49 protein-coding genes and 1 pseudogene (1 of these 50 only partly in view) are annotated in these 55,595 nt (G+C 74.0%); 22 read left to right on the top strand and 28 right to left on the bottom strand.

All coding sequences use genetic code 11. The annotated features are described in order from the left end of the window. The 3 genes from ACIP60_RS30080 to ACIP60_RS30070 form a co-directional block, all read left to right on the top strand. Positions 1-348 carry the 3' portion of an RNA 2'-phosphotransferase gene (locus ACIP60_RS30080; RefSeq protein WP_400690185.1) on the top strand. 201 nt of this gene lie to the left of the window's left edge, so the window shows 348 of its 549 coding nt (coding positions 202-549); its start codon lies off the left edge, out of view; the stop codon is at positions 346-348. 107 nt (positions 349-455) lie between these two features. Then, the gene (locus ACIP60_RS30075) at positions 456-806 is read left to right on the top strand and encodes a DUF3099 domain-containing protein (RefSeq protein WP_400690183.1); all 351 of its coding nucleotides are present in this window, start codon (positions 456-458) and stop codon (positions 804-806) included. A 225-nt stretch (positions 807-1,031) separates the two neighbouring features. Further along, entirely contained in the window at positions 1,032-1,280 is a 249-nt protein-coding gene (locus tag ACIP60_RS30070) for a hypothetical protein (RefSeq protein ID WP_400690180.1), read from the top strand. 16 nt (positions 1,281-1,296) lie between these two features. Here the strand turns inward: ACIP60_RS30070 and moaA are convergent, their stop codons facing one another. From moaA to ACIP60_RS30050, 4 genes are all read right to left on the bottom strand, one after another. Further along, entirely contained in the window at positions 1,297-2,286 is a 990-nt protein-coding gene (gene moaA, locus ACIP60_RS30065) for a GTP 3',8-cyclase MoaA (protein ID WP_400690177.1), read from the bottom strand. 99 nt (positions 2,287-2,385) lie between these two features. Next, entirely contained in the window at positions 2,386-3,996 is a 1,611-nt protein-coding gene (locus ACIP60_RS30060) for a cation acetate symporter (RefSeq protein ID WP_400690174.1), read from the bottom strand. Then, positions 3,993-4,370, bottom strand: a complete 378-nt coding sequence (locus ACIP60_RS30055; protein WP_400690171.1) for a DUF485 domain-containing protein — start codon at positions 4,368-4,370, stop codon at positions 3,993-3,995. Before ACIP60_RS30055 ends, ACIP60_RS30060 begins: the two co-directional genes overlap by 4 nt. A 212-nt stretch (positions 4,371-4,582) precedes the next feature. Further along, positions 4,583-5,626, bottom strand: coding sequence for a zinc-dependent alcohol dehydrogenase family protein (locus ACIP60_RS30050; protein ID WP_100840145.1), 1,044 nt, complete (start codon positions 5,624-5,626; stop codon positions 4,583-4,585). 122 nt (positions 5,627-5,748) lie between these two features. On the opposite strand from ACIP60_RS30050, the gene ACIP60_RS30045 reads away from it, so the two are divergent. After that, positions 5,749-6,744, top strand: a complete 996-nt coding sequence (locus ACIP60_RS30045; protein WP_400690168.1) for a DEDDh family exonuclease — start codon at positions 5,749-5,751, stop codon at positions 6,742-6,744. 31 nt (positions 6,745-6,775) lie between these two features. Further along, on the top strand, positions 6,776-7,573 hold the full coding sequence (locus ACIP60_RS30040) for an SURF1 family protein (protein ID WP_400690166.1): 798 nt from the start codon (positions 6,776-6,778) through the stop codon (positions 7,571-7,573). A 23-nt stretch (positions 7,574-7,596) separates the two neighbouring features. Here ACIP60_RS30040 and ACIP60_RS30035 read toward each other — a convergent pair whose 3' ends face one another. Next, positions 7,597-9,888, bottom strand: a complete 2,292-nt coding sequence (locus ACIP60_RS30035) for a SpoIIE family protein phosphatase (RefSeq protein WP_400690164.1) — start codon at positions 9,886-9,888, stop codon at positions 7,597-7,599. A gap of 183 nt (positions 9,889-10,071) precedes the next feature. On the opposite strand from ACIP60_RS30035, the pseudogene ACIP60_RS30030 reads away from it, so the two are divergent. The 3 genes and pseudogenes from ACIP60_RS30030 to ACIP60_RS30020 all read left to right on the top strand — a co-directional run. Next, positions 10,072-10,497, top strand: a pseudogene (locus ACIP60_RS30030) (carbohydrate binding domain-containing protein); the annotation flags it as partial. Between the two features lie 48 nt (positions 10,498-10,545). Further along, on the top strand, positions 10,546-11,589 hold the full coding sequence (locus ACIP60_RS30025) for a right-handed parallel beta-helix repeat-containing protein (protein WP_400690247.1): 1,044 nt from the start codon (positions 10,546-10,548) through the stop codon (positions 11,587-11,589). Between the two features lie 42 nt (positions 11,590-11,631). Beyond that, positions 11,632-12,387, top strand: a complete 756-nt coding sequence (locus ACIP60_RS30020) for an SDR family oxidoreductase (protein ID WP_400690162.1) — start codon at positions 11,632-11,634, stop codon at positions 12,385-12,387. Between the two features lie 145 nt (positions 12,388-12,532). On the opposite strand, the gene ACIP60_RS30015 is transcribed toward ACIP60_RS30020, so the two are convergent. The 9 genes from ACIP60_RS30015 to ACIP60_RS29975 form a co-directional block, all read right to left on the bottom strand. Further along, positions 12,533-13,168 carry an alkaline shock response membrane anchor protein AmaP gene (locus ACIP60_RS30015; RefSeq protein ID WP_400690160.1) on the bottom strand — a complete coding sequence of 212 codons (636 nt, stop codon included), beginning with the start codon at positions 13,166-13,168 and terminating at the stop codon, positions 12,533-12,535. Continuing rightward, the gene (locus ACIP60_RS30010; protein WP_400690158.1) at positions 13,165-13,812 is read right to left on the bottom strand and encodes a DUF6286 domain-containing protein; all 648 of its coding nucleotides are present in this window, start codon (positions 13,810-13,812) and stop codon (positions 13,165-13,167) included. The genes ACIP60_RS30015 and ACIP60_RS30010 overlap by 4 nt, the downstream gene beginning before the upstream one ends. Further along, the gene (locus ACIP60_RS30005) at positions 13,809-14,141 is read right to left on the bottom strand and encodes a hypothetical protein (protein ID WP_400690156.1); all 333 of its coding nucleotides are present in this window, start codon (positions 14,139-14,141) and stop codon (positions 13,809-13,811) included. The genes ACIP60_RS30010 and ACIP60_RS30005 overlap by 4 nt, the downstream gene beginning before the upstream one ends. After that, entirely contained in the window at positions 14,141-14,332 is a 192-nt protein-coding gene (locus tag ACIP60_RS30000) for a hypothetical protein (protein ID WP_199528035.1), read from the bottom strand. The genes ACIP60_RS30005 and ACIP60_RS30000 overlap by 1 nt, the downstream gene beginning before the upstream one ends. Positions 14,333-14,378: 46 nt before the next feature. After that, positions 14,379-14,867, bottom strand: coding sequence for an Asp23/Gls24 family envelope stress response protein (locus ACIP60_RS29995; RefSeq protein ID WP_400690154.1), 489 nt, complete (start codon positions 14,865-14,867; stop codon positions 14,379-14,381). A gap of 158 nt (positions 14,868-15,025) precedes the next feature. Then, the gene (locus ACIP60_RS29990) at positions 15,026-15,826 is read right to left on the bottom strand and encodes an enoyl-CoA hydratase/isomerase family protein (protein WP_400690152.1); all 801 of its coding nucleotides are present in this window, start codon (positions 15,824-15,826) and stop codon (positions 15,026-15,028) included. Between the two features lie 241 nt (positions 15,827-16,067). Beyond that, entirely contained in the window at positions 16,068-16,301 is a 234-nt protein-coding gene (locus tag ACIP60_RS29985) for a helix-turn-helix domain-containing protein (protein ID WP_014138756.1), read from the bottom strand. Between the two features lie 396 nt (positions 16,302-16,697). Continuing rightward, positions 16,698-18,296: an ABC-F family ATP-binding cassette domain-containing protein gene (locus ACIP60_RS29980; protein WP_400690149.1), complete on the bottom strand. Its 1,599-nt coding sequence runs from the start codon at positions 18,294-18,296 to the stop codon at positions 16,698-16,700. A gap of 119 nt (positions 18,297-18,415) precedes the next feature. Then, entirely contained in the window at positions 18,416-19,330 is a 915-nt protein-coding gene (locus ACIP60_RS29975; RefSeq protein ID WP_400690147.1) for a hypothetical protein, read from the bottom strand. Positions 19,331-19,528: 198 nt separating this feature from the next. On the opposite strand from ACIP60_RS29975, the gene ACIP60_RS29970 reads away from it, so the two are divergent. After that, a complete protein-coding gene (locus ACIP60_RS29970; protein WP_400690145.1) occupies positions 19,529-20,416 on the top strand; it encodes a neutral zinc metallopeptidase in 888 nt (295 codons plus the stop codon). 102 nt (positions 20,417-20,518) lie between these two features. After that, positions 20,519-21,601 carry a glycoside hydrolase family 26 protein gene (locus tag ACIP60_RS29965; protein ID WP_400690142.1) on the top strand — a complete coding sequence of 361 codons (1,083 nt, stop codon included), beginning with the start codon at positions 20,519-20,521 and terminating at the stop codon, positions 21,599-21,601. Here the strand turns inward: ACIP60_RS29965 and ACIP60_RS29960 are convergent. The 9 genes from ACIP60_RS29960 to ACIP60_RS29920 all read right to left on the bottom strand — a co-directional run bounded on the left by ACIP60_RS29960 (position 21,578) and on the right by ACIP60_RS29920 (position 32,188). Then, positions 21,578-22,753, bottom strand: a complete 1,176-nt coding sequence (locus ACIP60_RS29960) for a GNAT family N-acetyltransferase (protein ID WP_400690139.1) — start codon at positions 22,751-22,753, stop codon at positions 21,578-21,580. The genes ACIP60_RS29965 and ACIP60_RS29960 overlap by 24 nt on opposite strands. Further along, on the bottom strand, positions 22,750-23,406 hold the full coding sequence (locus ACIP60_RS29955) for a Wzz/FepE/Etk N-terminal domain-containing protein (RefSeq protein ID WP_400690137.1): 657 nt from the start codon (positions 23,404-23,406) through the stop codon (positions 22,750-22,752). The genes ACIP60_RS29960 and ACIP60_RS29955 overlap by 4 nt, the downstream gene beginning before the upstream one ends. Positions 23,407-23,510: 104 nt before the next feature. After that, complete coding sequence (locus tag ACIP60_RS29950; RefSeq protein ID WP_400690134.1) at positions 23,511-24,746, bottom strand: glycosyltransferase; 1,236 nt, start codon at positions 24,744-24,746, stop codon at positions 23,511-23,513. Next, positions 24,743-25,543 carry a polysaccharide deacetylase family protein gene (locus ACIP60_RS29945; protein WP_400690131.1) on the bottom strand — a complete coding sequence of 267 codons (801 nt, stop codon included), beginning with the start codon at positions 25,541-25,543 and terminating at the stop codon, positions 24,743-24,745. The genes ACIP60_RS29950 and ACIP60_RS29945 overlap by 4 nt, the downstream gene beginning before the upstream one ends. Beyond that, entirely contained in the window at positions 25,533-27,263 is a 1,731-nt protein-coding gene (locus ACIP60_RS29940; protein WP_400690128.1) for a lipid II flippase MurJ, read from the bottom strand. The genes ACIP60_RS29945 and ACIP60_RS29940 overlap by 11 nt, the downstream gene beginning before the upstream one ends. Continuing rightward, the gene (locus ACIP60_RS29935) at positions 27,260-28,582 is read right to left on the bottom strand and encodes an O-antigen ligase family protein (protein WP_400690125.1); all 1,323 of its coding nucleotides are present in this window, start codon (positions 28,580-28,582) and stop codon (positions 27,260-27,262) included. Before ACIP60_RS29935 ends, ACIP60_RS29940 begins: the two co-directional genes overlap by 4 nt. Positions 28,583-28,586: 4 nt before the next feature. Beyond that, the gene (locus ACIP60_RS29930; protein ID WP_400690123.1) at positions 28,587-30,158 is read right to left on the bottom strand and encodes a sugar transferase; all 1,572 of its coding nucleotides are present in this window, start codon (positions 30,156-30,158) and stop codon (positions 28,587-28,589) included. Positions 30,159-30,453: 295 nt separating this feature from the next. Continuing rightward, entirely contained in the window at positions 30,454-31,617 is a 1,164-nt protein-coding gene (locus tag ACIP60_RS29925; RefSeq protein WP_400690120.1) for a glycosyltransferase, read from the bottom strand. Positions 31,618-31,747: 130 nt separating this feature from the next. Then, the gene (locus ACIP60_RS29920; protein ID WP_400690117.1) at positions 31,748-32,188 is read right to left on the bottom strand and encodes an SRPBCC family protein; all 441 of its coding nucleotides are present in this window, start codon (positions 32,186-32,188) and stop codon (positions 31,748-31,750) included. Positions 32,189-32,290: 102 nt separating this feature from the next. Between ACIP60_RS29920 and ACIP60_RS29915 the strand changes: the two genes are divergently transcribed. Beyond that, positions 32,291-33,193: a HipA family kinase gene (locus ACIP60_RS29915; RefSeq protein ID WP_400690114.1), complete on the top strand. Its 903-nt coding sequence runs from the start codon at positions 32,291-32,293 to the stop codon at positions 33,191-33,193. 34 nt (positions 33,194-33,227) lie between these two features. Here ACIP60_RS29915 and ACIP60_RS29910 read toward each other — a convergent pair whose 3' ends face one another. Both ACIP60_RS29910 and ACIP60_RS29905 read right to left on the bottom strand, forming a co-directional pair. Then, positions 33,228-34,709 (bottom strand): S8 family peptidase, encoded by a 1,482-nt coding sequence (locus tag ACIP60_RS29910; RefSeq protein ID WP_400690111.1) that lies wholly within the window; start codon positions 34,707-34,709, stop codon positions 33,228-33,230. Between the two features lie 213 nt (positions 34,710-34,922). Then, a complete protein-coding gene (locus ACIP60_RS29905; RefSeq protein WP_400690108.1) occupies positions 34,923-37,841 on the bottom strand; it encodes a glycoside hydrolase family 48 protein in 2,919 nt (972 codons plus the stop codon). Between the two features lie 226 nt (positions 37,842-38,067). Here ACIP60_RS29905 and ACIP60_RS29900 point away from each other — a divergent pair, with 226 nt between their 5' ends. Continuing rightward, complete coding sequence (locus tag ACIP60_RS29900) at positions 38,068-39,630, top strand: cellulase family glycosylhydrolase (protein WP_400690105.1); 1,563 nt, start codon at positions 38,068-38,070, stop codon at positions 39,628-39,630. On the opposite strand, the gene ACIP60_RS29895 is transcribed toward ACIP60_RS29900, so the two are convergent. Then, positions 39,602-40,387, bottom strand: a complete 786-nt coding sequence (locus tag ACIP60_RS29895; RefSeq protein WP_400690103.1) for a GNAT family N-acetyltransferase — start codon at positions 40,385-40,387, stop codon at positions 39,602-39,604. The genes ACIP60_RS29900 and ACIP60_RS29895 overlap by 29 nt on opposite strands. 191 nt (positions 40,388-40,578) lie before the next feature. Here ACIP60_RS29895 and ACIP60_RS29890 point away from each other — a divergent pair, with 191 nt between their 5' ends. Further along, entirely contained in the window at positions 40,579-41,061 is a 483-nt protein-coding gene (locus ACIP60_RS29890) for a hypothetical protein (RefSeq protein ID WP_400690101.1), read from the top strand. Here the strand turns inward: ACIP60_RS29890 and ACIP60_RS29885 are convergent. Next, positions 41,055-42,365 carry a glutamine synthetase gene (locus ACIP60_RS29885; protein ID WP_400690098.1) on the bottom strand — a complete coding sequence of 437 codons (1,311 nt, stop codon included), beginning with the start codon at positions 42,363-42,365 and terminating at the stop codon, positions 41,055-41,057. The genes ACIP60_RS29890 and ACIP60_RS29885 overlap by 7 nt on opposite strands. 236 nt (positions 42,366-42,601) lie before the next feature. On the opposite strand from ACIP60_RS29885, the gene ACIP60_RS29880 reads away from it, so the two are divergent. Together ACIP60_RS29880 and ACIP60_RS29875 are read left to right on the top strand one after the other, a co-directional pair. Next, entirely contained in the window at positions 42,602-43,237 is a 636-nt protein-coding gene (locus tag ACIP60_RS29880) for a TetR/AcrR family transcriptional regulator (RefSeq protein ID WP_400690095.1), read from the top strand. Positions 43,238-43,369: 132 nt separating this feature from the next. Further along, positions 43,370-44,857, top strand: coding sequence for an MFS transporter (locus ACIP60_RS29875; RefSeq protein ID WP_100840175.1), 1,488 nt, complete (start codon positions 43,370-43,372; stop codon positions 44,855-44,857). 63 nt (positions 44,858-44,920) lie between these two features. Here ACIP60_RS29875 and ACIP60_RS29870 read toward each other — a convergent pair whose 3' ends face one another. Further along, positions 44,921-45,505, bottom strand: coding sequence for a Uma2 family endonuclease (locus tag ACIP60_RS29870; RefSeq protein WP_400690091.1), 585 nt, complete (start codon positions 45,503-45,505; stop codon positions 44,921-44,923). Between the two features lie 409 nt (positions 45,506-45,914). On the opposite strand from ACIP60_RS29870, the gene ACIP60_RS29865 reads away from it, so the two are divergent. From ACIP60_RS29865 to ACIP60_RS29835, 7 genes are all read left to right on the top strand, one after another. Further along, positions 45,915-47,690 (top strand): 3-hydroxyacyl-CoA dehydrogenase family protein, encoded by a 1,776-nt coding sequence (locus ACIP60_RS29865; protein ID WP_400690088.1) that lies wholly within the window; start codon positions 45,915-45,917, stop codon positions 47,688-47,690. Between the two features lie 194 nt (positions 47,691-47,884). After that, positions 47,885-48,796: a TetR family transcriptional regulator gene (locus tag ACIP60_RS29860; protein WP_400690085.1), complete on the top strand. Its 912-nt coding sequence runs from the start codon at positions 47,885-47,887 to the stop codon at positions 48,794-48,796. 379 nt (positions 48,797-49,175) lie between these two features. Next, positions 49,176-50,513 carry a crotonyl-CoA carboxylase/reductase gene (gene ccrA / locus ACIP60_RS29855; protein WP_400690082.1) on the top strand — a complete coding sequence of 446 codons (1,338 nt, stop codon included), beginning with the start codon at positions 49,176-49,178 and terminating at the stop codon, positions 50,511-50,513. Then, on the top strand, positions 50,513-52,537 hold the full coding sequence (locus tag ACIP60_RS29850) for a protein meaA (RefSeq protein ID WP_400690079.1): 2,025 nt from the start codon (positions 50,513-50,515) through the stop codon (positions 52,535-52,537). The genes ccrA and ACIP60_RS29850 overlap by 1 nt, the downstream gene beginning before the upstream one ends. A gap of 23 nt (positions 52,538-52,560) precedes the next feature. After that, a complete protein-coding gene (locus ACIP60_RS29845) occupies positions 52,561-53,523 on the top strand; it encodes an HpcH/HpaI aldolase/citrate lyase family protein (protein ID WP_400690076.1) in 963 nt (320 codons plus the stop codon). Positions 53,524-53,526: 3 nt separating this feature from the next. Beyond that, positions 53,527-54,024 carry a MaoC family dehydratase gene (locus tag ACIP60_RS29840; protein ID WP_100840182.1) on the top strand — a complete coding sequence of 166 codons (498 nt, stop codon included), beginning with the start codon at positions 53,527-53,529 and terminating at the stop codon, positions 54,022-54,024. A 140-nt stretch (positions 54,025-54,164) separates the two neighbouring features. Next, the gene (locus ACIP60_RS29835; protein WP_100840183.1) at positions 54,165-55,367 is read left to right on the top strand and encodes an acyl-CoA dehydrogenase family protein; all 1,203 of its coding nucleotides are present in this window, start codon (positions 54,165-54,167) and stop codon (positions 55,365-55,367) included. The last annotated feature ends 228 nt before the right edge of the window (positions 55,368-55,595 follow it).

Raw genomic sequence — 55,595 nt, 5'->3', positions numbered from 1 at the left:
GCCTACTCCGCGGACGGCCGCTCGATCCGGGCCAGCCAGGGCCACACCGTCGAGGTCGACCTCGGCCTGCCCGCCGCCGTCCCGCCGGACGTGCTGTTCCACGGCACCGCCGAGCGCACCCTGCGGTCGATCCTGGCCGAGGGCCTGCGCCCGATGTCCCGGCGGGACGTCCACCTCTCCGCCGACGCCGGGACGGCCGTCAAGGTCGGCTCCCGGCACGGCCGCCCCGTCGTCCTGGAGGTCGACGCGGCGGCGATGGCCCGGGACGGCCACGGGTTCCGGGTGTCCGCGAACGGCGTCTGGCTCACCGACGCGGTCCCCGTCGCGTACCTGCGCCGCACGCCCTGAGCCCACGCCGCCCGCCGCGCCGGACCCGGGTGGGTCCGGTCGGCGTCAGCGGGGTTACCGTGGAGGACCGTAGGGGTGGCCGAACCGACCCGAGAATGGATGGGACCATGCCCAAGAGCGCGGACGACGGCCAGGTCTTCCGGATCACCGGGGCCCGCAGCAGCCTGACCGAGGACGTCCGGGGGCGCCAGCGCCGCTACGTCATCTCGATGCTGATCCGCACCGCGTGCGTCCTGCTCGCGGTCATCCTCTGGGACGTCCAGCGCTGGCTCGCCTTCGGCGCGCTGGCCGGCGGCATCCTGCTGCCCTACTTCGCCGTCCTGATCGCCAACGCGGGCCGCGAGCGCGCCCCCGGCCTGCCCTCGACCTTCGCCTTCTCCCCCGACACCCCGCTGATGCTCGGCCCCGGCGGGACGGGCGGCGGCGGTGCGAGCGCCGAGAATCGGCCACAGGACTGAGAATCCCTCAATCCCACTGTCCGATATGGTCGTTCATATGCCGCTATGACCGTCGGAAAGCTCAGACGATCCTCAAATTAATCAGCGGACAGGGACACCTACGCCCCTCCCGCCGTGCCATACTTCCTTAGCGCTCCGCATCCCCCGTCGGAGCGACAGACCGACGCCGGGCAGCTCCCCCCGTGGCTGCCCGGCGTCGTCATGCCCGGACATAGGATCGACCCCATGGACACCCCCGCGCACCCCCTCTTCGGCACTCCCCCCGGCGGCCCCGGGACCCCGGCGGGCCCCCCGAAGTGCTCCGCCAAGGGCTGCCGCGACCTCGCCACCTGGTCCCTCCGGTGGAACAACCCCAAGCTCCACACCCCCGACCGCCGCAAGACCTGGCTCGCCTGCGACACCCACCGCGACTCGCTCAGCCAGTTCCTGGCCGTCCGCGGCTTCCTCAAGGACACCGAGCCCTTCTCCGGCTGAGCGGCCGGGAACCCGCTCAGCCGCCGATCGCCGACATCGGCCGCTCCGGCTGGTGGAACTCCGGCTGGTCGATGCCCGCGCCGGCCTTCTTGCCCCACATCGCCGCCCGCCACAGCTCCGCCAGCTCCGCGTCGTCCGCGCCGTCGCGCATCGCGCCGCGCAGGTCGGTCTCCCCGGTCGCGAAGAGGCAGTTGCGGACCTGGCCGTCGGCGGTGAGCCGGGTGCGGTCGCAGGCCCGGCAGAACGGCCGGGTCACGGAGGCGATGACGCCGACCGTCGCGGGGCCGCCGTCCACCAGCCAGCGCTCGGCGGGGGCCGCGCCGCGGGCGGCGGCGGGCTCGGGGGTGAGCGCGAAGCGGGCCCGGAGCAGGTCGAGGATCTCCTCGGCGGTGACCATCCGGGTCCGGTCCCAGCCGTGCTGGGCGTCCAGCGGCATCTGTTCGATGAAGCGCAGCTGGTAGCCGTGCTCGACCGCCCAGGCGAGCAGGTCGGCGGCCTCGTGGTCGTTGACGCCGCGCATCAGGACGGTGTTGAGCTTGACCGGCCGCAGCCCGGCGGCCTCCGCGGCGGCGAGGCCGTCCAGGACGTCCTGGTGGCGCTTGCGGCGGGTGAGCCGGGCGAAGGTCCCGGGGTCGAGGGTGTCGAGCGAGACGTTGACCCGGTCGATCCCGGCGTCCCGCAGCGCGCCGGCCACCCGGGCCAGGCCGATGCCGTTGGTGGTGAGCGAGAGGTCCGGCCGGGGTTCGAGCGCGGCGCAGGCCGCGACGATCGGCACCAGCCCGGGCCGCAGCAGCGGCTCCCCGCCGGTGAAGCGGACCTCCCGGACGCCCAGCGAGCCGACCGCGAGGGCGACCAGCCGGACGATCTCCCCGTCCGTCAGCAGGTCGGGCTTGCCGAGCCAGCTGAGCCCCTCCTCGGGCATGCAGTAGGTGCAGCGCAGGTTGCACCGGTCGGTGAGCGAGACCCGCAGGTCGACGGCCCGCCGGCCGTAGGTGTCGAGGAGCATCCCGGCCCGCCTCTCTGCGAAGAGCCCACTGGCCCGACCGCCGTTCGGCGGCCGGGCCAGCTTAGCCGGGCTCCCGGGCGCCGCCCGGAAGGAGTCGGCTCAGTGCGCGCCGAGGCCGGTGAGCGAACGGACCTCCAGTTCAGCGTACTTCGCCGGGTCGGCCTTCTCCCGGGAGAGGTAGGTGCCGATCACGCCGGCCAGGAAGCCGACCGGGATGGAGACCAGGCCGGGGTTCTCCAGCGGGAACCAGGAGAAGTCGCTGTGCGGGAAGAGCGAGGTCTTGGGGTTGCCGGAGACCACCGGGGAGAAGACCACCAGGGCGACCGAGGTGATCAGGCCCGCGTAGGTGGAGGCGACCGCGCCGGTGGTGTTGAACCGCTTCCAGAACAGCGAGTACAGCAGGGTGGGCAGGTTGGCGGAGGCGGCGACCGCGAAGGCCAGCGCGACCAGCGCGGCGGCGTTCAGCTTGTCGGCGAAGATCGACAGCAGGATGGCGACCGCGCCGATCGCCACCGCGGCGAACTTGGCGCTGGCCACCTCCTCCTTCTCGGTGGCCTTGCCGCGCCGGATCACGTTGGCGTAGAGGTCGTGGGCGAAGGAGGACGAGGAGGCCAGGGTGAGTCCGGCGACCACGGCCAGGATGGTGGCGAAGGCGACCGCGGAGATCACCGCGAGCAGCACCGCGCCGCCGGTGGTGCCGGCGCCGCCGCCGAGGTGCTCGGCGAGCAGCGGGGCGGCGGTGTTGCCGGACTTGTCGGCGGCCAGCGCCGTGCGGCCGACCAGCGCGGCGGCGCCGAAGCCGAGGGCGAGCGTCATCAGGTAGAAGACGCCGATGATGCCGATCGACCAGAGCACCGACTTCCGGGCGGTGCGCGCGGTCGGGACGGTGTAGAAGCGGACCAGGATGTGCGGCAGCGCGGCGGTGCCGAGCACCAGGGCGATGCCGAGGCTGAGGAAGTTGAGCTTGGTGGTGCCGTTGGCGCCGTAGCGCAGGCCGGGTTGCAGGAACTTGTCGCCACTGCCGCTGGCTTTGGCGGCCGAGCCGAGCAGTTCGGACAGGTTGAAGTGGAACTTGGCGAGCACCAGGACGGTCATCAGCCCGGCGCCGAGGATCAGCAGCACGGCCTTGATGATCTGCACCCAGGTGGTGCCCTTCATGCCGCCGATGACGACGTACAGCACCATCAGGGCGCCGACCGCGACGATGGTCCAGCGCTTGGCGGAGTCGCTCTGGGCGCCGAGCAGCAGCGCGACCAGCGAACCGGCGCCGACCATCTGGGCCAGCAGGTAGAAGATCGACACCACGATGGTGGAGATGCCGGCGGCGGTGCGCACCGGCCGCTGGCGCATCCGGAAGGCCAGCACGTCGGCCATGGTGTAGCGGCCGGAGTTGCGCAGCGGTTCGGCGACCAGCAGCAGCGCGACCAGCCAGGCGACCAGGAAGCCGATCGAGTAGAGGAAGCCGTCGTAGCCGGCCAGCGCGATGGAGCCGGTGATGCCGAGGAAGGACGCGGCGGACATGTAGTCGCCGGAGATCGCCAGGCCGTTCTGGAAGCCGGTGAAGCCGCGGCCGCCGGCGTAGAAGTCGGAGGCGTCCCGGGTGCTGCGGCCGGCCCACAGGGTGATGCCGAGGGTGGTGAGGACGAACAGCCCGAACAGGGACATGATCAGGGTGCGGTGGTCGCTCGCGGAGGTGGCCAGCTGCGTCATTCGGCGGCCTCCTCGGCCACGGCGGTGTGGTCGGCGGACTGGGCGGGCAGCGTGGCGTCGGCGCGGCCGCGGATCACCGCGGCCCGCGGGTCCAGTTGCCGGTCGGCGAACCGGGCGTACCAGGCGGCGATGGCGAAGGTGCTGACGAACTGCAGGATGCCGAGCACCAGCGCGAGGTTGATGTTGCCGGCGACCTTGGTGCTCATGAAGCCGGGGGCGTAGCAGCTGAGCAGGACGTACAGCAGGTACCAGAGGACGAATCCGGCCGTGACCGGGAATGCGAAGTTCCGGAAGGAGCTCCGCAGTTGCCGGAACTCCGGTGACTCCTCGATACGTTGGAACGACTCGGGGAGGGAATCGGGCGGGGGTGCCACGCGGGGTCTCCTGACGTCTTCGGTGCGACGGACGATCAGATGGACGTGAGTGACGTCACATTGAGTGCGCTGCATGCTAGATCCAGGAGCGGGTGTCGAGAAGCTTCCCCACGCGATGTGGCCGAAAACTGACCGGAACACGCCACCGGGGCGGCCGTTTTGCGGCCACCCCGGTGTGATGATCGTTCAATTACCCCTGCTCGGGGGCGCGTTCAGAACGCGATCCGGACCTTCAGCGCCGTCCGCTCGTCCATCGCCCGGTACCCCTCGGGCACCCCGTCCAGGCCCACCGTGCGGTCGAACACCGCGCCCGGGTCGATCGCGCCGGAGAGCACGTCGGGCAGCAGCTCGGGGATGTACGCCCGGGCCGGGGCCACCCCGCCGACCAGCCGCACGTTCCGGTTGAACATCTGGCCGATGTCCACGCCCGCGCTGCCGCCGTGCGGCACGCCCACGTAGCCGACCGCGCCGCCGTCCCGGGCGATCGAGAGCGCAGTGCGCATCGACTCCTCGGTGCCCACCGCCTCCAGCACCGCGTGCGCGCCCTGCCCGCCGGTCAGCTCGCGCACCGCCTCCACCGCCGCCTCGCCGCGCTCGGCCACCACGTCGGTGGCGCCGAACGAGCGGGCTATCGCGGTGCGGCCCTCGTGCCGGCCGAGCGCGATGATCCGGCCCGCGCCGAGCCGGTGCGCGGCCAGCACGCCGCACAGCCCGACCGCGCCGTCGCCGACCACCGCGACCGTCGCCCCGGGCCGCACGCCGGCCGAGACCGCCGCGTGGTGCCCGGTGGACATCACGTCCGACAGCGCCAGCAGCCCGGGCAGCAGCTTCTCGTCCCCGGCCGCCTCCTTGGGCAGCTTCACCAGCGTGCCGTCCGCGAACGGCACCCGGACGGCCTCGCCCTGCCCGCCGTCCGACCCCGGGGTGCCCCAGAACCCGCCGTGCGGGCAGGAGGTCTGCAGGCCCTCGCGGCAGTACTCGCACACGCCGTCCGACCAGACGAACGGGGCCACCACCAGGTCGCCGACCGCGAAGCCGCGCACCTCGGCGCCGACCTCCTCGACGAAGCCCAGGAACTCGTGCCCGATCCGCTGCCCGGGCTGCCGCTTGGCCACGCCCCGGTAGGCCCACAGGTCGCTGCCGCAGATGCAGGCGTTCAGCACCCGCACCACGGCGTCCCCCGGCCGCTCGATCCGGGGGTCGGGCACCTCCTCGATCCGGATGTCCTGGGGGCCGTGGATCACGGTGGCGCGCATGGGGGAAGTCCTTCGGTGTACGGGTGCCGCGGGTGTCTGCACCCGCGTTTCCACTGTAAGCCGGGGCCGTCCCGGGCTATTCCGTCCGGGGCCGCCCGCCGTTCCCCGTAAAGTGGTGCCCCATGTACGCGCCATTCCCCACCTCGCCGTTCCCGGCACCGCGCACCGGCCCCGGCGGGGGCGCCGGGCGCGGTTTCGCGGTGGTCGACGTGGAGACCACCGGCCTCGGCCGCTCCGACCGGGTCATCTCGGCGGGCGTCTACCAGCTCGACCCGGACGGCGAGATCACCGACCACTGGTACACCCTGGTCAACCCCGAGCGGGACCCGGGACCGGTCTGGATCCACGGCCTGACCAGCGAGACCCTGGCCGGTGCGCCGACCTTCCCGGAGATCGCCGCGGAGTTCGCCGAGCGGCTGCGCGAGCGGGTGCTGGTCGCCCACAACGCGCTGTTCGACTGGAACATGATCTCCCGCGAGTTCTCCCGGGCCGGCCTGCGCGCCCCGGTCGAGCAGCGGCTGTGCACCATGGTGCTGGCCCGCGACCTGCGGCTGCCGCTGCCCAACGGCAAGCTCTCCTCGCTGGCCGCCCACTTCGGGGTGCACCAGCGCCGGGCCCACCACGCGCTGGACGACGCCCGGGTGCTGGCCGAGGTGTTCCGCCCCTCGCTGGAGCTGGCCCGCAGCGGCGGCGTCCCGCTGCCCCTGACCGCCTGCGTCGCGGTCACCGACCTCGGCGAGGACGCGTCGGCGTCCGCGACGGCCGCCGGCCCGGCCCGCGGCTCCTGGGGCTCGTCCTACCGTCCCGGCCGCAAGCGCCCGCCCTGCCCGTACCCGAACCCGGGCCGCTGGGCGGACGGCTCCCCGCTGGTGCAGGGCATGCGGGTGGCGATCACCGGCGACACCGCCACCGACCGCGAGCTGCTGGAGGACCGGGCCACCGAGGCCGGCCTGCACATCGCCTCCTCGGTGAGCCGGCTCACCAGCCTGCTGGTCACCAACGAGCCGACCTCGTGGAGCGGCAAGGCCCGCAAGGCCCGCGAGTACGGCACCCCGGTGGTCGGCGAGGACGCGTTCCTGCAGCTGCTGCGCGAGGTCGCGCCGCACCCCGGTGCCTGACCCGGCGGTAAGGGGGGTTAGCGTGCCGGGTGTGTACCGATTCCTGCTGTCCCTGCGCTGGGCGGTCATCGTCCTGGTGGCCGCGGTGCTGGTCCCGACCATGATCAAGCTGGGCTTCTGGCAGTACCACCGGCACGAGGCCCGGGTGGCCCGCAACGACCTGGTGGCGCGGAACCTGGGCAGCGAGCCGGTCGCCTTCGACTCGCTCTCCACCCCCGGCTGGTCCGTCCCGACCGGCCAGGTGTGGCGCACCGTGACCGCGAGCGGCCACTACGACACCGGGCACGAGGTGGTCATCCGCGGCCGCACCGAGCCCGGCGGCTCCACCATCGGCTACTTCGTGGTCACCCCGCTGGTGCTCGCCGACGGCAAGGGCTCGGTGCTGGTCAACCGCGGCTGGGTGGAGTCCGCCGCGGACGCCGCCAGCCTCCCGGACGTCCCCGCCCCGCCGTCCGGCGAGGTCACCGTCACCGGCCGGCTGCGCGCCGACGAGACGTACGCCTCGCTGGGCGTGAAGAACCGCGGCGGCCTGCCGGAGCGGATGTTCAAGGTGATCAACACCGCCGAGCAGGCCGCGTACGCGGGCACCACCGTGCTCGGCGGCTACCTGGAGCTGTCCTCCTCGCAGCCCGCGGCCGGCCCCTCCCCCGAACCGCTCGCCGAGCCCGGCCACTCCGACATCGGCCCGCACATGGCGTACGCCGTCCAGTGGTGGCTGTTCACCGCGCTGATCCCGGTCGGCCTGGTGGTGATGGCCCGCCGCGAGGCCGGGCAGGGCGCGGCCGGGCGGGCCGCGCCCGCCGACGGGCTGGTCGGCGCCACCGGCTGAACGGCGCCACCGGCCGAACGGCGCTACCGGCCGAACGGCGGCGGGTCGAGCGGCTGCTCGGCCCAGATGGTCTTGCCGTTGCGGGTGTAGCGGCTGCCCCAGCGCTCGGTCAGCTGGGCGACCAGGTACAGGCCGCGGCCGCCCTCGTCGGTCAGCCGGGCCCGGCGCATCCGCGGCTGGGTGGCGCTCGGGTCGGAGACCTCGCAGGTCAGCACCGAGGAGCGGATCAGCCGGACCATCACCGGCCCGCCCGCGTAGCGGATCGCGTTGGTGACCAGTTCGCTCAGCACCAGCTCGGTGGTGAACGCCAGCGCGTCCAGCCCCCACCCCTCCAGCGTCCGGGTGGCGGCCTCGCGCACCCCGGCGACCGCGGACGGGTCGGCCCCGATGGTCCACGCGGCGGTGTCCGAGGGCGGCACCGGGTGCAGCCGGGCCAGCAGCAGCGTGACGTCGTCGCTCAGCCCGGCGGTGGACATCTCCGCGACGATCGCCCGCCCGGCCGCCGCCAGGTCCCCGCCCAGGTCGGCCTCGCCGAGCCGGGCAGCCAACTGGTCCATGCCCTCGTCCAGGTCGCCGCCGGCACCGCCCTCGATCAGCCCGTCGGTGTACAGCGCCAGCACGCTGCCCGCGCGCAGCGCGCACTCGACCGTCTCGAACGGCAGCCCGCCGACGCCGAGCGGCGGCCCGGGGTTGACCGGCAGGTACTCGACCCGCCCGTCGGGGTGCACCAGCGCGGGCGGCGGGTGCCCGGCGCTGGCGGCCTGGCAGATGCCGGAGACCGGGTCGTAGACGGCGTACACGCAGGTCGCCCCGGACGGGTCGGCGACGCCGCGCTCGCGCTCCTCCTCGCTGCCCTCGACGACCAGCTGGGAGACCAGGTCGTCCAGGTGCACCAGCAGCTCGTCGGGCTCCAGGTCGAGGTCGGCCAGGGTGCGCACGGCGGTGCGCAGCCGCCCCATGGTGGCGCTGGCCTGGAGGCCGTGGCCGACCACGTCGCCGGCCACCAGGGCGACCCGGGCGCCGGAGAGCGGGATGACGTCGAACCAGTCGCCGCCGACGCCGGTGGCGGTGTCGGTGGGCCGGTAGACGCTGGCGGTGGTGGCGGCGGGCACCGCGGTCTCGGCGGGCGGCAGCAGCGAGCGCTGGAGGCCGACGGCGGCCCGGTGCTCGCGGGTGTAGCGGCGGGCGTTGTCCAGGGCGAGCGCGGCCCGCGCGGCGATCTCCCGCAGCAGTTCCAGGTCCTCGGCCTCGTACGGCCCCTGGTCGGGGTCGCGGCGGACGGTGACCCGGCCGAGCGGGCCGCCGCGGGCGTGCAGCGGGGCGCTCATCGCGGGCGGTCCGTCGGCCGCGGCGGCGGGGCGGCCGAGTTCCGCGCGGTCGAGCGGGCCGAGCGGGCCGAGCGGGCGGTCGTCCGGCCCGGGCGGCCCGGCGGTGGCGGTGCGGCGGACGGCGAGCAGCCCGTCGGCGCCGGCCACCGGTTCGTCGCCGGTGAAGACGGCCTCGGCGATGTCCACCTCGGCGCGGTCGCCGAGGCCGGGCACCAGGACGCCGGCCAGGTCCTCGGCGGTGCCGGCCACCGAGAGCGAACCGCCGACGGCGGCGGTGGCCCGGTGCAGCACGTCGGCGCGCCGCCGGTAGCGGTGCAGTTCGGTGACGTCGCCGAACAGCGCGGTCACGCCGATCAGCGACCCGTCGGGGGCCTGGAGCCGGAAGGCCTGGATCTCCATCATCACCCCGGGCCCGGGGTCGTCCAGGGTGCGGATCGGCAGCGCGGCCCGGACCAGCGGCTCGCCGGTGGTGATCACGTTCCGCAGGATCGCCTCGGTGGCCTCCGCGTCCTGCGGCTGGAGGAAGTCGCCCAGCCGGTGGCCGGACAGGTCGGTGGGCAGTCCGGTGTAGGGCAGCAGGTGGGTGTTGGTGCGCAGCAGCCGCAGGTCGGTGTCGAAGAAGGCCAGGCCGAGCCGGTCCTGCAGGAACAGCTCCCGGGTGAACGCCTCGTCCTGGCGCCACCGGGTGACGGTGTCGGCGGGGGTGGCCAGCACCAGGGCCCGGACCTCGCCGTGCTCGCCGGCCAGCGGCAGCACCTGGTAGGCGACCTCCAGCGGCACGCCGCCGCCGGTGCGCAGCCGCACCTCGCCGGTCCGCCGGCCGAGCGCGGCGGCATCGGCCGCGCCGTCGGCCAGCAGGTCGGCGGCGGGGCGGCCGGTGACCTGGGCGGCGGGCAGGCCGAGCAGGTGCTCGGCCGCGGCGGTCCAGCCCACGACGCGTCCGTCGCCGTCGACCAGGGCCGCCGCGACGCCGTCGATGTTCGGCAACCGCCGACTGTCCATGCGCTGCACCTCGGGTGGGTGGTCCGGTTCCCCCATCTTCGGACGGTTCCGGGCCGCGCGCCATCGACGCCCGGTGGGCGTCCCCCCATTGACGCCCCGTATTGGTCTAGTCCAAATTGGCCGTGCACACGCCCTGCACGCTCTCTCCCCCACACTGGAGCGACCGCCATGACGTACCGCTCGCACCGCCGCGCCGCCGCGGCCGGCGCCCTCGCCCTGGGCGCCACCGCCCTGGCCCTGCTGCCCGCCCGGGCCGGCGCGGCCACCGAACTCCTCGCCAACGGCGGCTTCGAGTCCGGCACGCTCTCCCCCTGGAGCTGCGCCGGCACCGCCGCCCCCACCACCGCCGCCCCGCACTCCGGCACCACCGCGCTGAGCGCCACCCCCGGCGCGGCCGACCTCGCCCCGTGCACCCAGGGCGTCGACGTCCAGCCGAACACCGGCTACAGCCTGACCGCCTGGGTGAAGGGCTCCTACGTCACCCTCGCCGCCACCGGCACCGGCGTGTCCACCTCCACCTGGGCGAACGCCCCCGGCTGGACCCAGCTCACCCGCACCTTCACCACCGGCCCGGGGACCACCCGGGTGACCGTCACCCTCAGCGGCTGGTACGGCAGCCCCTACCAGGCCGACGACGTCTCCCTGACCACCCTCGGCGCCGTCCCGTCCACCTCGCCCTCCCCGTCCGCCTCGGCCTCCCCTTCCCCCTCCCCCACGCCCTCGCCGTCCGCCTCCACCTCCACCTCCGCCTCCCCCTCGCCGTCCGCCTCCCCCTCCAGCTCCGCCCCGCCCGGCGCGAACACCGTCCGGGTCTCCACCGCCAAGGAGCTCCAGGCCGCGCTGAGCGCCGCCGTCCCCGGCCGCACCATCCAGCTCGCCGACGGCAGCTACCCCGGCAACTTCAAGATCACCACGGCGGGCACCGCCGCCGCCCGGATCACCCTGACCGGCTCGCCGAACGCCGTCCTGAGCACCACCACCGGCGGCGGCTACGGCCTCTCGCTGACCAACGCCCCCTACTGGACCGTCCAGGGCGTCACCGTCACCGGCGCCCAGAAGGGCATCATGGTCGACGCCTCGGACTACGTGGTGCTCGACGGCGTGACGGTCCACCACACCACCATGGAGGGCGTGCACTTCCGCAACTCCTCCAGCCACGGCGTGCTGCGCAACTCCACCGTCCACGACACCGGAACCTCGCACGACGGCAAGGGCGAGGGCGTGTACGTCGGCACCGCCAACACGCTCTCCGACAAGAGCGACTACGTGCAGATCCTCAACAACACCATCGGCCCCGGCATCGGCGGCGAGAACATCGACCTCAAGGAGGGCACCACCGGCGGCCTGGTCTCCGGCAACCGCTTCGACGGCAACGGGCTGACCAACGTCAACTACGACGACTCCTGGGTCGACGTGAAGGGCAACGGCTACGTCATCGAGAACAACACCGGCGTGCGCACCATGAACGACGGCTACCAGACCCACACCCAGCAGCCGGGCTGGGGCTGCGGCACCGTCTTCCGCAACAACAGGTCCGACCTGACCGGCGCGAACGGCTCCAACCCCGCCAAGTACGCGATCGACGTCACCAACTACGACGCCGCCGCCTGCCCGGTCACCGTCACCGCCGACAACACCGTCACCGGAGGCACCGCCCTCGCCAACCCCGGCGTCCCGGTGGGCTGACCCTCCGTCCGGAATCCGTGCCGACCGGTCAGAATGGTCGGCATGGATCTCGGACTCAAGGACAAGGTGTACGTGGTCACCGGCGCGACCCGGGGACTCGGCCACGCCACCGCCCGGCAACTCGTCGCCGAAGGCGCCAAGGTGGTCGTCACCGGCCGCACCGAAGCGGCCGCCACCGCCGCCGCGGGCGCCCTCGGCGAGAACGCCCACGGCGTCGGCGCGGACAACGCCGACCCGGACACCCCGCAGCGCCTGGTCGACGCCGCCCGGGACCGCTTCGGCGGCTTCGACGGCATCCTGATCAGCGTCGGCGGCCCCGCCGCGGGGCCGGTCGCCACCGCCACCGACGACGCCTGGCGCGCCGCGTTCGACTCGGTCTTCCTCGGCGCCCTCCGGCTGGCCCGCACCGCCGCCGAACGCCTGCCCGCCGGGGGCGTGATCGCCTTCGTGCTGTCCACCTCGGTCCGCCAGCCGATCGCCGGCCTCGGCATCTCCAACGGCCTGCGCCCCGGCCTGGCCATGGCCGCCAAGACGCTCGCCGACGAACTCGGCCCGCGCGGCATCCGGGTCCTCGGCCTGCTGCCCGGCCGCATCGACACCGACCGCGTCCGCGAACTCGACGCCCTCGCCCCCGACCCGGCCACCGCCCGCGAGACGGCCGCCGCCGGCATCCCGCTGCGCCGCTACGGCACCCCCGAGGAGTTCGGCCGCACCGCGGCCTTCCTGCTCTCCCCCGCCGCCTCCTACCTCACCGGCCTGATGCTCCCGGTCGACGGCGGCGCCACCCGCGGCCTGTGACCGGGGGCGCGGGGAACTGCGCGGCCGGCCGAGCACGCACCGCCGGATCGCGACGCGGAACGAGAGCCTGCACCGTCCCGCGACCCCGCCGACCTGCGACTCCCGCAGCGCGCAGGTCCCCGCGCCCCTGTCGGTGCACGCCTTGCTAGCGCACCCGCGGGGCCTTCTTCCGGCTCCGCTCCTTGCGCGCCTTCCCCCCGCGCAGCCGCAGCTGGGCGGGCAGCTCCGCCAGGCCCAGCGAGTGCCGGGCGTGCTCGACCGGGCCGGTGCGGTAGGCCGCGACCAGGGCGGCGGTGTCCGCGCCGGGGGCGATCCGCACCGCGGTGTGCACCTGGGGGCGGCGGGCCGCGCCGGTGACCTTGGTGGTGACCCGTTCGACGTCCGGGAGGGCGACCGTCTCGGTCTCGATCGCCTCCTCGACGGCCCGGCTGCGCACCCGCAGGGCGAAGTGCGACCCGCCGGACGCGGTGGGCGAGGGCAGGTCGACCCCGGCCGGGCCGCCGCGGCGCAGCTGGGAGAAGAGCCACCACAGGCAGCCGACGATGACCAGCGCGGGGACGGCGATGGCCACCGGCCACCACCAGTCGCGGTCCGACCAGCGGGTGCGGCTGGCCGTGCTGAGCACGGGTTGGTCGGGCGAGGTGAGCGGCCACCAGCCGGGCGGGGTGATCCCGAGGTGCCGGTAGGCGTCGAGCCCGCCGAGCAGCACCAGCGCCCCGCCGGCCAGCAGGACCAGCCCGACCAGGGCCAGCAGGGTGCGGTTGACGGTGCGTCGGCTCATCGGGGCGGCTCCAGCTCGGCGAGTTCCCGGCGGTGGTGGCGTTCGGGCACCGGCCGGGTGCGGACGTCCAGCCGGTGCGGGGCGGCCAGCGGGATCCGGGCCAGTTCGGCCCGCAGTTCGCGCTCCGCCCCGGCCGGGTCGGTGTCCCCGGTCAGGGTGACCTTGGTGCGCCGGCGTCCGACCTTCACCTGCCAGGAGTGCACGTCGGAACGCTGCCGGGCGCGCCCGGCGATCAGCGCGCCGACCGTGCTGCGGTGGATCGCGGACCCGCGCGGCTCCAGCGCGAGCCAGCCGCGCAGGCCCCGGGCGAACGCCAGCCAGAGCAGCAGCAGTCCGAGCACGACCGCGCCGCCCGCGATGCCCAGCACCCACGGGTCGTCCAGGTGCCGGGTCGCCAACTGCTCGGCCAGCTCCCGCCGCCAGGGCCTGGCCCGCCCGCCGGCCCGCACCGCGATCACGTCGTACAGCAGCGTCCCGGCCGCCACCAGCAGCACCGCCACCACCAGCGCGGTCGGCACGCCGCGCTCGGAGCGCAGCCACCGTCCGGCCCGGCGCCGACGGCGCGGCGGCGCCGTAGCGGACCGCGGTTCCGGCTGCGGTTCGCGGTGGGGCCCGGTCTCCGGTCCGGTCTGCGGATCGGTCATCCGGCCACCGCCGGGTGCAGCCGGTCCACGATCACGTCCGCCCCGGTGACCGGCGTGCCGGTCAGCTCGGCGACGGTGCGGCAGGCCGCGTCCCGCGCCGTCCGGGCCAGCGTGCCGACGTCGGACGGGAACGGCAGCTCCAGGTGGAGCGTCAGCCGGACCCGGCCGTGCGAGAGGAGGGCCGAGACCTTCGGGTGCGGGACCGGACCCGGCCGGTCCCGCCAGGCCGGGGCGAGCGCGTCGGCAACGGCCCGGGCCGCGATCCGCCGGTACACCCGGTCCGCGACCCGCTCTCCGCCGCGCTGCGCGACCACCCCCGGGTGGGCCATCAGCGCCGCCGGTCCCGGCCGCGCAGGAGGTCGCCGAGGTCACCGAGCTCGACGTCCCCCTCGATCAGCCGCCCGACCACGAAGCCCAGGGCTCCGAGGACCGCCACCAGCAGGAACGCGCCGAACCCGCCGAAGTAACCGGCGAAGCCGAGGGCCATGCCTGTGAGCAGGCCCATCAACGCCAGGTTCATCCGCTACTCCTTCGCGATCCTGCTCGGTATTCGGAACGGTCAACACTCACTGCACGCGGGGGCGCTTGCCGGAGGACGACGAGTCGTCGTCGTCCTCCTCGTCGTCGTCGGGGTCGTCGGGCAGGTGGACGTCGTTCACGGCGATGTTCACCTCGACCACCTCCAGGCCGGTCATCCGCTCGACCGCCTCGATGATGTCCCGGCGGACCTCGGAGGCCAGCTTGGGGATCACCACCCCGTACTCGACCACCAGCGCGATGTCGATGGCGGCCTGCTTCTCGCCGACCTCCGCCTTGATCCCGCGGCTCACGCCGGACTTCGAACCGGAACCCGGCACCCGGTCCCGCATCGCGCCGAACGTCCGGGAGAACCCGGTCCCCAGCGCGTGGATGCCGGCGACCTCCCGGGCGGCCATGCCGGCGATCTTCTCCACCACGCCGACGGCGAGGGAGGTACTGCCGCGCTCGCCGCTCGGGCGGTTCTCCGGCGCGTCCTTCTGCAGGTCCGCAGGGCTGGGGGTGTGGGGCTGCGTCATCTCGGGTCTCCTGACGTTTCGACACCAGCTATACCGCACATCACCTCAAGCCTGGCATTTCGCCGCGCGCCACGCACCGCGGATACCTACAGATGGGGGCACGGGGAGCCGCGCCGCCCCGTACCCCCCGTGCCCCCGTTCCGGCCGTCCGCTCCGGGTCAGCGCCCGGCGAGGTCCCGGAGCCGGCGCGCCTGCGCCTCGCGCTCGGCGGCGCGCTGCTGGTCGTAGGTGCGGTCGATGGCGCCGCGCAGCAGCGCCTTGGTCTCGATCACGGCGCTGCGCGGGGCGGCCAGCAGGGCGGCGATCAGGTCGGCGGCGGCGGCCTCGAGGTCGCCGAGGGGGACGGCCAGGTTGGCCAGGCCGACGGCGACCGCCTCGTCCGCGCTGATCCGGCGGCCGGTGGCGCAGATCTCCAACGCGCGGGCGTAGCCGACGAGTTCGGTGAGCGGCTTGGTGCCGGTGAGGTCGGGGACCAGGCCGAGGGAGGTCTCCTTCATGGCGAACTGGACGTCCTCGGCGACCACCCGCAGGTCGCAGGCGAGGGCGAGCTGGAAGCCCGCGCCGATCGCGTGGCCCTGGACGGCGGCGACGGTGACCAGGTCGGCGCGGCGCCACCAGGTGAAGGCTTCCTGGTAGAAGGCGATGGTGGCGTCCAGCTCGGTGTCGGAGGAGGCGGCGAGGCCGAGGAAGGAGGGCTCGCCGGGGATGCCCTCGGGGGTGAACATGGCGCGGTCGAGGCCGGCCGAGAAGGAGCTGCCCTCGCCGCGGAGCAGCACGGCCCGGACGTTCCCGGGCAGGGCGCGGCCGACGCCCGCGAGGGCGCGCCACATCGCGGGGGTCTGGGCGTTGCGGCGGGCGGGGTCACAGAGGGTGACGGTGGCGAGTTCGCCGTCCAGGTCCAGGCGGACGCCCGCCTTCTCCCACGCGGTGCGGTCGGCGTCGGGGATGTCGGTGCTCATGGCGGTTACCTTCCAGCGGCAGGGCAGGGGCGCCCGCCGACCCCGACGGGCTACTGGAGGGTAACAAAGCGGCCGATCCCCGTACAGGAACGGCCGCGAAGGGGTCCGGAAACGGCGGTCGGCGGCTCGGGATGACCCGGCCGCCGATCCGTTGTGGAGCGTCGTGCATGGCGAGCAGCGTGATGGTGAGCCGTGGGCGGCCGGAGCTGCTCGGGTGCCGCCCGCCCGAGGTGACGGACCGTCAGGAACCGGCAGCGGCAGCGGCCTTGCCCTTGCCGCGGGTGGCGCCGCCACGGCCCCGGAGGTTGACCCCGGACTCGCTGAGCATGCGGTGGACGAAGCCGTAGGACCGGCCTGTCTCCTCCGCGAGAGCGCGGATGCTCGCCCCGGAGTCGTACTTCTTCTTGAGATCGGCCGCGAGCTTCTCACGCGCGGCACCTGTTACCCGGCTGCCCTTTTTCAGAGTCTCGGCCACCCGTGCCTCCTCGTAGAGGTGATCGGTCAGATTCCCATGATCACCCATTGCCCGGTTCCTGGCCACCCATTCGACAAGGTCCGTCACGGGAAAGCGGGGTCGAGCGGTGGTGCGCGCTCCGCACCAGGGCGCTCACGGAGGGTGTGCACGCCCCCGCACCGTTCGCTCCGCCGAGCGAATCCGCTGATCAGCCCGGACCGTCAGCGGGCAAACCGCGCGCTCCGACACGGAAAACGGCGGCGGTCCTCACGGTGTTCCCGGACGGGACGGGGGATGAGTTCTCCTCGTACCGGCGACGGACCCCGCGTCTACGCGCGAGGTCCGTGCGGGGCCCGGAGACGGGGCGGCCGGAACGGGGCCGGACCGGCCGGCGGGCGGTGCGGGCCGACGGGCGGGTCAGGCCAGCGAGACCAGGTCGTGGTAGGCCGGGCTCCACAGGTCCTCGACGCCGTCCGGCAGCAGGATGATCCGCTCCGGCTGGAGCGCCTCCACCGCGCCCTCGTCGTGGGTGACCAGGACGACCGCGCCGGTGAAGGTGCGCAGCGCGCCGAGGATCTCCTCGCGGCTGGCCGGGTCGAGGTTGTTGGTCGGCTCGTCGAGCAGCAGCACGTTGGCGCTGGAGACCACCAGCGAGGCCAGCGCGAGCCGGGTCTTCTCGCCGCCGGAGAGCACGCCGGCCGGCTTGTCCACGTCGTCCCCGGAGAACAGGAAGGAGCCGAGGATCTTGCGGATCTGCACCAGGTCGGTGTCCGGCGCGGAGGAGCGCATGTTCTCCAGCACGCTGCGCTCGGGGTCGAGCGTCTCGTGCTCCTGCGCGTAGTAGCCGATCTTCAGGCCGTGGCCCGGGATCACCTCGCCGGTGTCCGGCTGCTCCACGCCGGCCAGCATCCGCAGCAGGGTGGTCTTGCCCGCGCCGTTGAGGCCGAGGATGACGACCCGGGAGCCGCGGTCGATCGCCAGGCCCACGTCGGTGAAGATCTCCAGCGAGCCGTAGGACTTCGACAGGCCCTCGGCCGTCAGCGGGGTCTTGCCGCACGGGGCCGGGTCGGGGAAGCGCAGCTTGGCGACCTTGTCGGAGGCCCGGACCTGCTCCAGGCCGGAGAGCAGCTTCTCGGCGCGGCGGGCCATGTTCTGCGCGGCGACCGTCTTGGTGGCCTTGGCGCGCATCTTGTCGGCCTGCGAGTTGAGCGTCGCGGCCTTCTTCTCCGCGTTGGCCCGCTCGCGCTTGCGGCGCTTCTCGTCGTCCTCGCGCTGCTGCTGGTACTGCTTCCAGCCCATGTTGTAGATGTCGATCGCGGAGCGGTTGGCGTCCAGGTAGAAGACCTTGTTGACGACCGTCTCGACCAGGTCGACGTCGTGCGAGATGACGATGAAGCCGCCCTTGTAGGTCTTCAGGAAGTCCCGCAGCCAGGCGATGGAGTCCGCGTCGAGGTGGTTGGTGGGCTCGTCGAGCAGCAGGATGTCCGCGTCCGAGAAGAGGATCCGGGCCAGCTCGACCCGGCGGCGCTGGCCGCCGGAGAGGGTGTGCAGCTCCTGGCCCAGGATGCGGTCCGGCAGGCCGAGCGCGGCGGCGATGGTGGCGGCCTCGGCCTCGGCGGCGTAGCCGCCCTTGGTGAGGAACTCGGTCTCCAGCCGGGCGTACTTCTTCATCGCGTTGTCGCGGGTGGCGCCCTTGCCGTTGGCCATCCGCTCCTCGTTCTCGCGCATCTTCCTGAGCACGCTGTCGAGGCCGCGGGCGGACAGGATGCGGTCCCGGGCGAGGACGTCGAGGTCCCCGGTGCGCGGGTCCTGCGGGAGGTAGCCGACCTCGCCGGAGGAGGTGACCGTGCCGCCGGCCGGGATGCCCTCGCCGGCCAGCACCTTCGTCAGGGTGGTCTTGCCCGCGCCGTTGCGGCCGACCAGGCCGATCCGGTCGCCCGGGGCGATCCGGAAGCTGGCGGACTCGATCAGGATGCGGGCACCGGCACGAAGCTCCAGGGCGTTCGCGGAAATCATGGCTGGGGTCTCTCCTCGACGTGGCTATGGCACTCAGCCATTGGGCCCAAGTCTACGGGAGGGCGGGAAGGCCTTTTCCGGGCCCGGCCGGCGGGCGGTGCCGGCCGGGCCCCGGGGGGTCACTTCGCGCAGGACGGGCGGGCCGCGGCGAACGGGGCCCCGGCGGTGCCGCAGGCGGCCTCGCGCAGGCCCAGGGCGGTGTCGTAGACCCAGCTGCCGATCACCGGGCCGTCCTCGACCGAGACCCGGTGGCCGTCCAGCCGGCGCAGCACCACGTCGGGGCCGGTGCTGAGGAAGTTGCCGTGGTCGGTGAGCGAGAACACCATGACGCCGCCGGGCTGCTGGCGGGCCGCGGCGGCGGTGGCGGCCGGGCACAGCCGGGGCACCAGCACCGCGTCGTCGGTCTGCGCGGTGCGCACCGGGTCGAAGGTGCAGCCCGCCGGGGGGCGGGAGTTGAAGCGCAGGTCGCCGTCGCGCTCGCGGAAGCCCATCAGCAGGCCGGGGGTGACCACCGTCACGAACGCGTCGTTGACCTTGTCGTCGGACGGGTGCAGGGCGTCGGCGGCGCGCTGGAGCATGAGCTGCGCGCGCTCGTCCTCGGTGCGGGTGTCCGCGCCCGGCTCGCCGTCGGCGCGCAGCCAGTCGGCCAGGCCGGGGAAGCCGCGGTGCCAGCGCACCGAGTGGTCGGTGGTGTCGACCGCGGTGACCATGCCGTCGTCCCAGACCACCACGGCGTCCTGGCCGACCCGGACCAGGTGCAGCGCGGTGGCACCCTCGCGGCGGTAGGACCACAGCCGCTCGCCGGTGGTCGGCGAGTAGGCCTCCACACCGGGGCCGACCTGGAGGTCCGCCTGCGCCGCGCCGGTCGACTGCGCGCTCACCGGGCTGGCGTCCGCCGCGCCGGGGACCACCCGGTCGCCGAACGGCTCGGGCCGGTTGGCGTGGGCCGCCGCACCGGCCGCGAGGACCAGCAGAGCGGCGGCGGCGGGCAGGACCGATCTCGGCGACAGGCTTCGCAGCGGGTTGAAGGACACCCGCGGAGTTTATCCGGCGGGTGCTGGCGGGGGCCCGGGGTTTACCGGCCGCCCGCTCGGGCGTGTCACCGGTCCCTACCTTTATCCGGGTCCGACACGACCCCGCCCGACCTGCGGGGCAGCGGACCGGGCGCATGCCTGCGGCCGGTTAGGGTACGCCTGCGGTGGGCCCACGGACTGTTACAGAGGTGAGACGGAATGCAGTTTGACGACGATGCTCAGCTCGACAGCTCACAGGTGCAGGACCGGCGCGGCATCCCCGGCGGCGGACTGGCGGTCGGCGGCGGGGTGGTCGGCCTGCTCGGGCTCGTCGTGGCGCTGCTGTTCGGGGTGGACCCGGGCATGTTCGGCGGCTCCTCCCAGCCGGCCGCGCCGCCGGTCGGCCAGGCCACCAGCTCCGCCCAGCTGGCCTCGGCCTGCAAGACCGGCGCGGACGCCAACAAGCGGCAGGACTGCCGGATCCTGGCCGTGGTCAACAGCGTCCAGACCTACTGGCAGGCCGACTTCACGTCCGAGGGCCGGAGCTACCGCCAGGCGCCCACCGTGCTGTTCACCGACCGGGTCGCCACCGCCTGCGGCACGGCGACCTCCGCGGTCGGGCCGTTCTACTGCCCCGGCGACGGCAAGGCCTACTTCGACCTGGGCTTCTTCGACGACATGACCCGGCAGCTGGGCGCCAAGGGCGGGCCGTTCGCCGAGGCGTACGTGGTGGCGCACGAGTACGGGCACCACGTGCAGGACCTGCTGGGCACCACGGCCAAGGTCGGCGGCGACCGGCAGGGCGCGGACAGCGGCTCGGTCAAGCTGGAGCTGCAGGCCGACTGCTACGCGGGGGTGTGGACGCACCACGCCACCACCACCCCGCAGCCCTCCACCGGGCGGCCGCTGATCACCCAGCTGACCGACCAGGACATCGCGCTGGCCCTGGACGCCGCCGGCTCGGTGGGCGACGACCGGATCCAGCAGCGGGCCACCGGACGCAGCAACCCGGAGACCTGGACGCACGGCTCCTCGGCGCAGCGCCAGCAGTGGTTCACGACCGGCTACCGCAGCGGCGACCCGGCCAGTTGCAACACCTTCGGCTGACCGGCCCCCCGCTTGACCCGTTGGGGTGACTTGGGGCATTTATGACGGTCCGTCAGGCTAGGCTCCTGAGGCCGGAATCGACCCTGGACCCACGGAGATCCCATGCGTCTCGGCCGCCTGACCCTGGCCGCCGCCGCGCTGCTGCTGGTGACCACCGCGAGCGTGCCCTCGGGCACGCCGCTGAGCCAGACCGAGCGCCACGCGGCGCTCTCCTCTGACGCCATCCAGCCGCGCGGCGCGGCGCCCCGTCCGGTGGTGCAGCGGGCGGTGCACGAGGTGCCGTTCGGCGCCTTCGTCGGCTCCTGGGACAGCTACATCCCGAACATCGCCCGGATGGCCTCCTGGCTGAACAACGCCAACCTACAGGTCGGCCACACCTACCTGGCGGGCAACGGGTGGCAGGACATCGAGGGCGAGCCGCTGGTGCTCGGCCTCTGGTCGCAGTGGCGGCAGTCCGACCCGGGGCGGCGGCTGGTGCTCGGCGTGCCGATGCTCGTCCCCAACGAGGGCAACGTGCCGGACGCCGAGGTGTCCCGGCTGCTGGCCCGCGGCAACCAGGGCGAGTTCGACCAGCACTTCCTGCGGCTGGCCCGGAAGCTGGTGGCCTTCGGCGGCGGCGACACCGTCATCACCCTGGGCTGGGAGATGAACGGCGTCACCTACACCTCGCGCTGCAAGCCCGACCCGACGGCCTGGAAGGCGTACTGGCGGCGGATCGTCGGCGTGATGCGCTCGGTGCCCGGCCAGCGCTTCTCCTTCGACTTCACCCCCACCCGCGGGCTGGACGCCATCCCCTGGACGCGCTGCTACCCGGGCGACGACGTGGTCGACATCATCGGCATGGACAGCTACGACCAGCCCGCGGGCGGCACCTTCGACGAGTACGTCTCCGAGCCGTACGGGCTGCAGGACCAGGTGGAGTTCGCCGCCAAGCGCGGCAAGCCGGTGTCCTACCCGGAGTGGGGGCTGTTCCGCAACGGCGACAACCCGGAGTTCGTCCGGCGGATGGTGGAGTGGATGCGCACCCACGACACCGCCTACCAGACGGTCACCGACTACTGCCCGCACGGCTTCTGGCAGTGCAAGGACAACCCGAAGTCGGCGGCGGTGTACCGGCAGCTGATGTCGGGCTCCTCCGGGGCGCTCGGGCCGGTGAAGAACTCACCGCAGGCGCCGCCGCGCTAGCGCCTCCTTCAGCTTCGGCATCCGGGTGCGCAGCAGGTGCACGGCGGCGATCCGGGCCCGGACCCGCAGGGCGCGGGCGGCGGCGGCGGGGGCGAGCCGGCCGGGGCCGAGCACCAGGCGCTGGTTGGACAGCCGGTCCGGGCGCCAGCGCTGCTTGTACGGCTCCTGGCCGCGCAGCAGGCTGAGCTGCGGGATGCCGGCCGCGCGGACCTCGTCCAGGGCGGCGCCGAACAGCAGGCCGGCGATGTCCAGCTTCTCCCGGAGCCCGGGGTGCGCGCCGTACATGTAGAGGCCGCCGAACGGGGCGCAGAGGATCACCAGGTTCACCGCCACCACCTCGCCGTCCAGCTCGAACCGGTGTATCGCGGCCCGGCCGGTCGCCACCAGGCCGGTGGTCGACTCGGTCAGGTGCTCGGCGAAGCGCGCGGTGCGGTGCTCCGGGGTGACCCCGCGGTCCTGCCACTGGAGCATGTGCAGGCGCAGCAACTCGCCGACCGTGTACGGGACTTCCTCGGGGGTCGCGGAGTGCACCCGCACCCCCGAGTTGGCGATCTTGCGGAGCTTGACCCGGCTGCGCTGGGCGGTCTTGCCGGGCAGCCGCTTGAGCAGCTCGTCCATCGGCACGGCCGGCAAGTACTGGCAGAGCGAGTCGGCGAACCGGTGCCGACGGCCCCGCCAGTGCGCGTACACCCGCTGCACGGCCGCCGACGGGTGCACCTCGCGCAGCTCCAGGCTGTGCCAGGGGCGGCGCAGCGGCAGGGCGGCGGCCAGTTCGGCGGCGGCCCGGTCGGCGCAGTCGTCGTCGAGCAGCACGTCGGTGAAGTCGACCAGGCCCGCGCCCAGGTTGGTCAGCCCGCCGAACGGGCCGCGGCGGCGCAGCGCGGCGGCCCCGACCAGCCGGCCGTCGCGGCGGACCAGCACCAGCACCAGCCCGCCGGGGCGGCCGTACCGGCGCCACCAGGAGCGCAGCCAGGGCGCGGCCTGGAAGGAGGTGGCGGTGGCGCAGCGGCGGTGCAGGTCGTCCCAGTCGTCGGCGAGCCGGTCCAGGGCGTCGTCGGCGCGCAGCACCTCGGCCGTCCAGCGCTCCCGGTCGGCGGCGTCGCGGGCCGGCTGGGCGGGCACCCGGGGGCCGCGCCGCTGGTGGAGCTTCACCGGACGGCCGCCGGTTCGCGGGTCTGCGCGGCCGGCGCGGCCTCGGCCTGGGCGGGCAGCGCGCTCGCGTCGGCCCCGGCGGCTTCCGCGGCGGGGCCCGGCTTGCGGCGGGTGAGCATCACCAGGGCGCCGACCAGCACGCCGGCGGCGGCGCCGACCGCGGTGTCCAGGCTCGCGGACGGGGAGGCCGGGGCGTCGGGCTCGGCGGCGGGGGCCAGCGGGACCAGCCGGACGCCGGTCTCCTTGCTGCTGGTGTTGCCGAACGCGATCAGCGACCTGGCGACCGCGTCGGCGTTCTTCACCGCCTCCTCGCCGCGGGCGGCGGTCCCGGTGATCTCGATCATCGGGGCGTCCGGGGAGGTGGTGCCGCGGACCAGCCCGGCCAGCGTGGTCACCGTGTGGCCGGTCTCGGCGGCGGCCCCGATCAGCACCTGCGGCTGGCCGGTCAGCCGGCCGTACGCCTGGGCGAAGTTGACGGCGGTGGCGTTCTCGCCGGGGTTGTTCGGCACGACCACCACGTAGGAGCTGGCCGAGTAGCTGGGGTGCGAGACGACGGCGTAGCCGGCCCCGGCCGCCGCACCGAGCGGGACGGCGAGGGCCAGCGGCCACCATCGGCGGGCCAGCGCACGGGCGCCGCGGCGTGGTTCGGGCATCGGTGACTCCAGGAGGGTCGAAGGGGTGAACGGTTCAGTGCGCGGCCGCGCGGCGCCCGGCGGAGCGCCCGGGGCGGGCGGCGGGGCGGGGGCGGGCGCCGGGGTCAGCCACCGGGCTGCCGCCGCCGGCCGGAGGGGGTCGCGGCCGCCCGCCGGGAGCGGCCGCGGGGCGGGGGGTCGGCGGGCGCCCGCCCGGTGCGGGGGGCGGCCGGGGCGGGCACCACGGGGGCGGCCGGCTGGGGGCCGACCGACTCGCGGTAGAGGGCGGCCAGTTCGGTCGCGATCCGGGCGATGTCGTAGTGCGCGACGGCGGGCGGGACCGGGAACGGGCCCGGCCGGGTGGTCGCCAGCAGGGCCAGCTCCCGGGCGTACGGCTCGGGTTCGGAGGGCAGCAGGCGGGCGTGCGGGGCCGCGGCGGCGGGCAGTTCGGCCAGCGCCGGACAGGCCGAGTGCAGCAGCGGGAGCCCGGCGGCCAGCCCCTCCAGGGCGGCCAGTCCGAAGGTCTCCTCGCGGGACGGGGAGACCAGGACGTCGACGGCGGTGAGCAGTTCGGGCACGTCGTCGCGCTCGCCGGTGAGCACCAGGCGGTCGCGGACGCCGAGCCGGGCCGCGCGGTCGAGCAGCGCGGCGCGCTCGGGGCCCTCGCCGATCAGCAGCAGCCGGGCGTCGGGCAGCCGGGCCAGCGCCTCCAACGGGACGTGGAAGCGCTTGCCGGGCACCAGCCGGCCCACCGCGCCGATCACGAACGCGCCGATCGGCAGGCCGAGTTGGGCCCGCAGCCGGCCGCGGTGGGCGGCCCGGGCGGTGGGGGTGAAGCGGTACCGGGCGGCGTCCACCCCGTTGGGCAGCAGCCGGACCCGCTCGGCCGGCACGCCCCACTCGCCGAGCACCCCGGCGACCTGGCCGGAGACCGCCAGGGTGGTGCTGCCGAGCCGTTCGGCGCCCAGGTAGAGCGCCTTGACGCCGCGCGAGGTGGGCCGGCCCTCGATCACGCCGGACTGCAGCGAGTGCTCGGTGGCGATCACCGCGCGGACGCCGGCCAGCCGGGCGGCGAGGCGGCCGTACAGCATGGCCCGGTACAGGTGGGTGTGCACCAGGTCGTAGCGGCCGGAGCGGATCAGCCGGGTGAGCCGGGGCAGCACCGCGAGGTCGCGGTTGCCGCGCATGTCGAGGTGGTGGACGGTGAAGCCGTCGGCGCGCAGCTCCCGGGCGACCGCGCCGGGGCCGGTCAGCGCGGCCACCTCGTGCTCCTGGTCGGCCGGCAGGTGCCGCAGCAGCAGGGCGAGCTGGCGTTCGGCGCCGCCCGCGTGCAGGCCGGTGACCACGTGCAGGACTCTCATCGGGGCTCCCCCGCGACGGCCTTCGGCGCGGACTTCGGCGGGGCCCAGCGCAGCCCGGTGACGGCGTCCCGCCAGCGGTGCCGGCTGTGCTTGGCGCGCAGCCGCCAGGCCCCGTCCCGGTCGCCGACGTAGCAGCGCGGCAGGGCGTGCCGGCCGGTCAGCCAGGAGTGGTCGATGGCGCAGGCGTAGTCGTACCCGGCGTCCCGGACCGCCCGGGTGGCGGGCAGGTCGACCGCGCCGTACGGGTAGCAGAAGCCGGTGACCGGGCCGCCGACCAGGTCCTCCAGGGAGCGCCGGCTGTCCGCGGTCTGCCGCTCCAGGGCGGCCGGGGACAGGCCGGGCAGCGCCTGGTGGCCGAGCCCGTGCGAGCCGATCTCCCAGCCGGACCGGGCCAGTTCGGCGACCTGCTCGACCGTCAGCAGCTTCTTGCGCGGCCCCTCGGCGTCCCAGCCGTTCTCGCTGCCGAGCAGGTCGGGGACGACGTACGCGGTGGCGGTGAAGCCGTACTCGCGCAGCACCGGGACGGCGTGCCGGGCGAAGTCGGCGTAGCCGTCGTCGAAGGTCAGGCCGACCAGCCGGGCCTCCCGGCCGCGGGCCTGCGCGGCCAGCAGTTCGCGGACGCTGACGCCGCGCCGGCCGGTGCGGTGCAGCCAGTCCATCTGTTCGGCGAACCGCTCGGGGGAGACGGTGAGCAGGTACGGGTCCTCGTCCTCCTCTGCCACCGAGTGGTACATCAGGATCCAGGGCGCGAGCCTGGGCGCGAGTGCCTGGGCCGGCAGGCGGGGATCAGCGGCCATGCGGCTTCCCTTCGTCAGCGGTGGACGGGGTGGGCTGCGGCCGGCGGGCCCGGGCCAGCAGTCCGAGCACCGGGCCGCGCACCTCGGCGGCGCCGAACAGCGCTCCGAGGGCGGCGAAGGACAGCAGGACGGTGGTGCCGCCGAGCAGCGCGGCGGGCAGCGGTCCGGCGGCGGTGCGGGCGGCCAGCGCGCCGAGCCCGGCGGCGGCGACGGCGGCGGCCAGCAGTCGGGCCTGGCCGCCGAGCACCAGGGGCAGCCGGAGCGCGACGCCGCGCAGCATCAGGCCGCGCATCAGCAGCGCCGCGGTGGTGGTGATGCCCGCGGCGTTGCCCGCGGCCAGGCCGAGCGCCCCGAAGTGCGGGGTGGCGCCGACGCCGACCGCGACGGTGACGGCCAGGCCGAGCAGCATCGCGCCGACCGGGTACCAGTCCAGCCAGGTGATCCGGTCGCCCTCGGCGCGCGGGACGTCGGCGCGGCGCACCACCGGGCGGACGCAGAAGTACGGCCGGACCATCACGCCGATCATGGCCTGCGCGGGCAGCCCGAAGGAGTAGACCCGGATCACGGCGGCGGTGGCGGAGGTGTCGGCCGGGCCGAACGCGCCGCGCTGGAACAGCAGGGCGACCAGCGCGGGGGCGCAGGCCATCAGGAAGGCGGTGCCCAGCAGGACCAGCGCGGCGGCCTGCCCGAGGTCCTTCTCGACCCGGTCGCGGGCCGCCGTGAAGTCCCCGGCGGCCATCGCCCGGGCCACCACCGGGAAGGTCACGGTGACGATCAGGATCGCCGAGGTCATCGCCAACTGGCTGACCTTCGCCGCGTAGTTGAGGTGCGAGATGGTGCCGGGCGGCAGGGCGGAGCCGAGGTAGCGCTCGATGAAGACCTGGGCCTGCCGGGTCAGCGTGAACGCGGCCACCGGCAGCAGCGCCAGCGGGATCAGCACCAGCCGGCGGGCCGCGCCCCGGCGCAGCCCGCGCCGCCGTCCGCCGGAGCGCAGCCGGCGGGCGAACGGCAGCAGCAGCACGCCGGCCATCAGCGCGCTGCCGACCGCGACGCCGATCGCCGCGGAGCGCACCCCGAGCAGCCGGTGGCCGCTGAGCAGCAGCGCCAGGATGCCCAGGTTGTACATCACGTAGATGACGGCGGGCGCGGTGAAGGAGTGCAGGGCGCGCAGCGCGGAGGCCAGGTACCCGGCGACGCCGAACGGCAGGATGGTGAGCGCGGTGATCCGGGTGCAGGTGACGGCGAGCTGCGGGTCGGCCAGGCCGGGGGCGAGCAGGTCGACCAGTTGCGGCGCGCCGAGCGCGACCCCGCCGGAGAGGGTGCAGAGCGCGAGCAGCAGCCAGGGCAGCGTGGAGCGGGTCAACTGCCGTACCGGGTCCGGTCCGTGGGGGCGCTCCTCGCGCAGCACCAGGGCCAGGCTGAAGGCCGGCACCATCAGGAACGCCATCGCGTCCTCGATCAGCAGCGGCGCGGCGGTCTCCGGCACCGTCCAGGCGACCAGGAAGGCGTCGGTGCCCTGGTTGGCGCCGAAGTAGCGGGCCAGCAGCAGGTCGCGGAGCAGGCCGAGGCCGGAGCCGGCCGCGCTGAGCAGCGCGGTGACGCCGAACGCCTTGGCCAGGAAGCCGCGCCGGGCGGGCTCGGCGGCCGGGCCGGGGCGCGGGGCGGGGACGGCGGTGGGGGCGGGTGCGGGGGCCGCGGCCACCGGCTGCTCGGTCGTCATGCGCCGGCCGCCTCACGGGAGTCGGGTCCGGGGAAGGCGGTGCGGGCGGCCAGGCCCAGGACCACGGAGGTCAGCACCGTGGTGGTGCCGCCGATGTCGGCGTAGAGGAAGTCCCAGAGCACCCAGCAGAGCAGGGCGAGGGCGGCCAGGCCGGGGCCGGCGGCGCGGCGCAGGCAGCCGAGCAGCAGGGCGAGGAAGAGCGCGAGGTAGGCGACCGCGCCGAGCAGGCCCTGCTCGCTGAGCACCAGGAAGTACATGTTGTGCGGGGAGAGCAGCGGTTCGCGCCGGAAGCCGATGGTGGAGTCGGCGGCGTCGCTGCCGGAGGAGAGCCGCAGCGGGGCGTGGCTGTCGCGCAGCTGCTGGAACGCCTTGGGGCCGGCGCCGGTCACCGGGTGGTCCTGCCAGATCCGGCCGGCGGTGGCCCACAGGTCGTAGCGGTCGGAGACCGACTGGTCGGGGGCGGCGGAGACCGAGCCGATCGAGCTGAGCCGCTCGGTGACGCCGGAGGCGCCGAGGCCGAGCCCGCCGACCAGCACCACCGCGGCGGCGGCGCCGACCAGCACGCCCCGGACCGCGAGCCGGGCGTCGGCGCGCAGCAGCAGCACGCTCGCGGCGACGGCGGTGGCGATCCAGCTGCCCCGGCTGAACGAGACCGCCAGCGGGAAGGCCAGGAACGCGGCGCTGCCCCACATCGCGCGGCGCAGCCAGCGGTTGCCGCCGGGGCGGCGCTCGGCGAGGGCCAGGCCGAGGGCGGCCAGCAGCCCGTACGAGACGACGGTGGACATCGCCATGACGTCCAGCGCGCCGAAGGTGCCGACGGCCCGGATCGGCTCGCCGGTGTAGGAGGCGCCGGTGCGGGTCAGGTACTGGTTGGCGCCGACCGCGCCCTCGATCAGGGCGGCCAGCACGAAGGAGCCGAGCACCAGGCGCCGGTCCAGGGTGTCGCGGACGGCGAGCAGCACCGCGGCCGGGACCAGCACGAAGATCTGCACCAGCCGGACGAAGCCGGTCAGGCTGGCGGCCGGGTCGATGGAGTGCGCGGTGGCGACGGCGGCGGCCAGCACCACGGCGCCCAGCAGGGCGCAGACGGCCGGGTCGAGGCGGGGCAGCCGGCCGCGCAGCAGGTCGAGGGCGATCAGGCCGACCAGGGCCAGCGAGGCGAGGTCGGCGGGGGTGACGTGGACGGCCGCGGCGACGTCCTTCTCCCCGGTCGGCACGCACACCAGCAGCACGGTGGCCGCCGCGAGCCAGCTCGGCCGGGCCGGGACTATCCGGGCCGACCACGCTGCCGGGCGGGGCGGTCGGAGGGCGATGGCCATGGGTTCAGCTCCCGTCCGGGCGGACTGCCAGGGCGGCGGTGCGGAGCAGGATCTTGGCGTCCCCCCACAGGCTCCAGCCCTCGATGTAGCGGTTGTCGAAGCGCGCCCGGTCCTCGATCGAGGTGTCCCCGCGCAGTCCGTTGACCTGGGCCAGGCCGGTCAGCCCGACCGGGACCCGGTGCCGGTCGGCGTACTCGGGGTACGCCTGGCCGAACCGCATGACGAAGTAGGGGCGTTCGGGGCGCGGGCCGACCAGGCTCATGTCACCGCGCAGCACGTTCCACAGCTGGGGCAGCTCGTCCAGCGAGGTCCTGCGCAGGAACTTGCCGATGGCGCCCATCCGGTGGTCCTGGGCGATGTTCCAGCGGGTGGCCGACTCGTGCTCGTTGGAGGGGCGCAGGGTGCGGAACTTGAGGACGGTGAAGACCCGGCCGTCCAGGCCGGTGCGCTGCTGGCGGAAGAGCACGCCCGGGCCGGTGTCCCAGCGCACCGCGAGGGCGCAGGCGGCCAGCAGCGGGGAGATCAGCAGCAGGCCGAGGCCGGCCGAGACGATGTCGAAGCCGCGCTTGACGACCCAGCCGCCGCGCCGCATCGCGGGGGCCTCCAGGCGCAGGCAGGGGAAGCCCCAGAGGTGGTCGCCCGCGCCGCGGACCGCGTCGAACTCGCGCAGGCCGGGCACCAGCCAGACCTGGCAGCCGAGCCGGGCGGCGTGCCGCAGCGCGGCCAGCGTCTCGGCCTCGTCGGCGGCGCCGGCGGTGGCCAGCACGTGGTGGATGCGGTAGCGGCGCAGCACCCGGCCGAGCACCTCGCGCCCGCCGAGCACCGGCAGCGGGGCGCCGGCCGGCAGCAGCACCGGGTCGGGGTCGAGGTAGCCGACCGGGCGCAGGCCGTACTCGGGGTGGTCGGTGAGCACCGCGGCGATCCGCTGGCCGAGTTCGCCCGCGCCGAGGATCAGCACCGGGCTGGGGCGGCGGCGGCGGGTCCGGCGGGTGAGGTGGTGGACGAAGGCCCGGCCGAGGGCGGCGAGCGGGAGCAGCAGGAGCAGCAGGGCGAGCAGCCGCAGCGGGCTGACCGGCCCGAGGTCGGCCCAGCGGCCGGCCAGGCAGGTGTCGGCGGTGATCGCGAAGGCGGTGGCGACGGCGGCGCGGGCGGCCAGGCCCGGGAGTTCGTCGAGGGCGGAGAGGCTGAGCCGGGTGCGGTAGAGGCCGCCGGCCAGGTTGAGCGGGAGCAGCGCGGGCAGCAGCAGGGCGGCGGTGGCGACCGGGCGGGTGCCGGCGGGGGTGGTCGCGGCCGCGGCCAGGCCGACCGCCAGGGTGTCGGCGGCGGCCAGGGCCAGCGGGAGGGCGACCCGGGAGTGCAGCCGGCCGCGGTGCCGGCCGACCCCGGCCGAGGTCCGGGGGGCGGCGGCCCGGGACTTGGGCCGGCCCTTCGTCCGGATCCGCGGCCGGTCGAGCACGCCGGCGCCGGGTGCGGTGCCGGGCCCGGCACCGGGCCCGGTGCCCGCCCGACCGCCGGGGCGGCCGGGACCCGTCAGCGTTCTGCCCGGTCGCGGCACGCTCTCGTGGTCAATGGTCATCAGCGCACGAACTCCCCTGCTGTGTACCCGCCGCGGCCGGGCAGTCGGACCGGACGCGCGCCGGCTCGGCGCCTCGACCCGGTGGACGCGGTCCAGGTAAGCACCTGCTGCCGTGAGAGGCGGTCGGCCATTCCGCTACCGAAAATGGAGACGAAGCAGGCAAAATCAGACATTACCGAACGCCGACCGGCACGCAGGAGGCTGACATGCCATTTCATTCCACCCGCCCAATAATCAGACTTTCAGGGAAGAAGGCCGCACCTGCGCGGGCGGGCGTTCACGGCCTGACAAACGATCAGAACCGCTGCGGGACACGGCCGGTGCGGCCCGCCGGGACCACCCCGGTCCGAACGATCGTCCGGTACACCGCCGCCACCTGCTGAATCACTCCCCGGATATCGTGATGATCTGCCACGTATGACCGGGCCAGCAGACCGCGCCGTTCGCACTCGATCCGATCGCCCAGGAATTCGACCAGCCGTTCGGCCATCGCGCCGGGATTCTCCGGCGGCACCACCGCCCGCTCCCGCTCCCCCGGCGGCAGGCACTCCCGGGCCCCCGGCACATCGGTCAGCAGCACCGGCCGCCCGCAGGCCATCGCCTCCAGCGGCGCCAGCGCCATCCCCTCCCAGCGCGAGGGCAGCACCACCAGGTCGGCCGCCGCCAGCCACAGCCGCGGATCGGCCACGTCGCCCACCATCCGCACCCGGGACGGGTCCGGCAGCCCGCGCACCCGCTCGGCCAGCGCCTCGGCGTCCGGGCCGCCGCCGACCAGCACCAGCCGGGCCGCCGGGCGGGCCAGCTGCACCCCGGTCCAGGCGTCCAGCAGCACGTCCTGGCCCTTCTGCCGGCACAGCCGCCCCACGCACACCGCCAGCGGGTCGGCCCGGTCCAGGCCCAGGGTCATCCGGGCGGCCCGCCGGGACGCCGGGTCGGCGGGTGCGAAGTGCTCCAGGTCGACGCCGTTGGGCACCACCCGCCAATCGGCGACCAGCCCGGCCGCCTCGCCGTCCGCCCGCTCCCGCTCGCTGACGCACAGCACGGTGCGGGCCCAGCGGGTGGCGTGCCGCTCCCAGCGCAGGCTGGCCCCGGCCATCGCCCCCTCCACCGCCGCGAACGACCAGGCGTGCGGCTGGAACACGGTGGCCGGGGTGCCGCGGGCCGCCAGCCGCCCGGCCAGCCCGGCCTTCGCGCTGTGCAGGTGCAGCACGTCCGGCCCGACCCGGCGGACCAGCCGGCGCAGCCGCCACACCTCCCCGGCGGTGGACGGGCCGGGCGAGCGTTCGGCGGGCCAGTCCAGCACCCGGGCGCCGGCCGCGGCGGCCTCGCGGGCGAGCCGGCCGCCGGGCGGGCAGGCCACCAGCACCCGGCACCCGGCCGCGCGCTGCCCGCGCACCAGGTCCACCACCACCCGGGCCACCCCGCCGTCGACCGGCTGGGACACATGAAGGATCGTCATCTGCACGGCCCGGAGCCTAAGTTGACGGCGACCGCCGACCGGGCCGGCTTCACCCGTCCCGGGGAAGCAGAACACCCGTACGGATGACGCGCCGTACGGGTGTCCGAGTGCTGCCGGGGCTCGGGGCGGCTCAGCCGAGTTCGGCCGCCAGGTTGGCCAGCACCTGGTCGTGGATCCGGTTGAGGCCCTTCGGCGCGAAGGTGCGCTCGAAGAAGCCGCCGATCCCGGTGGCGCCGGTCCAGCTCGCCTCCACGGTGACCCGGCTGCCGCTCCCGCCGTCCGCCGCCACCGTCCAGGTGATCACCATCGAGGAGTTGGCGTCGGTCTCCACCAGCTTCTCCGGGCCGGGCGCCGACACCGTGAACAGGCAGTCCCGGACCCGCTTCTCGGTCGCCCGGAGCTTCCAGTGCACCTGCGTCCCGGCGCCCCGGCCGCCGGCCCGCACCTCGTACTCGCTGTACTGCGCGGGCAGCAGCTTCGGCCGGGTCACCTCGTAGTCGGCCAGCGCCTCGTACACCCGCGCCGGGTCGGCCCCGTACGTCCGCTCGGTGGTGGCGTGCACCTTGCCCATCGCTTCACATCTCCTCGGTCGGCTGCTCGACGGTCGCGCCCAGCCAACCACCGCCGCGACCGGCCGCCAAACCCGGGGCGGTCCCCGCGTTAGGGTGGGCGGATGCTCGACGAGGTGAAGGCGCTGCGCTATGTCGACCCGCTGCGGGCGGGCGGGTCGGTGCCCGGGGTGGTGGAGGCCGACGACCTGGGGACGTACGTGGTGAAGTTCACCGGGGCGGCGCAGGGCGTGAAGGCCCTGGTGGCCGAGGTGATCGTGGGCGAGCTGGCCCGGCGGCTGGGGCTGCGGGTGCCGCCGCTGGTGCTGGTGGACTTCGACCCGGCGGTCGCCGCCGACGAGCCGGACCAGGAGATCCAGGACCTGCTGCGGGCCAGCGCCGGACGGAACCTGGGCATGGACCTGCTGCCGGGCGCGCGGGACTTCCGGCCGGGGATGATCGAGGTGTCCCCCGCCGAGGCGGGCCGGGTGGTCTGGCTGGACGCGCTGACCGGGAACGTCGACCGCAGCGTGCACAACCCCAACCTGATGGTGTGGCACGGGCGGCTGTGGCTGATCGACAACGGCGCGGGCCTGGTCTTCCACCACCGCTGGGCGTCCGCGCCCGCCGCGGTGCACCGGCGCTACGACCTGAGCGGCCACGCGCTGGGCGGCTACGGCCCGGACCTGGCCGCCGCCGACGCCGCGCTCGCCCCGCTGGTGACGCCGGAACTGCTGCGCGAGGTCGCCGCGCTGGTGCCGGACGCCTGGCTGGCCGGCGAGCCGGGCTTCGACTCGCCGGCCGCGGTGCGGGAGGCGTACGTGGCGCACCTGGCCGCCCGGGTGGCGCACTCGGCCGCCTGGCTGCCGGAGGGCTTCGCGACGCCCGAGCAGATCCGGGCCGCCGAGGAGCGGGCCGCCGCCGCGCGGCTGGCGGCCCGTCCGGCCTGGCTCAAGCAGGTGCCGAACCGGGCCGGCCTGGCCCCGGTGGAGTCGGACTGGTCCCGGCACGTCGGCGACGGCGGGTGACCCGCCGCCCGGCGGTCGGCGTCCCTGCGTCGCGTCAGAGGCGCCACCGGTCGGCGGCCTTGGCGGCGGAGACCACGCCCGCGCCGTAGAAGCCGTTGTCGTGTCCGGAGCCCTCGCAGGTGGCCCGGTAGAGCCCGGTGCCGCCCGGGTCGAGGACCCCGCCGGTCGGGCAGGCGTGCGGGTCGGCCTGGTCGACCAGCAGGGCGCGCAGCTGCTCGGGGCCGGCCCACGGGTGGGTGGAGGCGAGCAGCGCGGCCACCCCGGCCACGTGCGGGGAGGCCATCGAGGTGCCCGACATGTAGCCGTACGTGCCGCCGGGGAGGGTGGAGAGCACCCCGCCCTTGGCGTCCGGGGTGTCCGGCACCTGGTAGCGGCTGTCGCCGCCGGGGGCCGCCACGGTGACCTTGTGCAGGCCGTAGCTGGAGTAGTACGACTTGTCGCCCTTGACGCCGATCGCGGAGACCGCGACCACGCCGGGCAGTTCGGCGGGCAGGTCCAGGCAGTCGGCGCCGATCGGCCGGGTGGCCGGGACGGTGTCGTCGGGGCTGGAGACGTCGACCGTCTTGTGCGCCAGGTCGATGTTCTCGTTGCCCGCGGCGGCGACGTTGAGCACGCCGTTGCGGCGCGAGTAGTCGACGGCCCGGCGGACCGCCTCGCTGACCGCGGCCTGGTCGGGGTCGTCGGCGCAGTTGAACATCCACGGGTCCACGTAGTAGCTGTTGTTGGTGACCTGGAAGTGGTGCTCGGCGGCCCAGACGAAGCCGCAGATCGCGTACTCGGGGTAGATGAACCCGCCGTCGTCGACCACCTTGACGGCGGCCAGCCGGACGCCGGGGGCGATGCCCTCGACGCCCTTGCCGTTCTTGGCGGCGGCGATGGTGCCGGCCACGTGGGTGCCGTGGCTGCTGGTGGTGGGCTGCCAGGACTGCCAGCTGGTGTCGGGGCTGCCGCTGAGGCAGGACGCGGAGAGCTCCGGGTCGACGTTGGCGGCGAGGTCCTCGTGGGTGGCGTCGATGCCGGAGTCGAGCACGCCGACCACCACCGAGCGGCTGCCGAGGGTCTGCCGGTGCGCCCGGTCGACGCCGATCTGCCGCATGTCCCACTGGTTGGCCCAGAGCGGTTCGCTGCCGTCGGCGGGCGCGGTGGCCGGGACGGCGGCCTCCTGGACGACGCCCTCCACGTCGGCGGCCTCGATGCCCGCGGTGCGGCTGGCGCCGACCGAGTCGACGGTCTTCGACGCCCGCAGCCGGGCGGCGAAGCCGGGGTCGGTGGAGCGGGCGATCACCACGCCTATCCGCTCGTAGGAGGCGACCACGGTGCCGCCGGCCGCCCTGATCTCGCGTTCGGCCTTCTGGGTCTGGCCGTGGTTGGCCCTGGTGTTGACGACGTAGCTGAGCAGTGGTCCGTCGGCGGTCGCCGCGGCCGCGCCGGCGGTGGGCAGGGCCAGTGCTCCGGCCGTGGCGAGCGCGAGACAGGCCGCGGTGAGTGCGGAACGGCGGATCCGGGGAACGCTCATAGGGGTTGACCCTCCCGAGTGTCGGCGGCGCGATCGTGGGTGATCGATGGCGTCCGAATGGCCGGGAGACTATTCAGCACATATGACAAAAATCAAGAGGGAGTAAAACAATCTCCTCAGAACGGGCGAGTGCCCGGTCCGCTGTCGGTCGGACCGGGCACTCGCGCTCGGGTGACGGCTCGTCAGCCGCCGGGTCGCTCCGCCGACGGCCCGTCAGCCGCCGAACAGCTCGCCGTAGGTCGCCATCGCCGTGGCGATGTCGGCCTGCGCCCAGAACCGGTGGTACGTGAAGGTCGGCGCGGCGCCGCCGTTCAGGTACGCCTGGACCTTGGCGAACGACGGGTCGTTCCGGTAGAAGGACCGGATCGACAGGAAGGTGGAGGCGCTGTTGACCGGGTCCCCGTTGGGCATGGTGCCGGTCCAGCCGCTCGGCACCGAGACCGGCTCGTTGAAGCGGCTGTAGTCGGTGCGGGTCTCCGGCACCGAGACGCCCAGCGCGTCCTGGTTGTTGGCCCACATGCCGTCGAGCAGCTTCTGCGCGGCGCCCTTGGCCGCCGCGTTGCCGGACTTGGCCGCGTAGTAGGCCAGCAGCTTGGCGTAGGAGCCGGCCACCCCGACGTCGTTGGTGTAGTCGACCACGCTCACGTGCAGGCCGGTGTTGGCGCCCGGGGAGGCGGCGTTCCAGGTGTCCGGCTTGCCGCTCCAGGCCAGCGTGGACGGGATCTTGTAGCTGCCGTCCGCGGCGAAGGTGGTCTTGGACAGCGCCCAGGTCACCCACTTGTCCAGGATCGCCTTGGCCTTCGGGTCGCCGCTGGAGTAGTAGTACTCGGCCATCCGCTCCAGGCCCCAGGCCTGGAAGCCGAACCACTGGTTGGAGGCCGGGTCGTGGTAGACCGGCGCCTCGTCGTAGAACATCCCGTAGAAGGTCGGGGTGCCGGCCGGCGGGGTCCCGTAGTCGCCCTCCCAGCTGTTGGTCGCGCCGCCCGCGATCGCGCCCTCGCTGGACTGCAGCCACTGGGTGAACTCGACCTGGCGGCCCATCGAGGTGGTCCAGTCGGACTTGCCGGTGGCCGACTTAGGGGCCATCGCCGGGTCGTTGACCAGCGCGTACGCGGCCATCGGGTTCTGGTAGCCGCCGTGCGCCGCGCTGTCGCCGATCCGCCAGGACCAGCCGGCCGAGGTGTCGGTGGCGCCGCCCCAGGCGTAGTACCAGGAGAGCAGGTAGTGCTCGGAGCTCTTGCCGCTGCCGGCCGCGCAGCTGTTCGGGCCGACGCAGTTGCCGATCTGCTTGAAGTACTTGTCGAAGAACGAGTACCGCAGGTAGTCGCCCATCTTGCCGGCCTTGGCCACCGTGGTGGCCACCTTCGCGCCGTTGCCCTGCGCCTTGGCCCAGGTGTCGGCCCAGTACGCGGCCTGGACGGCGCGCGCGTCGGCGTCCGGCGCGTCGGTGTACTTCCACTGCTTGGCGTAGGAGTTGTCCTTGACGAACAGGTCCAGGTACCCGTTCTTGCCGCCGTACCTGAAGTTGTCGCAGGTGGGCTGCGGGATGGTCTCCCACACCGACTCCTGCGCGCCGCGCTGGTAGGTGTTGATGAACGACGGGCCGGTGTCGCTCGGGCCGGCCTCGCACTTGCCGGGCGCGTTGCCGTAGCCGTAGACGTTGTCCACGTCCTGCAGCCAGTGCATGCCGTAGACGTCGTCGGTGCCGTAGGCGCTCTTCAGCTCGCCGGCGATCGGGTCGGCGCCCGCGGTGACCGAGGTGTCCAGCGCCGCCGGGTAGTCGCTCGGCAGCGGGCGCTCGGGCGCGTAGGTGGCCGGCTTGGACGCGTTGTAGAACGCGTTGGTCGGCTGGTCGGCGTGGCCCGGGATCATGTACGTCTCCATGAGCGTCCACGCCGCGTTGAACTTCGACCAGTCCTGGGTGACCCGCCCGTACTGGGCCTCCAGCCAGAGCAGGTACGAGTACGCCTCCGAGGTGGTCTCGTGGCCCTGGTCGGGGGCCTCGACCAGCAGGGTCTCCACCGAGTGGTAGGGGATGCCCTCCGGCGAGAAGTAGCCGTTCGCCGGGTCCTTGATCTTGTTGTAGAGCTGGAGGAACCGGTCGTTGTACACGCCCGAGGCGGCGGCCAGCTCGGTCACCGTGACCGCCGAGGAGGTGTACCCGGTGGCGGTGGAGGTGAAGGTCGCCGAGCCGGTGGAGGAGGCGTCGGCGGTGAGCGTGACGGTCTGCGCCGTCGACCAGTTGGCCGGGGTGAAGGTCAGCGTCGCGCCGGAGCTGACGGACAGTCCGGTGTTGCCCGCGGTCCGGGTGGTGGTGACGGTGACGTTGGCGCTCGGCTGGCTGCTGAGCTTGACCGCGAAGCCGCCGGTCTTGCCCTGGTTGACCGAGAGGGTCAGCGGGGTGGCGGTGATCGCCGGGCCGGCCGCCACCGTGATGCCCGCCGGGGTCGACTCGCCGCTCGCGCCCAGGCTGTCGTACGCCTTGGCGTAGATCGAGTGGCTGCCGCTGGCCGCGCCCGTCCAGGTGAAGGTGTACGGGGCACTGGTGGCGGTGCCGATCAGCGTGGTGTTGTCGTAGAACTCGACCTTGCTGATGCTCGCGCCGTCCGCCGCCGCGGCCGTCGCCGCGAGCGGGACGGCCGCCCCCGCCTGGTAGGTGGCACCGGGGGCGGGGCTGGTCAGGGTGGTGGTCGGGGCCGCGTGGGCGCCGGTGCAGCTGGTGCCGTTGACCGCGAAGGCGGTCGGGGCCGCGTTGGTGCCGCTGTAGGAGAAGTTGGCGCCCGCGGTGGCCGAGCCGCCCGCCGGGATGGTGGCCGCCCAGGCCGGGGCGGCGACGGTGACGTTCTTGCCGGACTGGCTCCAGGTGCCGTTCCAGCCGCTGCCCGAGAGCGTCTGGTTGCCGGTGTAGGAGTAGGTCAGCGTCCAGCCGTTGAGCGCCGCGGCGCCCCGGTTGGTGATCGCCACGTTGGCCGTGAAGCCGCTGCCCCAGTCGTTCGTCGTGTAGTCGACGGAGCACTGGACGGCGGCGGCGGAGGCCGGGACGGCGACCGCGGTCGACAGGCCGGCGGCGAGCAGCGTGAGGGCGGCGGTGAGCGCCGGGACCCGGTTGCGGGGGGTGCGAGGTGGAGACATGACGGCTCCTCGGAGGGGGTGGGTGGGGGAGTCCGAAGACGGTCGTCCGCAGGGCGGATCCGCCGGGCCGTTCTGTGGGAGCGCTCCCAAATATCGGGAGGGCCATCCGCACTGTCAAGAGAGTGAGCGCAGCCGGAACGTGTTGGCAACTCCCTTGCCCCTGGCTATGGTTCGGGGCGGGCCTGTGGGAGCGCGCCCATTTTTCCCCTCCTCCGAGGAGTCGGACATGACCGTCCGCACCACCACCACGGCGCTGGTCGCGGCGCTGGCCGCGACCGCTGCGGCCACCCTCGCGCTCACCGGCGCCGGCCCGGCGGCCGCCGCCGGCGTCCGGTGTTCCGTCGACTACACGACGAACGACTGGGGCAGCGGCTTCACCGCGAACGTGAAACTTACCAACGCCGGCACCGCCCCGATCGACAACTGGAGCGTCGGCTACTCCTACACCGGCAACCAGACCCTCTCCGGCTCCGGCTGGAACGGCACCTGGAGCCAGTCCGGCAAGAACGTCACCGTCGCCGCCCCCGCCTGGGCGACCACCCTCGCGGTCGGCGGCTCGATCAGCGCGGGCGCCAACTTCTCCTACAGCGGCACCAACGCGGCCCCGACCTCGTTCACCGTCAACGGCGTGGCCTGCGACGGGGCGGCGAGCCCGTCGCCGTCGCCGTCCGCTTCGGCGTCCCCCTCCCCCTCCCCCTCCCCCTCGCCCTCGTCGTCGCCGTCCCCCTCGTCGTCGCCGTCGCCGTCGCCGTCGGGGAGCACCGGTACCGGTGGCGGCAAGGCCCCGGCGCTGCGCGTCTCCGGCAACCGGCTGGTGGACGCCAACGGCGCGCAGGTGGTGCTGCGCGGCGTGAACCGCTCCGGCATGGAGTTCATGTGCGTCCAGGGCTACGGCTTCGCCGACGGCCCGGTGGACGCCGCCTCGATCGCCGCGATCAAGAGCTGGAAGGCCAACGCCGTCCGCGTCCCGGTCAACGAGGACTGCTGGAACGGCTACGCCAACGTCAAGCCGGAGTACGCGGGTGAGAACTACCGCACCGCGGTGAAGAACTTCGTCTCCGCGCTGCGGGACGCCGGACTCACCCCGATCATCGACCTGCACTGGACGCAGGGCCTCTACACCGGCAACTCCTCGGGCTGCTCGGACACCAACTCGACCTGCCAGAAGCCGATGCCGGGCGCGGGTGCGGCGACCTTCTGGTCCTCCGTCGCCACCGCCTTCAAGAACGACCCGTCGGTGGTCTTCGACCTGTTCAACGAGCCCTACGCGGACCGCGCCGTCTCCGGCCTCGACCAGGCGTGGAACTGCTGGCGGGACGGCGGCAGCGCCTGCCCCGGCATCGGCTACCCGGTCAGCGGCATGCAGACCCTGGTGAACGCGGTCCGCACCGCGGGCGCGAACAACGTCATCCTGCTCGGCGGCCTGGCCTACTCCAACGACCTCGGCCAGTGGCTGGCCCACAAGCCGACCGACCCGGCGGGCAACCTGGCCGCGGCCTGGCACGTGTACAACTTCAACACCTGCTCCAACCAGTCCTGCTGGAACTCGACCGTGGCGCCGCTGGCCGCGCAGGTCCCGGTGGTGATCGGCGAGATCGGCGAGAACGACTGCGCCCACTCCTTCATCGACCAGGTGATGTCCTGGGCCGACGCCGCCAAGGTCTCCTACCTGGGCTGGACCTGGAACACCTGGGACTGCGGCCAGGGCCCGTCGCTGATCTCCGGCTTCGACGGCACCCCGACCGCGTTCGGCCAGGGCCTCAAGAACCACCTGGCCGCCGTGAACTGACCCCGACCCGATCCCGCGCGGCCGCCCGGCTCCCCCCGGGCGGCCGCGCCGTTCCCGGGAGACGCCTCCCGGAGGGTCGACCCCGCGCCAGGACGACCGGGACGCGGGAGAGGGGCGACCGGCGGGTTCCGGCCCGTCGGCGGCAGGACCGCGAGGAGGGGTGCGGCGTGGTGCGGGGCGCGGCTCGGAGTCGGGTGGGGCCGCCGTGGCGGGCGAAGAACTGCTCGGCGAACAGGGCGAACAGGACCACGTCCCGGTGTTCGCCCGCGACGAAGAAGTGCCGGCCCAGTCGGCCCTCCTCGACGAGGCCGAGCCGCCGCTGGAGGGCCGGCGAGGGCGCGTTGCGGGCGAACACCCGGGCGGTGGCCTTGCGGTGGCGGCGCTCCTCGAACCGGTGGCGCAGCACCAGCCGGACGGCCTCGGTCGCGTAGCCCCGGCGGCGGTGCTCGGCGCCGACGGTGGTGCCGTACTCGAACAGCCCGCTGCGGCTGTCGGCCCGGTGCACGGCGATCGTGCCGACCGCGGTACCGGCCGCGCCGCCGTCGGGGAGCGACTCGATGATCAGCCGGTGGGTGCCGGCGGTCGGGTCGGCGGCGGCCTTCTCCCCGGCCAGCGTCGTCCGGCCCTCGGCGGAGCGCGGCGGGTCGAGCGCGTCCCCGAGCCGCTCCTCCTGCGCGGAGAGCCGGGCCGGCAGCGGTCCGTCCTCCGGCTCGACCGCGCGCAGCCGTACCCGTCGGCCCGTCCAGCAGCTCGCCATCGGAACTTCGCACCACGCCCGGCGTCCCGTCGTCCGCCGGGTCTCCCGGCCCGTTCCGGGGCCGCCGCCTACAATCGGTTCGCCCGGCGCGGGCCGAGCACCATCCGGACGCCCCGGACCGGCGAACCGACCGACTGACGGGCCGTCGGGGCGGCCGACCGGTCGGTCGACGGGCCCGGCGAGGGTGAGGGGTGGAGCGGGTGGCGGCCGAGGAGATACCCGGGGCGCGGGCCGAGCTGCGGCGGCGCGGGGAGCGGCTGTACGCCGAATTCGCGGCGTTACTGGAGGAGTTGGCGCCGGGGCGGGCTCCGGTGGCGGAGTTCCCGGCATACCCGGACGTCGTCAGCGGGGGCCGTCCGCTCAGCTTCGGGTACTACCGGCAGGTCTCCTTCGCCGATCCGCCGAACCGGCCCGGACTGCGGGAACGGGCCGAAGTACTGCTCTCCGCCTGGGAGTTGACGGTGAGTCGGAGCGATTCCGGGTCGGTGGTGCTGCACGCCCGGCGGGCGGACGCCAGGATCCGGCTGCACTTCCACCCGCGGCGCGGCCTGACCCTGTGCCGGGCCGACACCGAGCCGATGGCGATCCACCGCCCGGAGGAGCCCGGCGTCGCGGAGCCGGTGGCGCCGCCCGGGCGGCGCTCCTCCGGCGCGGGCCGGGGCGGGGGTCAGTAGCGGTAGCGGACGGCTTCGACGATCTCCTCGGGGGTGCGGTCGGCGAAGCGGGCGATCTCGGCCTCCCGGACGTCGATGACGGCCTGCCAGAGCTGCTCGCCCATGGCGGCCCGCAGCACCGGCGAGGCGCGCAGTGCGGCGACGGCGTGGCCGAGGGTGGCGGGGAGGCGTTCGGCCGTGCCGTCGGGGTCGCCGGTGGTCTCGGGGGGCAGGCGGAGGGCGGCGTCGAGGCCGGCCAGGCCGGCGGCCAGGACGCCGCCGACGGCGAGGTAGGGGTTGGCGGCGGCGTCGAAGCACTTGATCTCGGCGTTGGCCTGCTCGGGGGCGGAGCCGGTGATCAGGCGGAGCGCGGCCTCCCGGTTCTCCAGGCCCCAGCAGCGGTGCGGGCCGGACCAGCGGCCGGGGACCAGGCGCAGGTAGCTGGCGACGGACGGGGCGCCGAGGGCGAGCAGGGCGGGCAGTTCGGCGAGCACCCCGGCCAGGAACGCCTCGGCCTCCCGGGTGAGCCCGTGCGGGCCGGTGCCGCCGTGGCCGAGGTTGCGGCCGTCGCGCCACAGGCTGAGGTGCAGGTGGCCGCCGTTGCCGACGCCGTCGGGGGCGGTGACGGGGGCGAAGCTGGCCCGCAGGCCGTGCCGGAGCGAGACGGCCTGCACGGTGTGCCGGACCAGCAGGGCGGTGTCGGCGGCCTCGACCGGGCCCTCGGGGGCGACGGACAGCTCGTACTGGCCCTCGGTGTACTCGGGGTGCAGCTGGAGGACGGTCATCCGCTGCTCGCGCAGGGCGCGCAGCAGGTCGCGCAGGTAGTCGCTGTTGCCGATCAGGCGGCGCATGCCGTACGCGGGCCCGGGTTCGCCGCCGTCGACGATCCACTCGACCTCGATGCCGGCCCGGACGGTCAGGCCGTGTCCGGCGAGCGCCTCGGCGGTGCGGCGGGCGAACTGCCGCTGGCAGCCGGGGTGCGGTTCGCCCTGCTGGGTGCGCCGGTCGCCGGGGGCCCAGGCCCAGCCGGGCTGGGCGGCGAGGCGGTGCAGCGCGGTGAGGTCGGGGACCAGGCGCAGGTCGCCGACGGGACCGCCGGAGGGGGCGAGCGAGTCGTCGACCAGGAAGGCGTCGAAGCAGGGCGCGGCGCCGACGCCCCAGCGGGCGGCGGACTCCAGGCCGCGGACCGGGACGGCCTTGACCCGGGTGACGCCCGCGTTGTCGACCCAGCCGACGACGACCCCGTCGACGCCCTCGGCCTCGATCCGGGTGGCGGCCGTCCGGGCCTCGGCGGCGTGGTCGGCGGGCGGCGCGGTGATCCTCATGGGCCCATCCTGACCAGGGCTTTCCGGCCGATCGGGGGAACGCGCCGGGAGGTCACCCGTCCGTGGCCGCACCGATGTGACGCAGGTCACATCGGATGATGAAATTTCCGGGGACGGATTCCCCGTTTAGACATCTGTCCGCAACGAAACGGGGAGATGATCCCCGTATCGGAAACCGCGCCGGAGTCCGCCCGAGGGGCGGTTCCCGGACCCGCCGCCGCTCGAAGGGAGCGCACATGACCGTCGTCGCCGCCGCTCCCGTCCGCCGCGCGGACGCGGCCCGCAACCGGGCCCGCATCGTCTCCGCGGCCCGGGAGGCGTTCGTCGAGTACGGGGCGATGGCCCCGCTGGACGAGATCGCCCGCCGGGCGGGCGTCGGCAACGCCACGCTGTACCGGAACTTCGCCGACCGCCGCGCCCTGATCCACCAGGTGTCGATCGCCGTGATGGAGCGGATCGTGGCGCACGCGCACGCGGCCACCGCGCAGGAGCCCGACTCCTTCGCCGCGTTCAGCCGCTTCGTGCACGCCGCGGCCGAGGAGCGGATCGGCGCGCTCTGCCCCCTGCTGTCCGACCCGATCGACCTGAACGACCCCGAACTCGCCGAAGCCCGCGCCGAGATGAAGCAGGTCACCGAGGACCTCATCGCGCGGGCCCAGGCCGACGGCCTGCTCCGCACCGACGTCGGAGCCGGCGACATCGTCGTCGCCATGGCCCAGCTCACCCGACCGCTCCCCGGCTTCGGCTGCCTCGACCTGGACCCCCACGTCCGGCGTCACCTGCAGTTGCTGCTGGACGGCCTGCGGGCTCCCGCGCCGTCCGTGCTGCCCGGCCGTGCCGCGACCCTGGAGGACCTCACGCCCCGCGTCTGACCCCCCTCGGTCCCGCCCGCGGGCCGACCGGCCTCGCACGCCCCCCGCAAACCTCCCGCAGGAACCGCCCCTCGACGGCGCGACGCCCCTGCACCCCTCCGTACGCTCTCGCACACACAAGTGGGTACCTCCATGTCTGACACCCTCCAGCCGGACCCTCGCCGGTGGAAGGCGCTCGTCTTCATCGCCCTGGCGCAACTGATGGTCGTGCTGGACGCGACCGTGGTGAACATCGCGCTCCCGCACGCGAAGGAAGACCTCGGCTTCGCCGACAGCACCACCCAGTGGGTGATCACCGCTTACGCGCTGGCCTTCGGCAGCCTGCTGCTGTTCGGCGGCCGGGTCGCCGACCTGTGGGGCCGCCGCCGGACCTTCATGGTCGGCCTGGTCGGCTTCGCCGCGGCCTCCGCGCTCGGCGGCGCCGCCGCCAACACCAGCATGCTGCTCGGCGCCCGCGCCCTGCAGGGCGTGTTCGGCGCGCTGCTGGCGCCCGCCGCGCTGTCCCTGCTGGCCGTGATGTTCACCGACGGCAAGGAGCGCGCCAAGGCGTTCGGCATCTACGGTGCGGTGGCCGGCGGTGGCGGCGCGATCGGCCTGATCCTGGGCGGCGCCCTCACCGAGTACCTGAACTGGCGCTGGACCTTCTACGTCAACATCCCGTTCGCCCTGGTCGCCATCGCGGGCGCGGTGCTGGTCATCAGCGAGCCGGCCGTCGGCCACAACCGCAACCGCCTCGACATCCCGGGCGTGCTGCTGGTCACCACCGGCCTGGTCTCCCTGGTGTACGGCTTCACCCGGGCCGAGCAGGAGGGCTGGGGCGACAGCAGCACCATCGGCCTGTTCGTCGCCGCCGCCGTGCTGCTCGCCGCGTTCGCGGTGGTCGAGGGCCGGGTCAAGGCCCCGCTGCTGCCGCTGCGCGTGGTCACCGACCGCAACCGCGGCGGTGTCTACCTCTCGCTCGGCATGGCCGTGATCGGCATGTTCGGCCTGTTCCTCTTCCTCACCCTCTACATGCAGGGCGTGCTGGGCTACAAGCCGCTGGTCAACGGCTTCGCCTTCCTCCCGATGGTGGCCGGCATGATCACCGGCTCCACCCAGATCGGCGCCCGCCTGATGACCCGGGTCCCGGCCCGCTACCTGATGGCGCCCGGCTTCCTGGTCGCCTCGCTCGGCCTGCTGATCCTCACCCAGATCGACGTCGGCACCTCGTACTGGCAGATCCTGCCCGGCCTGATCCTGATGGGCCTCGGCATGGGCACCGCGTTCATGCCCGCGATGAGCCTGGCCACCTACGGCGTGCAGCCGCGGGACGCCGGTGTCGCCTCCGCGATGGTCAACACCTCCCAGCAGGTCGGCGGCGCGATCGGCACCGCCCTGCTGAGCACCGTCGCCCACAGCGCCGGCACCTCCTGGGCCAAGGCCCACGCGGCCACCGCCACCGACCAGCAGCTGTTCCAGCTCCAGGCCCAGGTGCACTCGTACTCGGTGGCCATCTGGTGGGCCTTCGGCATCCTGGTCCTGGCCGGCGTCACCGCCTTCGCCCTGATCAACGCCGGCAAGCCCGAGCACCACACCGAGGGCGCCCCGGCCGAGGACGCCGTCCCGGTCATGGCGCACTGACCCTCCCCGCAGCACCCACCACGACGGCCCGCCCGGAACCCTCCGGGCGGGCCGTCCGGCGTCTCAGCGGCTGAACTCCTTGAGCTCCTCGGTGTCGAGGCTGACGTTCACCGGCTCCGGCAGCTCCACGACGTGCCCGTAGGTCAGCGTCACGACACTGCGGTAGCGCCCGTCCTCCGGCTCGCTGTGCACCGAGACCGAACCCGCGTCGCGGTCCACCAGCAGGAACACCGGGATACCGGTCTCCGCGTAGGTCCTCGGCTTCTCGACCCGGTCGCGCCGGTCGGCGTCGGCGTCGGCGTCGGCGTCGTACGAGGTCACCTCGACCACCATGAGGACCCCGACCGGATCGGCCCACTCCCCCTGGCCCGCGAAGTTCCGCCGCGGCGCGAGCGAACCGTCCGGCTTGGCCAGCCCGTCGCGGTGGTTCGCCACCTGCAGGCCCTGCTCGGGGTAGAGCCGGAGATCCGGGCGCTGGGCCAGGCAGCGTTCCAGCAGCCACATGACGATCTCGCCGTGGTCGCCGTCGGGCACCGGCTTGACTCCGATCCTGCCGTTGACGAACTCGAGCACCACGTCTTCCCGCTCGGCCGCTACGGCGATCTCCCTGAACTGCTCGAGTTCCATCTGCGGACGCTCAGTCGTCATGACAGCCGTGGTGTCCTCCTTCGGCAGCTGCGGCCACAGGATGGGCCGGTGCGCGGGGCCGGCGTGCCGCTTCCCCTCTTCCTACCCGTCGGTAGCTGGGCTACAGTGTCGGCACGCGTCAGCGCCGGGCTTCGGGAGCCGCACCGGCAGGGCGCCTTCGCACCGCACCGTGTGCGTGTCGGCGTCGCTTCATGATCTGGCGGAGCGCCTGAGCACCACGGCACCACCCCTCGACGGAACCGGAGCGGACCGGTCCGTACCGCGGGGCGCCGCTGTTCTTCTTCCGTTCCCGTTTCTCCCGCGCCGTCGGCGCACCCTCCCCCGTCACACCCTCCGTCCGGGTTCGCGCTGTCGCGGCCGGGCGGTGGCGGGGGCCGCGGCGCGGGGCCCTGACCAAGGAGTATGGACAATGGAGCGTCCCTTCCCCACTGTCGCCGTCGTCGGCCTGGGCACCATGGGTGCCGGGGTGGCCGTGGCCCTCGCCCGCAGCGGCCGCCGGGTGATCGGCGTGGAGGCCGGTCCGACGCAGGCGCTGCGGGCGCTGGACCGGATCGAGGCGTCCACCGCGCGGGCGGTGGAGCGCGAGCGGCTGACCGCCGCGGAGCGGACGGCGCTGCTGGAGCTGATCGAGGTCGGCGACGACCTGGCCGCGGCGGCCGGGGCCGACCTGGTGGTCGAGGAGGTCCCGGAGGACCTGGAGCTCAAGCGCGCGCTGTTCGCCGAGCTGGACCGGATCTGCCCGCCGGAGACGGTGCTGGCGACCGGCACCACCGCGCTGAGCGTGACCCGGATCGCGGCGGCCACCGGCCGCCCGGAGCGGGTGCTGGGCGTGCACTTCTTCAACCCGGTGCACAGCATGCGCCTGGTGGAGGTGGTCCGCACCGTGCTGACCTCCCCCCGGGCGGCCGAGCAGGTCGCCGAGTTGGCCCGCGACCTGGACAAGGAGCCGGTGGCGGCGGGCGACCGGGCCGGGTTCATCGCCAACGGCCTGCTGTTCGCGTACCTGAACCAGGCGGCGGCGATGTTCGAGTCCCGGTACGCGACCCGGGAGGACATCGACGCGGCGATGCGGCTGGGCTGCGGCCTGCCGATGGGCCCGCTGGCGCTGCTGGACCTGATCGGCGTGGACACCGCCCGCACCGTGCTGGAGGCGATGTACGCGCAGTCCCAGGACCGGCTGCACGCCCCGGCGCCGATCCTGGGCCAGCTGGTCGCGGCGGGCCTGCTGGGCCGCAAGTCGGGCCGCGGCTTCTACACCTACGAGGCCCCGGGCTCGTCCAGGGTGGTCGCCGAGGAGACCGCGGCGGCGGAGGCCCGGCCGGCCGGGCGCGCGGTGCGCAGCATCGCGGTGTGCGGCAGCGGGACGATGGCGACCGGCATCGTGGAGGTGTTCGCCAAGGCGGGCTTCCCGGTGCTGCTGGCGGCCCGCAGCCGGGAGAAGGCGGAGCTGGCGAAGGCCCGGCTGGCGGGGTCGCTGGAGCGTTCGGTGGCCAAGGGGCGGCTGACCGGGGAGCAGCGGGACGCGGCGCTGGCGCTGGTCGTCCCGACCGGCTCGTACCGGGACCTGGCGGACGCCGACCTGGTGGTGGAGGCGGTGGCCGAGGACCTGGCGGTCAAGCGCGAGCTGTTCACCGTGCTGGACGGGATCGTCAAGCCGGGCGCGGTGCTGGCCACCACCACCTCCTCGCTGCCGGTGATCTCCTGCGCGACGGCCACCTCGCGGCCGCGGGACGTGGTCGGGATGCACTTCTTCAACCCGGCGCCGGCCATGAAGCTGGTCGAGGTGGTCTCCACGGTGCTGACCGCGGAGGACGTCACGGCGACCGTGCTGGAGCTGTGCGCGAAGGTGCGCAAGCACCCGGTGGAGTGCGGCGACCGGGCCGGGTTCATCGTGAACGCGCTGCTGTTCCCGTACCTGAACGACGCGGTACGGATGCTCCAGGAGCACTACGCGACGGTGGACGACATCGACACCGCGATGAAGCTGGGCTGCGGCTACCCGATGGGCCCGTTCGAACTGCTGGACGTGGTGGGCCTGGACGTGTCGCTGACCATCGAGCAGGTGCTGCACCACGAGTTCCGCGAGCCGGGGCTGGCGGCGGCGCCGCTGCTGGAGCACCTGGTGGCGGCGGGCTGCCTGGGGCGCAAGACGGGGCGTGGTTTCCGTGACCACGCACGGCGATGACCGGCCGTCCGGTGCCCGCTCCGGGGGGCCGTCCGGTGCCCGGCGGGGGCGTCAACCCGCTTGCGGCGAAGCCTCCTTGGGGCCCGGGCGCGGTCTCCTCGCGGTGGCCGCGGCCCGCCGTGGCGCCGCCCGCGGCCCCGGTGCGCCGGGGCAGGCCGGCCGGGGCCGGGGCGGGTGCGTGTAGCGTTCCGAACATGGATCGCCAGACCTCGCCCCCCCAGCAGCAGCCGCCGGCCGCCGGGCCCGATCAGCCGCGGGCGGGGGTGGAGTCCGGGCCGGGCAGCCGCCGGGCCGCCGCCCAGCGGCTGCAGATGCGCCAGGACCTCACCGCCGCGGCGATGGAGCTGTTCGCCACCCAGGGGTACGAGGAGACGACGGTCGATCAGATCGCGGCCGCCGCCGGGGTCGCCCGGCGGACCTTCTTCCGGTACTTCCGGTCGAAGGAGGAGGCGATCTTCCCGGACCACGACGACACCCTGGTGCGGGTGGCGGACCTGCTGGCCAGCGCCGACGCCGAGGAGCACCCGCTGGACGTGGTGTGCCGCGGCATCAAGGAGGTGCTGCGGATGTACGCCTCCACGCCGGAGATGTCGGTGGCCCGCTACCAGCTGATCCGGCAGGTCCCGGCGCTGCGCGAGCGGGAGATCGCGGTGGTCTCCCGCTACGAGCGGCTGTTCACCCGCTACCTGCTGGGCCGGTTCGACGCGGCCGAGCAGACCCCGCCGGGCTGGCAGCGCGGCGGGGACGACGACTCGATGCTGGCCGAGGTGTCGGCGGCGGCGGTGGTCGCGGCGCACAACCACGTGCTGCGGCGCTGGCTGCGGGCCGGCGGCCACGGGGACGTGGAGGCGCAGCTCGACCACTCCTTCGGGGTGATCCGGGGGACGTTCTGGCCGACCCCGCCGAGCGGTGCCCGCCGCCGCGGCACCACGCTGGCACCCGGTGCCACTGGTGACGGAGCGTCACCGGAGGAGCCCGGGGCGGTGAGCGCACTGAGTGCCAGTCCGAGCGGTGAGGTACTGATCACAGTCGCCCGGACGGACGCACCGCTGGAGGCGGTGGTGGATTCGATCAGAGCCGCCCTGGCCGGGAGAACTCCCGCGTAATCCAGGCGGTTTTCGCAGATCACCGGCACATTCGAAGGCCCGTTCCCGGTTTCGGGGACGGGCCTTCGGCGTTCCCCGACCGGCCGGGCACGGCGTGTCCTGGCTCACGCCACGACTTGGCACCGCGTGTCTTTACGAGTGGCACAGGGTGCCATTACCGTGTTCCCACCGGCTGCGGCGCCGCGGCTCCCCACCTCGGCGCGCCGTCTTCCGGCGTCCCCCACCGAGGGGACGAGCACCAGCACCACCCACGCGACACCACCCACCCGTCGCACCAGCCAAGCACCACCCTCAGACCCCTCAACGCGAAGCCGGTGTCCGCTCCCGGCTCCCCCAGACGCCCTGTGTCCCTCGCACAGGTACGCCTTCGGAGGCAGCCATGCAGGAAATTCTCGACGCGATCCTCAGCGGCGACGCCACGTCCGCCGACTACGCCGCCCTGGCGCTGCCCGAGTCCTACCGGGCGGTGACGCTCCACAAGGACGAGGAGCAGATGTTCGCCGGGCTGGCCAGCCGGGACAAGGACCCGCGCAAGTCGCTCCACCTGGATGACGTCCCGCTGCCCGAACTCGGCCCGGGCGAAGCCCTGGTGGCCGTGATGGCCAGCTCGGTCAACTACAACACCGTGTGGAGCTCGATCTTCGAGCCGGTCTCCACCTTCGGTTTCCTGGAGCGCTACGGCCGCCTCTCGCCGCTGACCGCGCGCCACGACCTGCCGTACCACGTGCTCGGCTCCGACCTGGCGGGCGTGGTGCTGCGCACCGGCGCCGGCGTCAACGCCTGGAAGCCCGGCGACGAGGTCGTCGCGCACTGCCTGTCGGTCGAACTCGAGTCCCCCGACGGCCACAACGACACCATGATGGACCCGGAGCAGCGGATCTGGGGCTTCGAGACCAACTTCGGCGGCCTGGCCCAGCTCGCCCTGGTCAAGACCAACCAGCTGCTCCCCAAGCCCAAGCACCTGACCTGGGAGGAGGCCGCCTCCCCGGGCCTGGTCAACTCCACCGCCTACCGCCAGCTGGTCTCCCGCAACGGCGCCGGCATGAAGCAGGGCGACAACGTGCTGATCTGGGGCGCCAGCGGCGGCCTCGGCTCGTACGCCACCCAGTACGCGCTGGCCGGCGGCGCCACCCCGATCTGCGTGGTCTCCAGCCCGCAGAAGGCGGACATCTGCCGGGCGATGGGCGCCGAGGCGATCATCGACCGCTCCGCCGAGGGCTACAAGTTCTGGAAGGACGAGAACAACCAGGACCCGCGCGAGTGGAAGCGCCTGGGCGCGAAGATCCGCGAGTTCACCGGCGGCGAGGACGTGGACATCGTCTTCGAGCACCCGGGCCGGGAGACCTTCGGCGCCTCGGTGTACGTCACCCGCAAGGGCGGCACCATCGTCACCTGCGCCTCCACCTCCGGCTACATGCACCAGTACGACAACCGCTACCTGTGGATGTCGCTCAAGCGCATCGTCGGCTCGCACTTCGCCAACTACCGCGAGGCGTTCGAGGCCAACCGGCTGGTCGCCAAGGGCAAGATCCACCCGACCCTGTCCAAGGTCTACGCGCTGGAGGAGACCGGCCAGGCCGCCCTGGACGTGCACCACAACAAGCACCAGGGCAAGGTCGGCGTCCTCTGCCTGGCCCCGCAGGAGGGTCTGGGCGTGCGCGACACCGAACTGCGCGAGCAGCACCTGACCAAGATCAACGCCTTCCGGAACGTCTGATGGGCGCCCAGGAGCGCGACCGTCCCTGGCTGATGCGGACCTACGCCGGGCACTCCACCGCGAGCGACTCCAACGCGCTGTACCGGCGCAACCTCGCGAAGGGGCAGACCGGTCTGTCGGTGGCGTTCGACCTGCCGACCCAGACCGGCTACGACTCCGACCACGTCCTCGCCCGCGGCGAGGTCGGCCGGGTCGGCGTGCCGGTCGGGCACCTGGGCGACATGCGGACGCTGTTCGACGGCATCCCGCTGGAGCGCACCAACACCTCGATGACGATCAACGCCACCGCGATGTGGCTGCTGGCGCTCTACCAGGTGGTCGCCGAGGAGCAGGGCGCGGACATCGCCGGGCTCACCGGCACCACCCAGAACGACATCGTCAAGGAGTACCTGTCGCGCGGGACGCACGTCTTCCCGCCCGGCCCCTCGGTGCGGCTGATCACCGACATGATCGCCTACACGGTGGCGCACATCCCCAAGTGGAACCCGATCAACATCTGCAGCTACCACCTGCAGGAGGCCGGGGCGACGCCCGTCCAGGAGATCGCCTACTCGATGTGCACCGCGATCGCCGTCCTGGACGCCGTCCGCGACTCCGGGCAGGTCCCGGCCGAGCGGATGAGCGAGGTGGTCGGCCGGATCTCCTTCTTCGTCAACGCGGGCGTCCGCTTCGTCGAGGAGATGTGCAAGATGCGGGCCTTCAACCGGCTCTGGGAGAAGGTCACCCGGGAGCGCTACGGCATCGAGGACGCCAAGCAGCGCCGGTTCCGCTACGGCGTGCAGGTCAACTCGCTCGGCCTGACCGAGGCCCAGCCGGAGAACAACGTCCAGCGGATCGTGCTGGAGATGCTGGCCGTCACGCTCTCCAAGGACGCCCGGGCCCGGGCCGTCCAGCTCCCGGCCTGGAACGAGGCGCTGGGCCTGCCCCGGCCGTGGGACCAGCAGTGGTCGCTGCGGATCCAGCAGGTGCTGGCGTACGAGTCGGACCTGCTGGAGTACGGCGACCTGTTCGACGGCTCGCACGTGGTGGAGGCGAAGACCGCCGAACTGCTGGCCGGCGCCGAGGCGGAGATCGCCAAGGTGCTGGAGATGGGCGGGGTGATCCCGGCCGTCGAGTCCGGCTACCTGAAGTCCAACCTGGTCGCCTCGCACGCCGAGCGGCGGGCCCGGATCGAGGCCGGCCAGGACAAGATCATCGGCGTCAACTGCTTCGACACCACCGAGGAGAACCCGCTCACCGCGGACCTGGACACCGCCGTCATGGTGGTCGACCCGGCCGCCGAGCGCTCGGTGCTGGCCAACCTGGAGTCCTGGCGGGCCGGGCGCGACGAGGCCGCCGTGCGGGACGCGCTGGCCCGGCTCAAGGAGGTGGCCGCCACCGCGGAGAACCTGATGGAGGCCACCCTGGCCTGCGCCCGGGCCGGTGCCACCACCGGCGAGTGGTCGTTCGCGCTGCGCGAGGTGTTCGGCGAGTACCGCGCCCCCACCGGCGTGGGCGGCGCCCCGGTCGCGGTCGCGGCCGAGCCGGGCGGCGAACTCGCCGCCGTGCGCGAGGCGGTGGCCGCCACCGCCGCCGAGCTGGGCGCCGGCAAGCTGCGCCTGCTGGTCGGCAAGCCCGGCCTGGACGGGCACTCCAACGGCGCCGAGCAGATCGCCGTCCGGGCCCGCGACGCCGGGTTCGAGGTGGTCTACCAGGGCATCCGCCTGACGCCCGAGCAGATCGTCTCGGCGGCCGTCGCCGAGGACGTGCACTGCGTGGGCCTGTCCATCCTGTCCGGCGCGCACCCCGAGCTGGTGCCGGACGTCCTGCACCGGCTGCGCCGCGCGGGGGTGGAGGATGTGCCGGTGATCGTGGGTGGCATCATCCCGGCAGCCGACGCGGAGGTCCTGCGGACCGCCGGCGTGGCCGCCGTGTTCACACCCAAGGACTTCGGCATCACCACCATCATCGGCCGGATCGTGGACGAGATCCGGCTGGCCAACAGGCTCCAGCCCTGGGCCGCGACCACCGCCGCGACCAGCTGACCCCGGAAGGAACACCCCTCCTCATGACGACCGTGAACCGCCTCCGTCCGCGCCGTTCCTGCCTGGCCGTGCCCGGCAGCAACCCGCGCTTCCTGGAGAAGGCCCAGGGCCTGCCGGCCGACCAGGTCTTCCTGGACCTGGAGGACGCCTGCGCCCCGCTGGTCAAGGAGAGCGCCCGGCACCACATCGTGGACGCCCTCAACAACGGCGACTGGGGCGGCAAGACCCGGGTCGTCCGGGTCAACGACTGGACCACGCACTGGACCTACCGCGACGTGATCACCGTCGTCGAGGGCGCCGGCCAGAACCTGGACTGCATCATGCTGCCCAAGGTGCAGGACGCCCAGCAGGTGGTCGCCCTGGACCTGCTGCTCACCCAGATCGAGAAGACGGTCGGCCTGGAGGTCGGCAAGATCGGCATCGAGGCGCAGATCGAGAACGCCAAGGGCCTGATCAACGTCGACGCGATCGCCGCGGCCTCGCCCCGGCTGGAGACCGTCATCTTCGGCCCGGCCGACTTCATGGCCTCGATCAACATGAAGTCCCTGGTGGTCGGCGAGCAGCCGCCCGGCTACGGCGCCGACGCCTACCACTACATCCTGATGCGCATCCTGATGGCCGCCCGGGCCAACGACCTGCAGGCGATCGACGGCCCCTACCTGCAGATCCGCAACCAGGAGGGCTACCGCGAGGTGGCCCGCCGCTCGGCCGCGCTGGGCTTCGACGGCAAGTGGGTGCTGCACCCGGACCAGGTCGGCGCCGCGAACGAGATCTACTCGCCCTCCCAGGAGGACTACGACCACGCCGAGCTGATCCTGGACGCCTACGACTGGTGCACCTCCGAGGCCGGCGGCGCCAAGGGCTCGGCGATGCTCGGCGACGAGATGATCGACGAGGCCAGCCGCAAGATGGCCCTGGTCATCGCGGGCAAGGGCCGGGCCGCGGGCATGGAGCGCACCACCAAGTTCGAGATCCCGGAGAGCTGAGCCATGCAGTTCGGACGCACCTACGAGGAGTTCGAGGTCGGCGCGGTCTACAAGCACTGGCCCGGCAAGACGGTCACCGAGTACGACGACCACCTGTTCTGCCTGCTCACCATGAACCACCACCCGCTGCATCTGGACGCCAACTACGCGACCACCACCGTGCAGGGGAAGAACGTCGTGGTCGGCAACTACGTCTACTCGCTGCTGCTCGGCATGTCGGTGCCGGACGTCTCCGGCAAGGCGATCGCCAACCTGGAGATCGAGTCGCTGCGGCACGTCGCGCCGACCTTCCACGGCGACACGCTGTACGGCGAGACCACCGTTCTCGACAAGCGCATGACATCGAAGCCGGATCGCGGCATCGTGTACGTCGAGACCAAGGGCTACAACCAGGACGGCACCGTCGTCTGCACCTTCCGCCGCAAGGTGATGGTGCCGACCGCGACGTACGTGGCGGAGCGCGGCGGCGAACAGCCCGGCCGCCCCGAGCCGCTCGCCTGAGCGCCCTCCAGAGCCCCGGACGGGCGGGCCGCCGTCATCGGCCTTCGCCCCACCCGGTTCCCGGGGGCTCCGCGGCAGCCACGCGCCGCGGAGCCCCCCAACCCCACCCCTCCGCCCTCACACCCTTCCGGAGCCGCACGATGGGACGCCTCGCACAGACCGACGGCCTCACCGAGATCCAGCGGGACATCCTCGCCACCGTGCGGGAGTTCGTCGACAAGGAGATCATCCCGGTCGCCACCGAGCTGGAGCACCGGGACGAGTACCCGACCGCCATCGTCGAGGGGATGAAGCAGCTCGGCCTGTTCGGGCTGACCATCCCCGAGGAGTACGGCGGCCTGGGCGAGTCGCTGCTCACCTACGCCCTGGTGGTGGAGGAGATCGCCCGCGGCTGGATGTCGGTCTCCGGCATCGTCAACACCCACTTCATCGTGGCGCACATGATCAACGCGCACGGCACCCCGGAGCAGAAGGAGCACTTCCTGCCGAGGATGGCGGCCGGCGAGCTGCGCGGCGCCTTCTCGATGTCCGAGCCCGGCCTGGGCTCCGATGTCTCGGCGATCTCCACCAAGGGCGTCCGGGACGGCGACGCGTACGTCCTGAACGGCCAGAAGATGTGGCTGACCAACGGCGGCACCTCCTCGCTGGTCGCGGTGCTCTGCAAGACCGACGAGGGCGGCAGCACCCCCTACAAGAACATGACCACCTTCCTGATCGAGAAGACCCCCGGCTTCGGGGCCAACCCGACCGTGCCCGGCCTGACCGTGCCCGGCAAGATCGAGAAGATGGGCTACAAGGGCGTCGACACCACCGAGTTGGTGCTCCAGGACGTCCGGGTCCCGGCCGACCGGGTCCTCGGCGGCGTCCCCGGCAAGGGCTTCTACCAGATGATGGACGGCGTCGAGGTCGGCCGGGTCAACGTGGCCGCGCGCGGCTGCGGGGTGGCCCGCCGCGCCTTCGAGCTGGGCATCTCCTACGCCCAGCAGCGGGTCACCTTCGGCAAGCGGATCGCCGAGCACCAGGCGATCCAGTTCAAGCTGGCCGAGATGGCCACCAAGGTCGAGGCCGCGCACCAGATGATGGTGATGGCCGCCCGCAAGAAGGACAGCGGGCAGCGCAACGACCTGGAGGCCGGCATGGCGAAGTACCTGGCCTCCGAGTACTGCAAGGAGGTCGTCGAGGACTCGTTCCGGATCCACGGCGGCTACGGCTTCTCCAAGGAGTACGAGATCGAGCGGCTGTACCGGGAGGCCCCGATGCTGCTGATCGGTGAAGGTACGGCGGAGATCCAGAAGATGATCGTGGGACGCCGGCTGCTGGAGGAGTACCGGCTCGCCGACTGAAGACCCTCTCCCGGTACGGACGGTGGGCGTGCGGCCCGCCGTCCGCACCGCGCCGCGCCCGCCCCGGCCTGGTCAGCCGTCCCAGGGGCGGGACCGGCGCTTGAGGCGGGGGGGGGGGGCGGGGGGGGGGGGGGGGGCCCCCCGGCGGCCCCCCCCCCCCCCCCCGGCCCCCCCCCCCCCCCCGCGGCGGGGCCCCCCCCCCCCCCCCCCCCCCGGGGGGGCCCCCCC

Origin of the sequence: Kitasatospora sp. NPDC088783 (genome assembly GCF_044750705.1) — a bacterium.
Taxonomy (GTDB): domain Bacteria; phylum Actinomycetota; class Actinomycetes; order Streptomycetales; family Streptomycetaceae; genus Kitasatospora; species Kitasatospora fiedleri.
This window is presented reverse-complemented; position numbering and strand designations above follow the sequence as displayed.

What these genes read in the sequence shown, in the direction of transcription:
- ACIP60_RS30045 (WP_400690168.1), top strand. Translation starts at nt 5,749, where the DNA reads ATGTACGCGCCATTCCCCACCTCGCCGTTCCCGGCACCGCGCACCGGC.
- ACIP60_RS29930 (WP_400690123.1), bottom strand. Translation starts at nt 30,158, where the DNA reads ATGACCATTGACCACGAGAGCGTGCCGCGACCGGGCAGAACGCTGACG.
- ACIP60_RS30075 (WP_400690183.1), top strand. Translation starts at nt 456, where the DNA reads ATGCCCAAGAGCGCGGACGACGGCCAGGTCTTCCGGATCACCGGGGCC.
- ACIP60_RS29925 (WP_400690120.1), bottom strand. Translation starts at nt 31,617, where the DNA reads ATGACGATCCTTCATGTGTCCCAGCCGGTCGACGGCGGGGTGGCCCGG.
- ACIP60_RS29885 (WP_400690098.1), bottom strand. Translation starts at nt 42,365, where the DNA reads ATGAGGATCACCGCGCCGCCCGCCGACCACGCCGCCGAGGCCCGGACG.
- ACIP60_RS29950 (WP_400690134.1), bottom strand. Translation starts at nt 24,746, where the DNA reads ATGAGAGTCCTGCACGTGGTCACCGGCCTGCACGCGGGCGGCGCCGAA.
- moaA (WP_400690177.1), bottom strand. Translation starts at nt 2,286, where the DNA reads ATGCTCCTCGACACCTACGGCCGGCGGGCCGTCGACCTGCGGGTCTCG.
- ACIP60_RS29905 (WP_400690108.1), bottom strand. Translation starts at nt 37,841, where the DNA reads ATGTCTCCACCTCGCACCCCCCGCAACCGGGTCCCGGCGCTCACCGCC.
- ACIP60_RS29850 (WP_400690079.1), top strand. Translation starts at nt 50,513, where the DNA reads ATGGGCGCCCAGGAGCGCGACCGTCCCTGGCTGATGCGGACCTACGCC.
- ACIP60_RS30020 (WP_400690162.1), top strand. Translation starts at nt 11,632, where the DNA reads ATGGATCTCGGACTCAAGGACAAGGTGTACGTGGTCACCGGCGCGACC.
- ACIP60_RS29935 (WP_400690125.1), bottom strand. Translation starts at nt 28,582, where the DNA reads ATGGCCATCGCCCTCCGACCGCCCCGCCCGGCAGCGTGGTCGGCCCGG.
- ACIP60_RS29940 (WP_400690128.1), bottom strand. Translation starts at nt 27,263, where the DNA reads ATGACGACCGAGCAGCCGGTGGCCGCGGCCCCCGCACCCGCCCCCACC.
- ACIP60_RS30060 (WP_400690174.1), bottom strand. Translation starts at nt 3,996, where the DNA reads ATGACGCAGCTGGCCACCTCCGCGAGCGACCACCGCACCCTGATCATG.
- ACIP60_RS29880 (WP_400690095.1), top strand. Translation starts at nt 42,602, where the DNA reads ATGACCGTCGTCGCCGCCGCTCCCGTCCGCCGCGCGGACGCGGCCCGC.
- ACIP60_RS29910 (WP_400690111.1), bottom strand. Translation starts at nt 34,709, where the DNA reads ATGAGCGTTCCCCGGATCCGCCGTTCCGCACTCACCGCGGCCTGTCTC.
- ACIP60_RS29900 (WP_400690105.1), top strand. Translation starts at nt 38,068, where the DNA reads ATGACCGTCCGCACCACCACCACGGCGCTGGTCGCGGCGCTGGCCGCG.
- ACIP60_RS29990 (WP_400690152.1), bottom strand. Translation starts at nt 15,826, where the DNA reads ATGAGCACCGACATCCCCGACGCCGACCGCACCGCGTGGGAGAAGGCG.
- ACIP60_RS29860 (WP_400690085.1), top strand. Translation starts at nt 47,885, where the DNA reads ATGGATCGCCAGACCTCGCCCCCCCAGCAGCAGCCGCCGGCCGCCGGG.
- ccrA (WP_400690082.1), top strand. Translation starts at nt 49,176, where the DNA reads ATGCAGGAAATTCTCGACGCGATCCTCAGCGGCGACGCCACGTCCGCC.
- ACIP60_RS29895 (WP_400690103.1), bottom strand. Translation starts at nt 40,387, where the DNA reads ATGGCGAGCTGCTGGACGGGCCGACGGGTACGGCTGCGCGCGGTCGAG.
- ACIP60_RS30000 (WP_199528035.1), bottom strand. Translation starts at nt 14,332, where the DNA reads ATGAACCTGGCGTTGATGGGCCTGCTCACAGGCATGGCCCTCGGCTTC.
- ACIP60_RS29870 (WP_400690091.1), bottom strand. Translation starts at nt 45,505, where the DNA reads ATGACGACTGAGCGTCCGCAGATGGAACTCGAGCAGTTCAGGGAGATC.
- ACIP60_RS30010 (WP_400690158.1), bottom strand. Translation starts at nt 13,812, where the DNA reads ATGACCGATCCGCAGACCGGACCGGAGACCGGGCCCCACCGCGAACCG.
- ACIP60_RS29845 (WP_400690076.1), top strand. Translation starts at nt 52,561, where the DNA reads ATGACGACCGTGAACCGCCTCCGTCCGCGCCGTTCCTGCCTGGCCGTG.
- ACIP60_RS30070 (WP_400690180.1), top strand. Translation starts at nt 1,032, where the DNA reads ATGGACACCCCCGCGCACCCCCTCTTCGGCACTCCCCCCGGCGGCCCC.
- ACIP60_RS30050 (WP_100840145.1), bottom strand. Translation starts at nt 5,626, where the DNA reads ATGCGCGCCACCGTGATCCACGGCCCCCAGGACATCCGGATCGAGGAG.
- ACIP60_RS29980 (WP_400690149.1), bottom strand. Translation starts at nt 18,296, where the DNA reads ATGATTTCCGCGAACGCCCTGGAGCTTCGTGCCGGTGCCCGCATCCTG.
- ACIP60_RS30005 (WP_400690156.1), bottom strand. Translation starts at nt 14,141, where the DNA reads ATGGCCCACCCGGGGGTGGTCGCGCAGCGCGGCGGAGAGCGGGTCGCG.
- ACIP60_RS29995 (WP_400690154.1), bottom strand. Translation starts at nt 14,867, where the DNA reads ATGACGCAGCCCCACACCCCCAGCCCTGCGGACCTGCAGAAGGACGCG.
- ACIP60_RS29920 (WP_400690117.1), bottom strand. Translation starts at nt 32,188, where the DNA reads ATGGGCAAGGTGCACGCCACCACCGAGCGGACGTACGGGGCCGACCCG.
- ACIP60_RS29840 (WP_100840182.1), top strand. Translation starts at nt 53,527, where the DNA reads ATGCAGTTCGGACGCACCTACGAGGAGTTCGAGGTCGGCGCGGTCTAC.
- ACIP60_RS29945 (WP_400690131.1), bottom strand. Translation starts at nt 25,543, where the DNA reads ATGGCCGCTGATCCCCGCCTGCCGGCCCAGGCACTCGCGCCCAGGCTC.
- ACIP60_RS29955 (WP_400690137.1), bottom strand. Translation starts at nt 23,406, where the DNA reads ATGCCCGAACCACGCCGCGGCGCCCGTGCGCTGGCCCGCCGATGGTGG.
- ACIP60_RS29865 (WP_400690088.1), top strand. Translation starts at nt 45,915, where the DNA reads ATGGAGCGTCCCTTCCCCACTGTCGCCGTCGTCGGCCTGGGCACCATG.
- ACIP60_RS29835 (WP_100840183.1), top strand. Translation starts at nt 54,165, where the DNA reads ATGGGACGCCTCGCACAGACCGACGGCCTCACCGAGATCCAGCGGGAC.
- ACIP60_RS29965 (WP_400690142.1), top strand. Translation starts at nt 20,519, where the DNA reads ATGCGTCTCGGCCGCCTGACCCTGGCCGCCGCCGCGCTGCTGCTGGTG.
- ACIP60_RS29915 (WP_400690114.1), top strand. Translation starts at nt 32,291, where the DNA reads ATGCTCGACGAGGTGAAGGCGCTGCGCTATGTCGACCCGCTGCGGGCG.
- ACIP60_RS29875 (WP_100840175.1), top strand. Translation starts at nt 43,370, where the DNA reads ATGTCTGACACCCTCCAGCCGGACCCTCGCCGGTGGAAGGCGCTCGTC.
- ACIP60_RS29970 (WP_400690145.1), top strand. Translation starts at nt 19,529, where the DNA reads ATGCAGTTTGACGACGATGCTCAGCTCGACAGCTCACAGGTGCAGGAC.
- ACIP60_RS30015 (WP_400690160.1), bottom strand. Translation starts at nt 13,168, where the DNA reads ATGAGCCGACGCACCGTCAACCGCACCCTGCTGGCCCTGGTCGGGCTG.